The organism is Pseudomonas sp. NUPR-002 (genome assembly GCF_056322725.1).
Genome location: NZ_CM150476.1, coordinates 6072039 through 6128183 on the forward strand (window position 1 = coordinate 6072039; position 56145 = coordinate 6128183).

54 protein-coding genes and 1 pseudogene (1 of these 55 cut by a window edge) are annotated in these 56145 nt (G+C 58.5%); 30 read left to right on the plus strand and 25 right to left on the minus strand.

Annotated features, from left to right (window positions below; all coding sequences use genetic code 11):
* The first annotated feature begins 1 nt into the window (after position 1).
* From dapF to ACVWSC_RS27980, 4 genes are read left to right on the plus strand one after another with little or no spacing between them, the layout of a single operon-like run.
* A complete protein-coding gene (dapF, locus tag ACVWSC_RS27965) occupies positions 2-832 on the plus strand; it encodes a diaminopimelate epimerase (protein ID WP_442110727.1) in 831 nt (276 codons plus the stop codon).
* A 13-nt stretch (positions 833-845) separates the two neighbouring features.
* Positions 846-1583, plus strand: a complete 738-nt coding sequence (locus ACVWSC_RS27970) for a DUF484 family protein (protein ID WP_442110729.1) — start codon at positions 846-848, stop codon at positions 1581-1583.
* Positions 1583-2482 (plus strand): tyrosine recombinase XerC, encoded by a 900-nt coding sequence (gene xerC / locus ACVWSC_RS27975; RefSeq protein ID WP_442110731.1) that lies wholly within the window; start codon positions 1583-1585, stop codon positions 2480-2482. The genes ACVWSC_RS27970 and xerC overlap by 1 nt, the downstream gene beginning before the upstream one ends.
* Entirely contained in the window at positions 2479-3174 is a 696-nt protein-coding gene (locus ACVWSC_RS27980) for an HAD family hydrolase (RefSeq protein ID WP_442110732.1), read from the plus strand. Before xerC ends, ACVWSC_RS27980 begins: the two co-directional genes overlap by 4 nt.
* Before the next feature lie 209 nt (positions 3175-3383).
* Here the strand turns inward: ACVWSC_RS27980 and sutA are convergent, their stop codons facing one another.
* The 3 genes from sutA to glnK all read right to left on the minus strand — a co-directional run bounded on the left by sutA (position 3384) and on the right by glnK (position 5898).
* Positions 3384-3710, minus strand: a complete 327-nt coding sequence (gene sutA / locus ACVWSC_RS27985) for a transcriptional regulator SutA (protein ID WP_442110734.1) — start codon at positions 3708-3710, stop codon at positions 3384-3386.
* A gap of 475 nt (positions 3711-4185) precedes the next feature.
* Positions 4186-5517, minus strand: a complete 1332-nt coding sequence (locus tag ACVWSC_RS27990) for an ammonium transporter (protein ID WP_442110736.1) — start codon at positions 5515-5517, stop codon at positions 4186-4188.
* 42 nt (positions 5518-5559) lie between these two features.
* The gene (gene glnK / locus ACVWSC_RS27995; protein WP_002555808.1) at positions 5560-5898 is read right to left on the minus strand and encodes a P-II family nitrogen regulator; all 339 of its coding nucleotides are present in this window, start codon (positions 5896-5898) and stop codon (positions 5560-5562) included.
* 371 nt (positions 5899-6269) lie between these two features.
* On the opposite strand from glnK, the gene ACVWSC_RS28000 reads away from it, so the two are divergent.
* Complete coding sequence (locus tag ACVWSC_RS28000) at positions 6270-6515, plus strand: accessory factor UbiK family protein (protein WP_442110738.1); 246 nt, start codon at positions 6270-6272, stop codon at positions 6513-6515.
* Between the two features lie 94 nt (positions 6516-6609).
* On the opposite strand, the gene ACVWSC_RS28005 is transcribed toward ACVWSC_RS28000, so the two are convergent.
* The 3 genes from ACVWSC_RS28005 to ACVWSC_RS28015 all read right to left on the minus strand — a co-directional run bounded on the left by ACVWSC_RS28005 (position 6610) and on the right by ACVWSC_RS28015 (position 8852).
* Positions 6610-6912, minus strand: a complete 303-nt coding sequence (locus ACVWSC_RS28005; RefSeq protein WP_442110740.1) for a DUF6124 family protein — start codon at positions 6910-6912, stop codon at positions 6610-6612.
* A 415-nt stretch (positions 6913-7327) separates the two neighbouring features.
* Entirely contained in the window at positions 7328-8614 is a 1287-nt protein-coding gene (locus ACVWSC_RS28010) for a type II toxin-antitoxin system HipA family toxin (protein WP_442110742.1), read from the minus strand.
* On the minus strand, positions 8604-8852 hold the full coding sequence (locus tag ACVWSC_RS28015) for a helix-turn-helix domain-containing protein (RefSeq protein WP_442110744.1): 249 nt from the start codon (positions 8850-8852) through the stop codon (positions 8604-8606). The genes ACVWSC_RS28010 and ACVWSC_RS28015 overlap by 11 nt, the downstream gene beginning before the upstream one ends.
* A gap of 243 nt (positions 8853-9095) precedes the next feature.
* Between ACVWSC_RS28015 and ACVWSC_RS28020 the strand changes: the two genes are divergently transcribed.
* The 6 genes from ACVWSC_RS28020 to ACVWSC_RS28045 all read left to right on the plus strand — a co-directional run bounded on the left by ACVWSC_RS28020 (position 9096) and on the right by ACVWSC_RS28045 (position 14858).
* The gene (locus ACVWSC_RS28020; protein ID WP_442110746.1) at positions 9096-10592 is read left to right on the plus strand and encodes a YifB family Mg chelatase-like AAA ATPase; all 1497 of its coding nucleotides are present in this window, start codon (positions 9096-9098) and stop codon (positions 10590-10592) included.
* 140 nt (positions 10593-10732) lie between these two features.
* A complete protein-coding gene (locus ACVWSC_RS28025) occupies positions 10733-11530 on the plus strand; it encodes a winged helix-turn-helix domain-containing protein (protein WP_442110748.1) in 798 nt (265 codons plus the stop codon).
* 152 nt (positions 11531-11682) lie between these two features.
* Complete coding sequence (locus tag ACVWSC_RS28030; protein WP_442110750.1) at positions 11683-12006, plus strand: hypothetical protein; 324 nt, start codon at positions 11683-11685, stop codon at positions 12004-12006.
* 123 nt (positions 12007-12129) lie between these two features.
* Entirely contained in the window at positions 12130-12813 is a 684-nt protein-coding gene (locus tag ACVWSC_RS28035) for a DUF3313 domain-containing protein (RefSeq protein WP_442110752.1), read from the plus strand.
* Between the two features lie 43 nt (positions 12814-12856).
* Positions 12857-13357: an outer membrane beta-barrel protein gene (locus ACVWSC_RS28040; RefSeq protein WP_442110754.1), complete on the plus strand. Its 501-nt coding sequence runs from the start codon at positions 12857-12859 to the stop codon at positions 13355-13357.
* A gap of 70 nt (positions 13358-13427) precedes the next feature.
* Positions 13428-14858, plus strand: a complete 1431-nt coding sequence (locus ACVWSC_RS28045) for a mechanosensitive ion channel domain-containing protein (protein ID WP_442110756.1) — start codon at positions 13428-13430, stop codon at positions 14856-14858.
* A 3-nt stretch (positions 14859-14861) separates the two neighbouring features.
* On the opposite strand, the gene amaA is transcribed toward ACVWSC_RS28045, so the two are convergent.
* On the minus strand, positions 14862-16148 hold the full coding sequence (gene amaA, locus ACVWSC_RS28050) for an L-pipecolate oxidase (RefSeq protein WP_442110758.1): 1287 nt from the start codon (positions 16146-16148) through the stop codon (positions 14862-14864).
* A gap of 103 nt (positions 16149-16251) precedes the next feature.
* Positions 16252-17742, minus strand: a complete 1491-nt coding sequence (amaB, locus tag ACVWSC_RS28055) for an L-piperidine-6-carboxylate dehydrogenase (RefSeq protein WP_442110760.1) — start codon at positions 17740-17742, stop codon at positions 16252-16254.
* A gap of 136 nt (positions 17743-17878) precedes the next feature.
* On the opposite strand from amaB, the gene ACVWSC_RS28060 reads away from it, so the two are divergent.
* Together ACVWSC_RS28060 and hglS are read left to right on the plus strand one after the other, a co-directional pair.
* The gene (locus tag ACVWSC_RS28060) at positions 17879-18769 is read left to right on the plus strand and encodes a LysR family transcriptional regulator (protein ID WP_442110762.1); all 891 of its coding nucleotides are present in this window, start codon (positions 17879-17881) and stop codon (positions 18767-18769) included.
* A 100-nt stretch (positions 18770-18869) separates the two neighbouring features.
* On the plus strand, positions 18870-20267 hold the full coding sequence (hglS, locus tag ACVWSC_RS28065; RefSeq protein ID WP_442110764.1) for a 2-oxoadipate dioxygenase/decarboxylase HglS: 1398 nt from the start codon (positions 18870-18872) through the stop codon (positions 20265-20267).
* Positions 20268-20370: 103 nt separating this feature from the next.
* On the opposite strand, the gene ACVWSC_RS28070 is transcribed toward hglS, so the two are convergent.
* Positions 20371-21291: a LysR substrate-binding domain-containing protein gene (locus tag ACVWSC_RS28070; protein ID WP_442110766.1), complete on the minus strand. Its 921-nt coding sequence runs from the start codon at positions 21289-21291 to the stop codon at positions 20371-20373.
* On the opposite strand from ACVWSC_RS28070, the gene ACVWSC_RS28075 reads away from it, so the two are divergent.
* Both ACVWSC_RS28075 and ACVWSC_RS28080 read left to right on the plus strand, forming a co-directional pair.
* The gene (locus ACVWSC_RS28075) at positions 21290-21469 is read left to right on the plus strand and encodes a hypothetical protein (protein WP_442110768.1); all 180 of its coding nucleotides are present in this window, start codon (positions 21290-21292) and stop codon (positions 21467-21469) included. The two genes, ACVWSC_RS28070 and ACVWSC_RS28075, sit on opposite strands and share 2 nt — an antisense overlap.
* A complete protein-coding gene (locus tag ACVWSC_RS28080) occupies positions 21447-22838 on the plus strand; it encodes a NorM family multidrug efflux MATE transporter (protein WP_442110770.1) in 1392 nt (463 codons plus the stop codon). The genes ACVWSC_RS28075 and ACVWSC_RS28080 overlap by 23 nt, the downstream gene beginning before the upstream one ends.
* 68 nt (positions 22839-22906) lie before the next feature.
* On the opposite strand, the gene ACVWSC_RS28085 is transcribed toward ACVWSC_RS28080, so the two are convergent.
* The gene (locus ACVWSC_RS28085) at positions 22907-24571 is read right to left on the minus strand and encodes a putative bifunctional diguanylate cyclase/phosphodiesterase (RefSeq protein ID WP_442110772.1); all 1665 of its coding nucleotides are present in this window, start codon (positions 24569-24571) and stop codon (positions 22907-22909) included.
* 265 nt (positions 24572-24836) lie between these two features.
* On the opposite strand from ACVWSC_RS28085, the gene rep reads away from it, so the two are divergent.
* Both rep and xpt read left to right on the plus strand, forming a co-directional pair.
* Entirely contained in the window at positions 24837-26846 is a 2010-nt protein-coding gene (gene rep / locus ACVWSC_RS28090; protein ID WP_442110774.1) for a DNA helicase Rep, read from the plus strand.
* 63 nt (positions 26847-26909) lie between these two features.
* On the plus strand, positions 26910-27482 hold the full coding sequence (gene xpt / locus ACVWSC_RS28095) for a xanthine phosphoribosyltransferase (RefSeq protein WP_028689919.1): 573 nt from the start codon (positions 26910-26912) through the stop codon (positions 27480-27482).
* A 60-nt stretch (positions 27483-27542) separates the two neighbouring features.
* Here xpt and ACVWSC_RS28100 read toward each other — a convergent pair whose 3' ends face one another.
* From ACVWSC_RS28100 to dadA, 6 genes are all read right to left on the minus strand, one after another.
* Complete coding sequence (locus ACVWSC_RS28100; RefSeq protein ID WP_442114393.1) at positions 27543-29399, minus strand: acetyl-CoA hydrolase/transferase C-terminal domain-containing protein; 1857 nt, start codon at positions 29397-29399, stop codon at positions 27543-27545.
* A gap of 178 nt (positions 29400-29577) precedes the next feature.
* Positions 29578-30000 (minus strand): c-type cytochrome, encoded by a 423-nt coding sequence (locus ACVWSC_RS28105; RefSeq protein ID WP_442110776.1) that lies wholly within the window; start codon positions 29998-30000, stop codon positions 29578-29580.
* A 140-nt stretch (positions 30001-30140) separates the two neighbouring features.
* Positions 30141-30689, minus strand: coding sequence for a cupin domain-containing protein (locus tag ACVWSC_RS28110; protein ID WP_028942437.1), 549 nt, complete (start codon positions 30687-30689; stop codon positions 30141-30143).
* Between the two features lie 108 nt (positions 30690-30797).
* Entirely contained in the window at positions 30798-31871 is a 1074-nt protein-coding gene (gene alr, locus ACVWSC_RS28115) for an alanine racemase (RefSeq protein WP_442110779.1), read from the minus strand.
* A 94-nt stretch (positions 31872-31965) separates the two neighbouring features.
* Positions 31966-32319: a RidA family protein gene (locus tag ACVWSC_RS28120; protein ID WP_133213831.1), complete on the minus strand. Its 354-nt coding sequence runs from the start codon at positions 32317-32319 to the stop codon at positions 31966-31968.
* Entirely contained in the window at positions 32291-33592 is a 1302-nt protein-coding gene (gene dadA / locus ACVWSC_RS28125; RefSeq protein WP_442110781.1) for a D-amino acid dehydrogenase, read from the minus strand. Before dadA ends, ACVWSC_RS28120 begins: the two co-directional genes overlap by 29 nt.
* 156 nt (positions 33593-33748) lie before the next feature.
* Here dadA and ACVWSC_RS28130 point away from each other — a divergent pair, with 156 nt between their 5' ends.
* A complete protein-coding gene (locus ACVWSC_RS28130; RefSeq protein WP_431742253.1) occupies positions 33749-34237 on the plus strand; it encodes an Lrp/AsnC ligand binding domain-containing protein in 489 nt (162 codons plus the stop codon).
* 3 nt (positions 34238-34240) lie between these two features.
* Here the strand turns inward: ACVWSC_RS28130 and ACVWSC_RS28135 are convergent, their stop codons facing one another.
* On the minus strand, positions 34241-34594 hold the full coding sequence (locus ACVWSC_RS28135) for a YkgJ family cysteine cluster protein (protein ID WP_442110783.1): 354 nt from the start codon (positions 34592-34594) through the stop codon (positions 34241-34243).
* A gap of 115 nt (positions 34595-34709) precedes the next feature.
* On the opposite strand from ACVWSC_RS28135, the gene ACVWSC_RS28140 reads away from it, so the two are divergent.
* A complete protein-coding gene (locus tag ACVWSC_RS28140; RefSeq protein ID WP_442110785.1) occupies positions 34710-36014 on the plus strand; it encodes an NAD(P)/FAD-dependent oxidoreductase in 1305 nt (434 codons plus the stop codon).
* 119 nt (positions 36015-36133) lie between these two features.
* Here ACVWSC_RS28140 and ACVWSC_RS28145 read toward each other — a convergent pair whose 3' ends face one another.
* Positions 36134-36364 carry a DUF1127 domain-containing protein gene (locus ACVWSC_RS28145; RefSeq protein WP_442110787.1) on the minus strand — a complete coding sequence of 77 codons (231 nt, stop codon included), beginning with the start codon at positions 36362-36364 and terminating at the stop codon, positions 36134-36136.
* Positions 36365-36541: 177 nt separating this feature from the next.
* On the opposite strand from ACVWSC_RS28145, the gene ACVWSC_RS28150 reads away from it, so the two are divergent.
* Both ACVWSC_RS28150 and ACVWSC_RS28155 read left to right on the plus strand, forming a co-directional pair.
* The gene (locus ACVWSC_RS28150; protein WP_442110789.1) at positions 36542-37972 is read left to right on the plus strand and encodes an aminotransferase-like domain-containing protein; all 1431 of its coding nucleotides are present in this window, start codon (positions 36542-36544) and stop codon (positions 37970-37972) included.
* A 59-nt stretch (positions 37973-38031) separates the two neighbouring features.
* Positions 38032-39588, plus strand: coding sequence for a phospholipase D family protein (locus tag ACVWSC_RS28155; RefSeq protein ID WP_442110791.1), 1557 nt, complete (start codon positions 38032-38034; stop codon positions 39586-39588).
* On the opposite strand, the gene ACVWSC_RS28160 is transcribed toward ACVWSC_RS28155, so the two are convergent.
* Both ACVWSC_RS28160 and ACVWSC_RS28165 read right to left on the minus strand, forming a co-directional pair.
* Positions 39585-40724 carry an MFS transporter gene (locus ACVWSC_RS28160; protein ID WP_133213817.1) on the minus strand — a complete coding sequence of 380 codons (1140 nt, stop codon included), beginning with the start codon at positions 40722-40724 and terminating at the stop codon, positions 39585-39587. The two genes, ACVWSC_RS28155 and ACVWSC_RS28160, sit on opposite strands and share 4 nt — an antisense overlap.
* A gap of 93 nt (positions 40725-40817) precedes the next feature.
* Positions 40818-42311 (minus strand): aldehyde dehydrogenase, encoded by a 1494-nt coding sequence (locus tag ACVWSC_RS28165; RefSeq protein WP_442110794.1) that lies wholly within the window; start codon positions 42309-42311, stop codon positions 40818-40820.
* A gap of 196 nt (positions 42312-42507) precedes the next feature.
* Here ACVWSC_RS28165 and ACVWSC_RS28170 point away from each other — a divergent pair, with 196 nt between their 5' ends.
* The gene (locus ACVWSC_RS28170; RefSeq protein WP_442110796.1) at positions 42508-42867 is read left to right on the plus strand and encodes a cupin domain-containing protein; all 360 of its coding nucleotides are present in this window, start codon (positions 42508-42510) and stop codon (positions 42865-42867) included.
* 155 nt (positions 42868-43022) lie between these two features.
* On the opposite strand, the gene rpmG is transcribed toward ACVWSC_RS28170, so the two are convergent.
* Together rpmG and rpmB are read right to left on the minus strand one after the other, a co-directional pair.
* A complete protein-coding gene (rpmG, locus tag ACVWSC_RS28175) occupies positions 43023-43178 on the minus strand; it encodes a 50S ribosomal protein L33 (RefSeq protein WP_010225867.1) in 156 nt (51 codons plus the stop codon).
* 11 nt (positions 43179-43189) lie between these two features.
* Positions 43190-43426, minus strand: a complete 237-nt coding sequence (gene rpmB, locus ACVWSC_RS28180) for a 50S ribosomal protein L28 (RefSeq protein ID WP_010225868.1) — start codon at positions 43424-43426, stop codon at positions 43190-43192.
* Between the two features lie 362 nt (positions 43427-43788).
* Here rpmB and ACVWSC_RS28185 point away from each other — a divergent pair, with 362 nt between their 5' ends.
* On the plus strand, positions 43789-45378 hold the full coding sequence (locus tag ACVWSC_RS28185) for an ABC transporter substrate-binding protein (protein WP_442110799.1): 1590 nt from the start codon (positions 43789-43791) through the stop codon (positions 45376-45378).
* Positions 45379-45452: 74 nt separating this feature from the next.
* On the opposite strand, the pseudogene ACVWSC_RS28190 reads toward ACVWSC_RS28185, so the two are convergent.
* A pseudogene (locus ACVWSC_RS28190) lies at positions 45453-45617 on the minus strand (JAB domain-containing protein); the annotation flags it as partial.
* A 46-nt stretch (positions 45618-45663) separates the two neighbouring features.
* On the opposite strand from ACVWSC_RS28190, the gene ACVWSC_RS28195 reads away from it, so the two are divergent.
* Genes ACVWSC_RS28195 through ACVWSC_RS28210 form a run of 4 tightly spaced genes read left to right on the plus strand, consistent with a single transcriptional unit; the run spans position 45664 to position 51218 of the window.
* Complete coding sequence (locus ACVWSC_RS28195) at positions 45664-46887, plus strand: tyrosine-type recombinase/integrase (RefSeq protein WP_442110801.1); 1224 nt, start codon at positions 45664-45666, stop codon at positions 46885-46887.
* A complete protein-coding gene (locus ACVWSC_RS28200) occupies positions 46853-48460 on the plus strand; it encodes a site-specific integrase (protein WP_442110803.1) in 1608 nt (535 codons plus the stop codon). The genes ACVWSC_RS28195 and ACVWSC_RS28200 overlap by 35 nt, the downstream gene beginning before the upstream one ends.
* An 8-nt stretch (positions 48461-48468) precedes the next feature.
* Positions 48469-50853: a hypothetical protein gene (locus tag ACVWSC_RS28205; protein ID WP_476461718.1), complete on the plus strand. Its 2385-nt coding sequence runs from the start codon at positions 48469-48471 to the stop codon at positions 50851-50853.
* 5 nt (positions 50854-50858) lie between these two features.
* Positions 50859-51218, plus strand: a complete 360-nt coding sequence (locus ACVWSC_RS28210) for a hypothetical protein (protein ID WP_442110806.1) — start codon at positions 50859-50861, stop codon at positions 51216-51218.
* A 121-nt stretch (positions 51219-51339) separates the two neighbouring features.
* On the opposite strand, the gene ACVWSC_RS28215 is transcribed toward ACVWSC_RS28210, so the two are convergent.
* Positions 51340-51837: a hypothetical protein gene (locus tag ACVWSC_RS28215; RefSeq protein ID WP_442110808.1), complete on the minus strand. Its 498-nt coding sequence runs from the start codon at positions 51835-51837 to the stop codon at positions 51340-51342.
* A complete protein-coding gene (locus tag ACVWSC_RS28220) occupies positions 51834-52286 on the minus strand; it encodes a hypothetical protein (protein ID WP_442110810.1) in 453 nt (150 codons plus the stop codon). Before ACVWSC_RS28220 ends, ACVWSC_RS28215 begins: the two co-directional genes overlap by 4 nt.
* 89 nt (positions 52287-52375) lie before the next feature.
* On the opposite strand from ACVWSC_RS28220, the gene ACVWSC_RS28225 reads away from it, so the two are divergent.
* The 3 genes from ACVWSC_RS28225 to ACVWSC_RS28235 all read left to right on the plus strand — a co-directional run.
* Positions 52376-52675 (plus strand): helix-turn-helix domain-containing protein, encoded by a 300-nt coding sequence (locus ACVWSC_RS28225; protein WP_442110812.1) that lies wholly within the window; start codon positions 52376-52378, stop codon positions 52673-52675.
* 1436 nt (positions 52676-54111) lie between these two features.
* The gene (locus ACVWSC_RS28230) at positions 54112-55827 is read left to right on the plus strand and encodes an ATP-dependent nuclease (protein ID WP_442110814.1); all 1716 of its coding nucleotides are present in this window, start codon (positions 54112-54114) and stop codon (positions 55825-55827) included.
* Positions 55820-56145, plus strand: the beginning of a protein-coding gene (locus tag ACVWSC_RS28235) for a UvrD-helicase domain-containing protein (protein ID WP_442110816.1). 1051 nt of this gene lie beyond the right edge of the window; only the first 326 of its 1377 coding nucleotides appear in the window; the start codon lies at positions 55820-55822; its stop codon lies beyond the right edge, outside the window. Before ACVWSC_RS28230 ends, ACVWSC_RS28235 begins: the two co-directional genes overlap by 8 nt.

Here is a 56145-nt window from a genome sequence, read left to right on the forward strand (position 1 = left end):
CATGCTGCTGCGTTTTACCAAAATGCATGGGCTGGGCAATGACTTCATGGTCCTCGACCTGGTCAGCCAGCATGCGCACATCCTGCCCAAGCACGCCAAACAATGGGGTGATCGTCACACCGGTATCGGCTTCGACCAGTTGCTGATCGTCGAAGCACCGAGCAATCCGGAGGTGGACTTTCGCTACCGGATTTTCAACTCCGACGGCTCGGAAGTGGAGCAGTGCGGCAACGGCGCGCGCTGCTTCGCGCGCTTCGTGCTGGACAAGCGTCTGACCGCGAAGAAACGCATCCGCGTTGAAACCAAAGGCGGCATCATCGAACTGGATGTACGCAACGACGGGCAGATCTGCGTCGACATGGGCCCGCCTCGTCTGGCACCCGCCGAGATTCCGTTCGATGCACCGGCGCAGGCCTTGAGCTACCCGCTGGAGGTGGCCGGGCAACAGGTTGAACTGGCTGCCGTGTCGATGGGTAACCCCCACGCCGTACTACGGGTCAGCGACATCAACAGCGCGCCGGTTCACGACCTGGGGCCGAAAATCGAGCACCACCCGCGCTTCCCGCAGCGGGTCAATGTCGGCTTCATCCAGGTCATCGACCGCCATCGCGCCCAACTGCGCGTCTGGGAACGTGGCGCCGGGGAAACCCAGGCCTGCGGTACCGGCGCCTGCGCCGCCGCCGTGGCCGCAATCAGCCAGGGCTGGATGGATTCACCGTTACTGATCGACCTTCCCGGTGGGCGCCTGTCCATCGAATGGGAAGGCCCGGGCAAGCCGGTGCTGATGACCGGCCCAGCCGTGCGTGTATTTGAAGGACAGGTTCGTCTATGAGTGAGTGCCAACCATGACCGATCAGCCCCAGGCTCCTGCCGAACAGCCCACCGACCTTAGCGCCGAGGGCTCGACGCCCGCCTTCGGGGCTGATGCCGTGGTGGCCTTTCTGCGCGACAACCCGACGTTCTTCGCCGAGCACGATGAACTGCTCAGCGAGTTGCACATCCCCCACCAGCGTGGCGATAGCGTTTCGCTGGTGGAGCGCCAACTCAAGCTGCTGCGCGACCGCAATATCGAGATGCGCCACCGCCTCTCGCAATTGATGGACGTGGCCCGCGACAACGACCGCTTGTTCGATAAAACCCGCCGCCTGATTCTCGACCTGCTCGATGCCGACAGCCTGGAAACCGTGGTCATGGCCGTTGAAGACAGCCTGCGCCAGGAATTCAAGGTGCCCTTCGTGAGCCTGATCCTGTTCGGCGACAGCGCCGCGCCAGTGGGGCGTTGGGTCAACAGCGCCGACGCCCAGCAAGCCATCGGTGGCCTGCTGTGCAGCGGTAAAACCGTCAGCGGCAACCTGCGCGAGCATGAACTGGACTTCCTGTTTGGCGAAGACCAGCGCAAGGAAGTCGGCTCTACCGCCGTTGCCACCCTGAACCATCAAGGCCTGCATGGCGTACTGGCGATCGCCAGCCGAGACCCGCAGCACTACAAAAGCAGCGTCGGCACCCTGTTCCTCAGCTACATCGCCGAAGTGCTCGGCCGCGTGGTGCCACGCTTTACCCAGACCTTGCGCCCGGTGCGCTGATGGAACGCCAGCTACAGGCTTTCTGCGCGCATCTGCGCAATGAACGCCAGGTATCCGAACATACCCAGCTGGCCTACCGCCGCGACCTCGACAACGTGTTGGCCTACTGCAGCAAAGCCGGAATCGACAGCTGGAATGCCCTGCAGATCCAGCACCTGCGCCAGTTCATCGCCCGTCAGCACCATCAGGGCCAGTCATCGCGCAGCCTGGCCCGCCTGCTCTCGGCGGTGCGCGGCTTCTACCGCTACCTCAACCGCGAAGGCCTGTGCAGCCACGACCCGGCCAACGGCCTGTCAGCGCCCAAAGGCGAACGGCGGCTGCCGAAAACCCTCGACACCGACCGTGCCCTGCAACTGCTCGACGGCGCCGTGGAAGATGACTTCCTCGCCCGCCGCGACCAGGCCATGCTCGAGCTGTTCTACTCCTCGGGCTTGCGCCTGTCGGAGCTGACCAGCCTCAACACCGACCAGCTCGACTTGCCCGCAGGGCTGGTGCAAGTCCACGGCAAGGGCAGCAAGACCCGCGTCCTGCCGGTCGGCCGCAAGGCACGCGAAGCCCTGGAGCAATGGCTGGCCCTGCGCGGCATCAGCGCGCCACAAGACAACGCCGTGTTCGTCAGCCGCCAGGGCCGCCGTCTTGGCCCCCGGGCTATCCAGGTGCGCGTACAGGCTGCCGGCGAGCGCGAACTCGGCCAGAACCTGCACCCGCACATGCTGCGGCACTCGTTTGCCAGCCACTTGCTCGAGTCGTCGCAAGACCTGCGCGCCGTGCAAGAGATGCTTGGCCATGCCGACATTGCCACCACACAGATCTACACTCACCTTGATTTCCAGCATTTGGCCGCCGTCTATGACAGCGCCCATCCGCGGGCCAAACGCAGCAAGGGCAGCGACTCATGAGCATCGAGCTGATCACTTTCGACCTCGACGACACCCTCTGGGATACCGCACCGGTCATCCTCAGCGCCGAGGCCGTTCTCAGGGACTGGCTAGCCGCCAATGCTCCCGACCTGGGCGCAGTGCCGGTTGAGCACCTGTACAGCATCCGCGAGCGCCTGGTCGCGGCCGAGCCAGGGCTCAAACACCGCATCAGCGCCTTGCGCCGCCGCGTGCTGTTCCATGCCCTGGAGGATGTTGGCTACAGCGAAAACAAAGCCCGTGAGCTGGCCAACGAAGGCTTCGAAGTGTTCCTTCACGCCCGCCATCAGGTCGATATTTTCCCGGAAGTGCAGCCAGTGCTGGAGATCCTCCGTCACCACTACACCCTGGGCGTGGTCACCAATGGCAATGCCGATGTGCGTCGCCTGGGGCTGGCCGACTACTTCAAATTTGCCCTGTGCGCCGAAGACGTCGGCATTGGCAAACCGGACCCGAAACCCTTCCTTGAAGCGTTGCGCCAAGGCCAGGTCGAGGCGCACGCCGCCGTGCATATCGGCGACCACCCCGGTGACGACATCGCCGGAGCCCAGCGCGCAGGCCTGCGGGCGATCTGGTTCAATCCCCAGGGCAAGACCTGGGATGCCGACAGCCGTCCTGACGCTGAGATCCAGCGCCTTTCGCAGTTGCCTGAGCTGCTCAATAGCTGGCGCTGAAACCCCCGGTGGGAGCAACTGTTTTGCACTACCTGTGGGAGCGGCGGTGCGGCGACCCGACTTGCCCCGCGAACACGGGCGAAGCCCGTGCCATTCACCGCAGTGCCTGCTTCGCGGGGCAAGCCCGCTCCCACAGCTCCGCTGTTCAGCTACACGACACCCACAAAAAAGCCCGCAGCGACGGCGGGCTTTCTTGTTGACGAAACCACTCAGATAGGGCGGCTACCGTACTTGTTGTCAGGCTTCTTGGGCGGATCGGCGACCACGTTGGCCTCCACTTCCTGCACCTTGCCACCACGGGCCAGGAACTCTTCCATCGCCTTGGCCAGAGCGTCACGCTCTTTCTGCTTGGCTTCCATGCTCGGCATTTCATCGACCGAGACCGCAGCCGACTTGGACTTGCCTTTGGCAGCAGGTGTCGGGCTGTCGTCGCCGCTGTCGTCAGTTACATCATCAGCTGCCGCTTCGAGGCCTTCATCACCTTCGTCTTCGTCGCCTACTTCGAGGTCGTCATTTTCCAGATCGTCGTCGCTCATGTTCTACCTCATGACTTGCGAAAAGCAGATTAGTTTTGAACCAGCAGCGCCGGGAATCGGCAGCCACCGGAAAAATTCACAGGGTCGCGGGTTTGCCGCCACCTCAGGCGTGCGCCATGGCATATGCCGCGCGCCGTGCAAGCCCCGCTCTTGGCAGGGCCTGACGAAATTAAAGAGCTGCCGACAGAACATCCGTCGGCCTACCCCGGCGTGATCGGCCTGCTCATTGGCAAGCCTAGCAAAGGGTAGCGAAGTTTGCGGACAGCTTGTCAGCTCCCTTCGGCGCGCATTCTAGCGTGCTGGGAAAAAAAACAAAGCGTCTAACCATCACTCTGAGCTGTAAGTTTTCTGCCTGTGGGAAGCCAGCAAAAATAGCAATGGCAAAAGCGCCGCAAGAAACCGTTTGCGCTGTGCAAAAGCGCCAAATCGCAGGCAAAAAAAATGCCCGGCAAGCCGGGCAAATTTTCGAGCCGAGTTACAGGTTGTAGCCACGCTCGTTGTGTTGCGCCAGGTCGAGACCGACCGACTCTTCTTCTTCGTTAACCCGCAGGCCCATCACCAGGTCCAGCACCTTGAGGATCACGTAGGTGACGATCGCGGTGTAGATCACGGTAAAACCAACGCCTTTGGCCTGAATCCAGACTTGCGCGCCGATGTCCTCGACGGTGCCGAAGCCACCCAGTGCAGGGGCTGCGAACACACCGGTAAGGATGGCACCGACGATACCGCCAACACCGTGCACGCCGAAGGCGTCCAGAGAGTCGTCGTAACCGAGCTTGCGCTTGAGGCTGGTGGCGCAGAGGAAGCAGACCACACCAGACACCAGGCCGATCACCAGAGCCCCCATCGGGCCAGCGGTACCCGCAGCCGGGGTAATGGCGACCAGGCCGGCAACCACACCAGAGGCAATGCCCAGCGCGCTTGGTTTACCGTGGGTCAGCCATTCAGCGAACATCCAGCCCAGGGCAGCCGCAGCGGTGGCGATTTGAGTCACCAGCATGGCCATGCCTGCAGTACCGTTCGCCGCAGCGGCAGAACCTGCGTTGAAGCCGAACCAGCCGATCCACAGCATGGCCGCACCCATCAAGGTGTAACCCAGGTTGTGCGGCGCCATCGGCGTGGTCGGGAAGCCTTTACGCTTGCCCAGCACCAGGCAGGCTACCAAGCCGGCGATACCGGCGTTGATGTGCACCACGGTGCCGCCAGCGAAGTCCAGCACGCCCCAGTCCCACATCAGGCCGCCATTGCCGGCCCAGACCATGTGCGCAATCGGTGCGTACACCAGGGTGAACCAGATGGCCATGAAGATCAGCATGGCCGAGAATTTCATACGTTCGGCAAAGGCACCGACGATCAGCGCCGGAGTGATGATCGCGAAGGTCATCTGGAAAGTAATGAAGACCGCTTCAGGGAACAACGCCGCCGGAGAAGTCAGGCTCGCAGGCGTCACGCCAGCCAGGAAGGCTTTGGACAGGCCACCAACGAAAGAATTGAAGTTAACTACACCTTGCTCCATACCCGTGGTATCGAAGGCCAGGCTGTAGCCGAAAACCACCCACAAGACGCTGATCAGGCCGGTAATCGCAAAGCACTGCATCATCACCGACAGCACGTTCTTGGAACGCACCATACCGCCATAGAACAGGGCCAGACCTGGGATGGTCATGAACAGCACCAACGCGGTGGCGGTCAACATCCAGGCGGTGTCGCCGGAGTTAAGGACGGGGGCTGCCTCCTCTGCCAGGGCCAGGCCGGGCATTACGAGGGACAAAAGGGCTCCTAGCCCTGCGAATTGACGCAGAGTCATGTTGTTATCTCCTGGGGCGTTGGGGTTTGGTGAGGCTTTTTTTTAGATCGCGTCGGTATCGGTTTCGCCGGTACGGATGCGAATCGCCTGCTCCAGATTGACTACGAAAATTTTCCCGTCACCGATCTTGCCGGTGTTGGCGGCCTTGGTAATCGCTTCAATGACCCGGTCCAGATCCTTGTCGTCGATGGCGACGTCGATCTTCACCTTGGGCAGGAAATCAACCACATACTCAGCACCGCGATACAGCTCGGTGTGGCCCTTCTGCCGACCGAAGCCTTTGACCTCAGTGACAGTAATACCCTGCACGCCGATTTCAGACAGCGACTCGCGCACGTCGTCCAACTTGAACGGCTTGATGATGGCAGTGACTAGCTTCATGAAACTCTCTCCCGAATTGGTGGACTTGCCCCAGGAAAACAAACCCGACTCAAGTCTAAGCGCAGCGCCTGGCTTTGTAACGCATCGTCGACCGAAACAGCTGGATGCCCCGCTTGCACCCTGCCTCGTCACAGTGACTGCATCAGTGCATGGGTCACGATGGTCTTTGCAGAAAGCTTGCCAGAACCGCTAAATCACCCAATTACAGGCACTTACGTTGAACGCTGGTGAGAGGCCAGTCGCCAGCACCGTCTACCTGCACAAATACGGTGCGCGGCGATTCACCGCGATGCGCAAAAAGCGTGCAGCGCAAGGCGAGTAAAACTGCGTGCTACACTGGCGCCCCACTTCGAAACAGCGGATAGCCGAACATGCTCGCGCCCAAAGCCTTTCTCGACGCCCTGAGCGACCAAGCCTCGCGCCTGTTCAGCGGCGACACCTCGCAGCCACGCGCCGAACTGGAAAGCCAGCTCAAAGCCCTGCTGCAAAGTGGATTCAGCAAACTGGAGCTGGTCAGCCGGGAAGAGTTCGACAGCCAGATGGTGGTCCTTGCCCGCACCCGTGCGCGCCTTGAAGCCCTTGAGGCCAAAGTTGCCGAAATGGAAGCACGCCTCTAAGCGTAGGAGCGGGCTTGCCCCGCGATTGCGGTCGTTCAGACACATCGCTTCGCGGGGCAAGCCCGCTCCCACAAACAGGCGATTGCCTGCATCCTCAGCCGGGCAAACGCTGTAGCTCAATCCCGTCGATCAACGAATCGATCAACGCCCGCGCCAGCTCAACAGAATGCTGGACCGACCAGGCATAACTCCGCCCTGGCTCACCCACGTACTGCACAACCTGTTCGACATTGACGCTGGCGCATCTGAGATAGAGCGATGCGTGCACCAGCGCGTCTTCAGCGCTGACACCCGTACACACAGAAAACAACGGCAGATGCTCGGGGCAACTGGCGACAGGCCTTTCGACCGTTGTGACAAATGGCAGGTCGGGCGGATCGGGAACAGACTTTTTCATCAGGCAACTCCTATGCATGTGGAGCTACCACCGCTCGCTGCGAAACGAATGGGTGGCAGCTGTACGCGGGTTCGCAGACCGGGCATAGGAACCGGCGCACCCGAAGGTGCCCCACGCACAGCCGCCATTAACCTGTTGCAGGAAAATGGGGCTCTACTACGCCTGGACTGCGACATCCGGTCGTTGAATTGGCAACGACAGTCGCAGGGTAGGCAGGCACCTGAGTGGGCGCAATAGAGCAGCGGCGCCGGCAGTATGATTCAGAAGCGTCTGACAGAAAACCACTACAAACTGTAGGAGCGGCGGTGCGGCGACCCGACTTGCCCCGCGATGTGATGTGCCTGGATGATCATCCTCACGGGCCACCCCGTTGGCACTCGGCCTAAGGCTTCCTAACGAAGCCTTAGGTACTTACCTACTGGGACCCTTCTCTGGGTGAGGCTGGTTTTTGTGCCTCGCCCATGTCAATGACCTTAGCCCGCCTCTCCGACATCAGGCTACGAGTCACGCCAGCATTCCAGGCATCCAGCATCTTGGTACCGATTAACTCGAATTGAGGGTTGCTCTCAATGTACTCAACCATTTCTTTTCGGGCATCGCTGATGCCATCGGCGATTTCTTGCAGGATTTGTCCAACAGCTCGCTCAGTAAACCCACACATCACGCGTCCAAACTGGGCCAACCTCTTATGCTTCGGGAAAGCCTTACTCCCCTCCATCATCAGCGCCATCATGTCCTGCGGGTTGTAGGGAGTTGTGGTAACGATGTCATAAGCAGGAGCCAGCTTAATCACGGCATCATCACCGGTGTTGTTATACAGTAGCGCGAAATTTTTCAGGTGGGCGTCACCACCTCTCACCGCCGCCGATAGCGCCACGCACCGAAAGTACTGGAGCAACGACTCCTGGACCAGTGACGGCTCGACCATCAGTTTTATCTGTCGCGCCCCCCCCTCATAGCTACCATCGTACTTACGCTTGGCTCCCCAGCCATTGAGCACGCAGAAGTCCTCAAGGCCCAGATAACCCTGATCGTCGATATCGAACCGCTCAACAATTAGAAACTTACCGCCACTGCTCAACTGGAATTTCGGCACAGCCAGACCAGCCAGCTCAGCTGCTCTCATGCAAAAGAACTCATTTGCTGCCAGCTCAGGGTAGTCTTCAGCACGCCAGGCTTTGACGATGTGCGTTGCTCCCCTGTGGGTAACCCGATCGAAATCATCTGCCCCTTCGTCCCGCACCAGTACCTTCGGCTGCACCCCGGAGACACCAGAGTACTTGGCATATGTGGTCAGCAGATCTTCGAACAATCCGTGCGCGCCGTCATAGACAAGTAGCTCATTGATCGAGGTCCCCGGCATCGAGCCATCGGACTGCCCTCCCACGATTACCCGACCCAACTGGTGGGGACCAACAATGCTGAGCAGATCCAGGTCATCAAAGCCACGGATGACCTTTGAAAACATCTGCTGCAAACGGCTTCTGAGATAGCCTTCAGGCAAGTTCATCTCGAAGATGGGATGCAACCCTTGCTCCCAAAGGTAATCATCTCGGCGGACAGGCATCGTCAACGACACGGCTTGGCTGTCGTCCGCTGATTGGCGGTACCTGAACGAGGTAGCTCCAGGTGCAGAGTCAGCTCGGGCTAAATCGCCAATGGACTCACCACGTACGGCTACATTCAGAGCATCACTGCCCATGGAAGTTTGTCTCCTTCAACTGATCGAGCGTTGGCCTGCGGCGCTGAGCAACAGCGGCCAAGGTGTACCCAAACACGTTCAAGATCGCTTCTACCTTGCGAATCCCGATCTCTGCCACAGTGTTGTTCTCAATGCTGGAGATCGTTGAGCGGCTCATACCCAACTGGCTTGCCAGATCTGATTGGGAAAGGCCCTTTTCTTTGCGCAGACGCTTAATGGTCAGCCCTATGGATTCCATAATTGCACCGTATACAAGACACTCTGCGCTAAAGATTAGCACTTGACTCATATATGATGCATTTTTCAGTTTTCGATAAGGATCACCTCCTTATGAGCGACCCTGTGCATCGCATCGCGGGGCAAGCCCCACCGAAGGGGTGTGTTGTAAAAACCTGACTCACTCTTCCCTGCCCTCGCCCTGAACGCACCACTATGCTTTGAATGCCGCAGGACGCGGCCCCGCACAGAACACGGAGCGTTCATGTCCCTCGCCTTAGTCCATAGCCGCGCGCAGGTCGGTGTTTCGGCCCCGGCTGTCAGTGTCGAAGCCCATTTGGCCAATGGCCTGCCCGCCCTCACGCTGGTGGGCCTGCCTGAAGCCACGGTCAAGGAAAGCAAAGACCGGGTCCGCAGCGCGATTCTCAATTCAGGCCTGGAGTTTCCCGCGAGGCGTATCACCCTCAACCTGGCACCCGCCGATTTACCCAAAGACGGCGGGCGCTTCGATCTGGCTGTCGCCTTGGGCATTCTTGCGGCCAATGCGCAGTTCCCGTTCAAAGTACTGGAAGACATCGAATGCCTGGGTGAACTGGCCCTGTCGGGCGCGATACGCCCCGTTCAGGGTGTGCTGCCGGCCGCTCTGGCCGCGCGGGAAGCCGGGCGGGCATTGGTGGTGCCGAAGGAGAACGCTGAAGAAGCGTGCCTGGCCTCGGGGCTGGTGGTGTACGCGGTTGGCCATTTGCTGGAGCTGATAGGCCATTTCAACGGCCAGGCGCCAATCACGCCCTACAACGCCAACGGCCTGGTATTACAGGTAAGGCCCTACCCCGATCTCAATGAAGTTCAGGGGCAGGTGGCGGCCAAACGTGCGCTACTGGTCGCTGCAGCAGGCGCCCATAATCTGCTTTTCAGCGGCCCTCCAGGCACCGGCAAAACCTTACTCGCCAGCCGCCTGCCCGGCCTGCTGCCACCGCTTGATGAGCGCGAGGCATTGGAGGTGGCTGCGATTCAGTCCGTTGCCAGCCATGTGCCCTTGAGCAGTTGGCCGCAACGCCCGTTCCGGCATCCTCATCATTCGGCCTCTGGTGCTGCGCTGGTGGGCGGTGGCAGTCGCCCGCAACCCGGTGAAATTACCCTGGCTCACCATGGCGTGCTGTTTCTTGATGAATTGCCGGAGTTTGAACGGCGGGTGTTGGAGGTGCTGCGCGAGCCACTGGAGTCTGGCGAAATCGTCATTGCCCGGGCCAAAGACAAGATCCGCTTTCCGGCACGCTTCCAATTGGTTGCGGCCATGAACCCCTGCCCCTGTGGATATCTTGGCGACCCAACCGGACGCTGCCGATGCGGCAGCGATCAGATCCAGCGCTACCGCAACAAACTGTCCGGCCCGCTGCTCGATCGCATTGACCTGCACCTGACCGTCGCCCGTGAAGCAACGGCGTTATGCCCGACCGACCAGCAGGGCGACAGCAGTGCCACCGTCGCAACGCACGTTGCCACTGCCAGAGCGCTGCAACAACAACGCCAGGGCTGCGCCAATGCGTTTCTGGATTTACCGGGTTTGCGCCAGTACTGCGAGTTATCCACAGCCGACCAGCACTGGCTGGAAAGCGCCTGCGAACGCCTCACGTTGTCGCTGCGGGCTGCACACCGTTTGCTGAAGGTAGCCCGCACGCTAGCCGATCTTGAACACGTCGAACGCATTGGCAGAGCGCACCTTGCCGAGGCACTGCAGTACCGCCCGACAACTACGCACTGAGCATTTATTTCAACATTGAAATATATATAGCCCAATAGTCTATTTATACATTAAGGCCAGGGCAAGCACATTCCATCGACTTGCTTCATTGATGGCGAGCCTTATAATAGCGGCTAATTCCACAACACGCGTACTGTTGGATGATCTACCAATTTCGACTAAAAAACAGCGAGCTTGTGGAGTTTAATTCCGAACACTGCAAGATAATCATTCACAGAATTCATGGCGCCACCGAGGAGCTCACGCTCGCCCGCGCCGAGTCTCGCATTCTTGAACTTTTGCTGATGGACGCAGGGGCCATCTGTTCACGCGAGGCCATTCTGGAGTTTGCCTGGGATGACCGCGTTGTCTCGGCAGGTAGCCTGAACCAGTCGATTTTCATGCTGAGAAACATTCTCGGCGACGGCAAGGATCACGAGATCGTGATCACCGTGCCGCGCCGGGGTTACCGTTTCAACAGCGATTATGTTGTGTCTCAAGCCGAGGCCGACGCCGAGCAAGCGCCAGCACAACCCGCTCCTGAGCCCAGCGCCCCACCCGCTGCGGTAATCGACGCCGCACCTGCAAAAAAAGCCTCCTTGGGAATTGCCGTACGGCTCGGTTATATGGCTGCAGCCCTATTCGCTATCTTTTCAATTTGGCGCTTGTATGTATGGTACGAGCCAGTCAGTGAATTAAATATTGCCGTTATTCAGCATGGCGAACTTTCAATCTCGGCAGTAGGCAAAAGCCAAACAGCCGTTGATGCGCTCAAGTCAGAAGTGCTGAGTTTAAACATGAGCGAAGAAAACTTGAACGGTCAGATTTTTATCAGCCGAACAGGCTCGCGCATTAACCTGTCCTGTATTAGAAAAACGGGGAAAACTTACAACCTCGAATTCCAAGTCAAGGACGAAGCCCTTACCAACATGTTGAAAAAGTGCGTGAGCGGTGAATGATGATTAACAATAAATCCGCACGACGGCACTGGCTAATTATCGCTGCAGTTTTTTCGATCTGCCTGGCATTGCTGTTAATAACCCTGCCTCGCCCTTACGCGAACAGCCAGCCTTATCGGTCGGAGGGGCGCAATTACATCGGGCAGGAAATCATGGAGTCCAAAGAGGCACTGACCATCAGCGAGCCAAGCGCTGTGATCAGTGTGCTGGAGCGCCTGGGCGATAAAGAACGCCACGTTGCCGTGGGTGCATCGCTGGTAGACATTTCGCACAGTCGTATAAAGATCAAGGTCGAAGATCTTCAGGCCAGCACGCACACCGAGCTGTTCGACGTCAGCCGCCATTCAGAGCTGCTGTTTGCCCGGCAATACTTCAGGCTTGGCTCTATTCTCAGCCTGGTAGTAATCCCTACCAATAGTGAGGCTTTGTGCTACTACTTTCTTGAACTTGATCGCATGCGCTGCATGAACAAGTGACAGCAACCGCAGCCGACGTGCGTTTGCGGGCATAAATAACGATTTTTGATTCCTGTTTTCCCCACTCACCGGCCAGAGTGGGGATACGCCGCTCACCTCTATGTGACGCCAACAGGAACGTACATGCCGCTTAAAAAACTCTGCATTTTTCTCTTCCCGATGAGCCTGTTTGGTTGCTCGATGGCTCCCAGCATCGACACCACCATGCCAGCCGAGACGCAACCCAAAGCAACACAGCAGGTGATTGAACACAGTGACGGCAGTGTTGCCTGGAAAAAGTCCGCCGCACCTTTGTCACAGAATCATGACAAAACAATATTCATCAACTTGCCTAAAACGTTTTCCTTCGACAGTAAGGATCCACGCTTTGCCCAGTTTGCTGGCGATGCAAATAAGCTGCGCCAACACTTCCGCAGCCAGTTGGAAAAACAACTGACCACTGCAGGTTATCGCCTGGTCGATAAACCCGCCGCCAAGGCGCTGTCGCTGAATGTATCGATTGCCGATATTGAACGCGCACCGCGTGATCCGAATGTCACCGAATACATCCCCATCGGCATGCTGGTTGGCCTCTCGCTGCACGCCACCGGTATTCGCGACGAAACCCTGTACCTGTTCGTACAAAGCGAAGTCCGCGACAGCCTCAGCGGCGAAACCCTCAGCCACGCGGTAGACCGCGCCACCGGCAAGAACATTGGCCAAGACCAGGGGCCTGCCATCGAGGATCTCTACCCCGCCATGGACAGCGCCGCGCAGCTGATCCGTGAACGCCTGGACCGGGAATTTCAACGCAAGGGATCGGCTTGATCCCTCCCGCCTGCCTCATTGACCACACCTCGTTGGAGAAACGATGAACGTTGCAAAACAGCTTGTAGCTGCCTTCTGTGTATTCACCTCGCTGAACGTCATGGCCGATGACCGTGGCCTTTACCTGGGTGGCGGTGTCACCCGCGTGGAGGCCGACGAACACCAGCTCAGTGATGACGACACCGCCTACAAGGCGTTTGTCGGCTACCGCCTCAACCCTTACCTGGCCGTAGAAGGTGCCTGGGTAGACCTGGGCGATCTCGGCGGTAAATACGGCAGCTTCGACGGTCACTCCGTGCAGGCCGCCGCCCATCTGGGCTTTCCGATCGGTCAGCGTATTCGCCTGTTCGCCAGTGCCGGGGTGCATGCCTGGGATGCTGACAAAGATGTCGCTGGCGACAGCAGCGATCTGGACATGACCTACGGCCTCGGTGTCGAGATGGATGTACTGCGCAACGTTGGCGTGCGTCTGGAGCAGGAAGTACTGAAAGTCGGCGATATCGATCTGGACCAGACCAGCGCCAGCGTCTATGTGATGTTCTAAGCCCACAGGGCAGTAGTAATTGCCCACAACCTGCTCTTTACTAGCAGCAGTCCACCGCCGCGAGACCGGTATGATTGCGCTAATCCAGAGTTATCCACTGCTGATCGGCATTCTGCTGATCGTACTCGACATGCTGCTCTGGCATTTCATTCCGGTGCAGCGGCGGGCCCTGCGTATCGGCCTGCGCCTGGGCATGTTCCTGGTGTTTACCTGGGTGCTGATCAGCAGCGGTGTCAGCCCGCTGCAACCGGCACCGTGGGCCGATGACCTGGCGCGCAATCTGCTGGCTACGGTGCTGGGCATCGGTTGGTGGTTATTCGCGGCGCGCACCATGACCGTGGTGCTCGGCGTGATCCTGGTGTCACGCAGCAGCCATACCGGGCGCCTGTTGCAGGATGTACTAGGGGCGGTGATTTTCCTCATCGCCATTGTTGCTGCAGCGGCTTATGTGCTGCAGCTACCCGTCAAAGGACTATTGGCCACTTCCGGGGTGATGGCCATTGTCATCGGCCTGGCGTTGCAGAGCACGCTCAGTGACGTGTTTTCCGGGATCGTCCTCAACACCACTCGCCCCTACCAGATTGGCGACTCGATCAGCATCGACGGCACCGAAGGCAAGGTCATCGACATCGACTGGCGTGCCACCCGATTGCTCACTGGCAACGGTAGCCTGGCGGTGATTCCCAACTCGGTGGCGGCCAAGGCCAAGCTGCTCAATTTCAGCCAGCCCAACGATGTGCATGGGGTATCGATCAGCGTCGTGGTGCCCGCCAAAGTACGCCCCCGGCGTGTGTTGGATGCACTGGAAAAAACCCTGCAAGGCACCCGCTCCCTGCTGAGCTCGCCAGCGCCGAAAGTGATCATCAAGAGTGCTAGCCTGGAGTCGGTGGAATACGAAGCGAGTGGCTTTGTCAGTGCCATGAGCCAGAAAACCGAAGTGCGTAACCACATGTTCGACCTCGCCCACCGCCATCTGGAAGCAGCCGGCGTGGTGTGGAATGCCGACACCCTGACCCCGCACGCCTGGAGCCGCCAACGCGCACTGCTTGAAGATGTGCGGATCTTCCGCTCGCTGAGCAGTGAAGAGAAAGACAGCCTCAGCCAACGCATGACCGCTGTCGAATACCTGGCCGATCAGGTGATCCTTGGCGTAGGCGACAGTTCAGACTATCTGCTGGTGATCGGCACCGGAGTGGTTTCGGCGGGCATCCGCGATGGTGACAAGCAAATCGAGGCGGGCCGCATGGGACCGGGTGAGGTGCTGGGTGTGGAAGGGTTGCTGGAATCAGAAGACTCCAACGCCGAGTTCCGCACCCTCACCAGTTGCGTCCTCTACCGCATCGACAAAGCCGAAGTGCGCAGCTGCCTGGAACAACGTGCCGAGGTGAAAACGGCATTGATCAAGCTGCAACGCTTCCGCCAGCAAAACCGCCAGTCGTTACTGGAGCAGAAACCGGCAGCCATCAAGAAAGGCGGCTTTCTCAGCTGGCTGCACAAGTAACGATCAGAGCACCACGCGCAAGCATTGCCCGGCGTGATACAGCGAGAAGCCGGTTTCGTAGAAGCCGGTGCGCAGCGCCGGTGCCGACACGGGTTTCATGGCCGAGAACGGGATTGGCAAAGCGTCCGGATTGTCCTGCAGCAGGAACTGGGCAAAGGCCTTGCCGATAACCGTGCCGGTGGTGTTGCCACGGCCGTTGTAGCCCGTCACGGCAACCAGGCCCGGAGCCGGTTCGAACAGGCGCATGAGGTGATCGGGGGTGAAGTCGATGCAGCCGGTCCAGTGCATTTCCCACTCAACCTTGCCCAACTGCGGGAAGTAGTGATTCTGGATGCGGTCGGCCCAACTGCGGATGAACCAGCTGGGTTTGTTATCCACACGCCCGAGACTACCGAGCAACAGACGGCCCTCATCATCACGACGAATGCTGCTCAGCACCGTGCGGGTATCCCACGAGCCCTGGCCGTGTTTGAGCACGTTGTCAGCGGCAGCGCCGTGCAGCGGTGTGGAGGCAACCTGGTAGTAGTAACCGCGGAAGAAATGCTTTTGCAGGGTGGTCCAGTCGCCTTCGGTGTAAGCACCGGTGGAGATCACCACCTTGTCGGCCGTCACCGCGCCGTTGGCGGTTTTCACCCGCCAGCTGCGACCTTCGCGCTCCAGCCCTTCGACGGCTGATTGCTGAAAAATCTGCCCACCCAGGCGGCTGACAGCTGCGGCCAGGCCTTGGGTATAAGCCATGGGATTGATGGTGCCAGCGCGGCGATCGAGCAGCGCGGCGGAAATCTTGTCGGTACCGCAATACTCCTCACAGCGCGCGCCGGTCAAAAGCTCAACGTCTGCACCGCGACGGCTCCATTGCTGATGCCGTGCTTCGAGATCGGCAACACCCGTGGCGTTGTGCGCCATGTGCAGGGTGCCGCGGTTGTGTGCCTGGCAATCGATACCCAAGCGTTCGATGGTGGCAAAGACTTCAGCCGGGGCTTCGCCCAATACCTTGTTCAGGCGGCTACCTTGCTGTTGCCCCAGGGTGGCCTCGACGTCATCGGGGCGAATCCAGGTACCGGCGTTGACCAACCCGACGTTGCGCCCGGAACCGCCGTGGCCGATTTTCCAGGCCTCAAGCAACACCACCGACTTGCCCGCTTCCAACAAATGCAGGGCTGCGCTGAGGCCGGTAATACCACCGCCGATCACACAGACATCGGCCTTGAGTTCGCTGGTCAGCTTGTTGAGCGGCGCAGCTTGCTTGGTTACGTGTTCCCACAAACAGTGTTGGCGCAGCTCTGGCATGGCCGGTTTCCTTGATTGTTCTTATTGTCCGTAGGAGCGGGCTTGCCCCGCGATAGCGATTTGTCAGACACACCGCCTCGCGGGGCAAGCCCGCTCCTACAGTTCAGTCAAACACAATCCCCTGAGCCAACGGCAGCTCACGCGAATAGTTCACGGTGTTGGTTTGCCGACGCATGTAGGCTTTCCAGGCATCGGAACCCGACTCACGGCCGCCACCGGTTTCTTTCTCACCACCAAACGCACCACCGATTTCAGCACCGCTGGTGCCGATGTTGACGTTGGCAATGCCGCAATCACTGCCCGACGCACTCTGGAAGCGCTCGGCTTCACGCAGGTCGGTGGTGAAGATGCACGACGACAATCCTTGCGGCACTTCGTTGTTCAGGCGCAGCGCCTCTTCGAAGTCGTCATAGGCCAACACGTAGAGAATCGGTGCGAACGTCTCGTGGCGGACCACGGCGCTCTGGGCTGGCATCTCGGCAATGGCAGGCGAAACATAGTAAGCGTTCGGGTACTGCTCCTGCAGTTGGCGTTCACCACCAAACACTTGGCCGCCCTCATCGCGGGCACGGGCCAGCGCGTCTTGCATGGCGTTGAAGGAAAGCTTGTCGATCAGCGGGCCGACCAGGTTGTCCTTGCGCGGGTCGCCAATTCGCACCTTGGCGTAAGCGGCTTTGACCCGGGCTACCACTTCATCTTTGATCGAACGGTGCACGATCAGGCGACGCAGTGTGGTGCAACGCTGGCCCGCAGTACCGACGGCACTGAACAGGATGCCGCGCACCGCCAGGTCCAGGTCTGCGCTAGGCGCCAGGATCATGGCATTGTTGCCACCCAGTTCAAGGATGCTGCGACCGAAACGGGCGGCAACCCGCGGGCCGACTTCACGCCCCATGCGTGTGCTGCCGGTAGCGCTGACCAGCGGCACGCGCGGGTCATCAACCAGGGCTTCACCGGCTTCGCGGTCACCAATAATCAACTGGCTCAGGCCTTCTGGCGCTTCACCGAACGCCTTCAGGGCCTTCTCGAACAGTGCCTGGCAGGCCAGCGCAGTGAGCGGGGTTTTCTCCGAAGGCTTCCACACCACCGCGTTGCCGCACACCAGTGCCAGGGTGGTGTTCCAGGCCCACACCGCAACCGGGAAGTTGAAGGCGCTGATCACCCCGACCACCCCCAGTGGGTGCCAGGTTTCACGCATGTGGTGGCCAGGACGCTCGGAGGCGATGGTCAAACCGTACAACTGGCGCGACAGGCCAACGGCGAAGTCGCAGATGTCGATCATTTCCTGCACTTCACCCAGGCCTTCCTGAGTGATCTTACCGGCTTCGACGGAAACCAGTTCGCCAAGCGCCGCCTTGTTTTCACGCAGCACTTCACCAAACAGGCGAATCAACTCACCGCGACGCGGCGCGGGAACATTACGCCAGGCCTGGAATGCCTGCTCGGCCTTGTCGATCTTGGCCACAACCTGGGCTTTGCTCTCCAGGTGCACCGAGGCAATCGCGCTGCCATCGATAGGGGTGTGAACGGGATGGTTGCCATGCGTGTAGGCACTGGCCGGGACACCAAGGCGGTCAAGCAGTCCATCAACCATTTTCTTCTCCTGCAATGCGATGAGTGGTTGAAATCGTGATTCGGATCAGTATTAATCCGATCACTCTGGTGCAACAAACGACCTTTATTCCGCACATCATTCCGCCAGGTAATGATCTACCTGCTTAGAGACTGCAATGTCCAAACGCTTGGTGCCATCGATGGCCGCCCTGCAGTGTTTCGAGGCTGCTGCGCGACACTTGAGCTTCACTCGCGCCGCCGAGGAACTGCACCTGACCCAAAGTGCGGTGAGCAAGCAGGTTGCGCAACTTGAAGAGATGCTGCGTCATCACCTGTTCCTGCGCATCCGCCGTCGCCTGCAACTGACGCCAGCAGGCGCGCTGTACCTGGCCGAGGTCAACAAGATCCTCACCCAGGTCGATATGTCCAGCCGCTACATCCTCTCCTATGGCGAGCAAACCGAAGTACTGACGGTAGCTACCCAACCGAGTTTTGGCGTGCGCTGGCTGATTCCGCACCTTAAAGGCTTCGGCAAGCGCCATCCGAATATCCACTTGGATATCCGTAACGAAATGGAGCCGTTCGCCTTGTTGCAGGGCAAGGCTGATGTGGTGTTTTTCTTCGGCCAGGGCACCTGGCCGGGCGCTACCTGCATCGAGCTGTTCGGTGAAGAGGTGGTGCCGGTCTGCGCCCCGGAGCTGATGCAAGGCCGCACCCTGAGCGACGCCAGCGAGCTGTCCGAACTGGTGCTGCTGCAAAGCACCGCGCGCCCTGAGGCCTGGCATGAGTGGTTCCTTGAGCAAGGCTTACATTCGGCCCACAGCTACCACGGGCCACGCTTCGACACGTTTTATATGAGCCTCAGTGCCGCCCAGTCTGGCTGCGGTGTGGCCTTGGTGCCGCGCTATCTGGTGGCTGAGGAACTGGCCGAAGGCAAGTTGATCGTGCCGTGGCAGCACAGCATGCGCAGCAACGGCTCACACTTCCTGGCCTTTGCCGAGCACGCGGCAGAAGTCCCCAAGGTGCGCGCACTGGTAGACTGGATCGCTGCCGAGTTGGCCGTGTAGATCAAGAATCTACGGAATGACTCATCGACTTTTTTTCGCTTGCCGCCGCAGTGCATTCCTCGCTTTCATGTAGGGGTGCCCACTCACCAGGAAGCTTTCGATGCCCGCTCAAGATTTCGTCAGCCCGGACAGCATTCGCGCGCAGTTCTCCGCCGCCATGTCGCTCATGTACAAGCAAGAGGTGCCGTTGTACGGCACCCTGCTGTCGCTGGTGAGCGAGGTCAACCAGCAGGTCATGGCCGAGCAGCCAGAAGTGGCCCAAGCCCTGCGCTGGACCGGTGAAATCGAGCGTCTGGACCACGAGCGTCACGGCGCGATTCGCGTCGGCAGCGCTGAAGAGCTGGCGACCATCGCCCGCTTGTTCGCGGTAATGGGCATGCAGCCGGTGGGTTATTACGACCTCAGTTCGGCGGGTGTGCCGGTGCACTCCACGGCATTTCGTGCGGTGCATGAACAGTCGCTGCATATCAGTCCGTTCCGGGTCTTCACCTCACTGTTGCGCCTGGAGTTGATCGACAACCCGGCCCTGCGCGAACTGTCCCGGCAGATCCTCGCCAAGCGCCAGATCTTTACCCCGCGCGCCCTGCAACTGATCCAACAGTTCGAGCGCGAAGGCGGCCTTAACGCCGACGATGCCCGCACGTTCGTTGATGAGGCCTTGCACACCTTCCGCTGGCACCACGACGCTACGGTCACCGCCGAGCAGTATCAACAACTGCATGACCAGCATCGCCTGATTGCCGACGTGGTGGCCTTCAAAGGCCCGCACATCAACCACCTGACGCCGCGCACCCTGGATATCGATGCGATCCAGCTGGGTATGCCGGCCAAAGGCATTCCGCCCAAGGCGGTGATCGAAGGCCCGCCGCCGCGCCGTTGCCCGATCCTGCTGCGCCAGACCAGCTTCAAGGCCCTGCAGGAAAAGGTCGTGTTCAGTGATCAACAGGGCACTGCCGGTGGCAGCCACACGGCGCGCTTCGGTGAGATAGAACAACGTGGCGCAGCGCTGACGCCCAAGGGCCGCCAGCTGTATGACCAACTGCTCGATGCTGCCCGCGATGCCTTGGGCGGAGTACCGGCCGAAGCCAATGCCGAGCGTTACATGCGCCTGCTGAGCGACAGCTTCCAGGCCTTTCCGGATGACCTTGCGCAGATGCGCGAACAAGGCCTGGCGTATTTCCGTTACTTCGCCACCGAACGCGGCCTGGCGGCACGCGGTGATGCAGAGCGCCCGACCTCGCTGCAGGGCCTGATCGACGCCGGGCATGTGCATTTCGAAGCGCTGGTGTACGAAGACTTCCTGCCGGTCAGCGCTGCCGGGATTTTCCAGTCCAACCTGGGTGACGATGCCCAGAGCGAATACGGCAGCAATGCCAACCGAGATGCCTTTGAACAGGCGCTGGGCATGCCGGTGCAGGATGAGTTGGCGCTCTATGCCCAGAGCCAGCAGCGCTCACTACAGGCCTGCGCCCAGGCCCTGGATTTGCCCAGCCTCTAACCCTGTAGGAGCGGGCTTGCCCCGCGATGCGATTTGGCTGACACACCGTAATCGCGGGGCAAGCCCGCTCCTACAGGTGGTGCAAGACAGTTGCCCCACAGGGTCAGGTGAGCACTTCCACCTTGGGCAAGTCCATGGCATCGGCCTCGCCCTGCAGGAAGTCACTCAGGCGCCGCAGTCGCTCACCGCCCGGACGGGTTTTCGGCCACACCAGGTAATAGTCCAGACCACTGGCCACTGCTGTTGGCCAGGGCAGGCTCAAGCGCCCTTGCGCAACGTCTTCGGCCACCATCAGCAAATCACCCATCGACACTCCGTAACCCCGCGCGGCAGCGATCATGCCCAGTTCCAGGGTGTCGAACACCTGGCCACCCTTGAGCGAGACCTTGTCGGTCAACCCCATGCGCGCCAGCCAACTGCGCCAGTCACGCTTGTCGGGTGTGGGGTGCAGCAGTTCGATACCGGCCAGGCGCTTGACGTCCCAAGGCCCTTCGGCCAGCAAGTCGGGCGCCCCCACCGGGATCAGCAATTCTGAAAACAAGCGTGCCACTTCCCAATCAGGCGGAAAGTGACCGTCGCCCAACAACACCGCGCAGTCGAACGGCTCATGGTTGAAGTCAACATGATCGACGTCCATCCAGGCGCTGGTCAGTTGCACTTCGTTACCCGGCTGCAGGTGACGAAAGCGGCTCAGACGCGCCAGCAACCAGCGCATGGTCAGGGTTGAAGGCGCTTTCATGCGCAGGATGTCGTCTTCGCTGCGCAAGGTATTGCAGGCACGCTCCAGCGCCGCAAAGCCTTCACGCACGCCCGGCAGCAACAACCGCGCAGCTTCGCTCAGCTGCAGGCTGCGGCCATTACGCACGAACAAGCGACAGGCGAAGTGCTCTTCCAGGGTGCGGATATGGCGGCTGACCGCGCTCTGGGTGATCGATAACTCATCCCCGGCGCGGGTGAAGGAGCTGTGCCGGGCAGCCGCCTCGAACGCACGTAAGGCATACAACGGCGGCAAACGACGGGACATGAGCGAATCCTCCACAGCGCTTCAGAACAATGCATTGGATCATACCGGCATGAGTTTTAATCATGCCACCGATCGTTTTTATCCTTTTGCGAATAACCGCACAAAGGATGAGAATTTCAGGCTTTCCCTAATACCGCGTCAAAAAGGACGATCCAATGCAGGCTGCACCCACTCATGAACTCAAGGCCCTGTTGCGCCTGGCCGGTCCGCTGATCGCCTCGCAGCTGGCGCACATGCTGATGGTGCTGACCGACACTCTGATGATGGCGCGTATCAGCCCTCAGGCCCTGGCCGGCGGTGGTCTGGGTGCGGCGAGTTATTCGTTCGTGTCGATTTTCTGCCTGGGGGTAATTGCTGCGGTCGGCACGTTGGTCGCCATTCGCAAGGGGGCCGGTGACATCGCCGGCGCCACCCGCCTGACGCAAGCCGGGCTATGGCTGGCCTGGGCCATGGCCCTGGTCGCGGCGCTGGTGTTGTGGAACCTGGAGCCGGTGTTGTTGCTGCTCGGTCAGAGCCCGAACAACGTTGAAGCCGCCGCGCAGTTTTTGCTGCTGCTGCCACTTGCCCTGCCCGGCTACCTGAGCTTCATGGCCCTGCGCGGCTTTACCAGCGCCATTGGCCGTTCAACGCCGGTGATGGTGATCAGCCTGGTGGGGACCGTGGCCAACTTCCTGCTCAACTACGCGTTGATCGAAGGCATGTTCGGCCTGCCGAAATTGGGCCTGGTGGGTATCGGCCTGGTGACCGCCATCGTTGCCAACTGCATGGCCGTGGCCATGGCCCTGTACATCCGCTGGCACCCGGCTTATGTGCCCTACCCGATCAGCAAGGGTTTGAGCCGCCCGTCCTGGCCGGCCTTGCGCGAGTTGTGGCGCCTGGGCCTACCGATTGGCGGCACCTACACCGTAGAGGTCGGGCTGTTTGCCTTTGCTGCGCTGTGCATGGGCGTATTGGGCAGCACCGAGCTGGCGGCTCATCAAATCGCCCTGCAGATTGTCTCCACGGCGTTCATGATCCCGGCCGGCTTGTCGTATGCCGTGACCATGCGCGTAGGCCTGTATTACGGGGCCGACAACCTGCTCGGCGCACGCCATGCTGGCCGCGTCGGTATCGGGTTTGGCGCAGCGATGATGCTGATGTTCGCCATTCTGTTCTGGCTGCTGCCCGATCCACTGGTGGGCCTGTTCCTCGACCACGGCGACCCGGCCTTTGCCGACATCATCCAGTTGGCGGTGAGTCTGCTGATGGTTGCCGCCTGGTTCGAGCTGTTTGACGGTGTGCAAACCATCGCCATGGGTTCGATTCGCGGCCTTAAAGATGCCAAGACCACTTTCCTGGTCGGCTTGTTCTGCTATTGGGTGATCGGCGCTCCGGCCGCGTGGTTGCTGGCCTTTACCTTAGGTATGGGTGCGGTAGGCGTGTGGTGGGGGCTGGCACTGGGCCTGGCGTGTGCGGCGGTGAGCCTGACGCTGGCGTTCGAGTGGCGGATGAAGCGTTTGTTGGGTGGGTTGGGTAAGGTGAATAAGGCTGCTGCTTCGGTGGTTTGAGGGTTCGATCGCGGGGCAAGCCCGCTCCCACACAGCCGGTGGGAGCGGGCTTGCCCCGCGATGCGTTATTACAAAGCCGCCACCTGACGCGCCGAACCACTCAACAAAAATGTCATCAGCTCATCAATCGGCAACGGCCGGCTGATCAGAAATCCCTGCACCTGGTCACAGTTGAAGCTGCGCAACAGGTCCATCTGCTCCGGGGTTTCCACACCTTCAGCCACCACCTCAAGGTTAAGGTTGTGCGCCAGGTTGATCATGGCGTGCACCAGCTTGCGGTTCTCTTCGCGCTTTTCCATGCCGCCGACAAAGCTGCGGTCGACCTTGAGCAAGGTGATCGGCAGGCTGTTCAGGTGCACGAAGGAAGAAAAACCGGTGCCAAAGTCATCGAGGGAAAAGCGCACACCCAGACGCCCGAGCGCATCCATGGTCTGCTCGACCAGGTCATTACGGCGCATCACCGCCGTCTCGGTAAGCTCGAATTCCAGCCAGCGCGCATCAACGCCATGCTCGATAATCAGGCGGCTCAGGGTGCTCAACAGCTGGCTGTCCTGGAACTGGCGAAACGACAGGTTCACCGCCATGTGCAACGGCGCCAGGCCCTGTTCACGCAGCGCCTGCATATCGCGCAGGGCACGGGAAATCACCCAGTAGCCCAAGGGCACAATCAAGCCGCTCTGCTCGGCAAGCGGTACAAACTCGCTGGGCGGCAGCAAGCCTCGTTCAGCATGGCGCCAGCGCACCAGCGCTTCCAAGCCGACGATGTGCCCGTCGGCCATGTCCAGCCGCGGCTGGTAGTGCAGTTCCAGTTCGTCACGGCGCAAGGCGCGACGCAGTTCGCTTTCCAAGTCGGCCAGGCTGCGCGCGTTGCGGTTGATACGCTCGTTGAAGATATGAAAGGTGCAGCCTTGCGTGCCCTTGGCCTGTTGCATGGCGATATGCGCATGCCACATCAAGGGGTCGGCGCCACCTTGTGCGCGGGCATGGGCAACGCCCAGGCTGCAACCAATCAACAGGCTCTCGCCATCCACCCAGTACGGCTCGGCCAGCGCCTCGGTAATGCGTTCGGCCATCCACTCGGCACGCTGTGGCTCACGGCGGGTGTCAATCAGCAGGGCAAATTCATCGCTGCCCAGGCGGGCCACTTGATCGCCCGCTTCGAGCTGGCTTTTCAGGCGCCCGACCACCTGCAGAATCAGGCGGTCACCTGCCTGATGACCAAGCGCATCGTTGGCACGGCGAAAGTTGTCCAGATCAAGGTGCCCAAGGGCCACGCCGCGCCCTTCGTTGTCGGCCAGGCGCGCAGCCAGCAGGGTCTGAAAACCCTGGCGGTTGGCAATACCGGTCAACGGGTCCTGTTCGGCCAGACGCTGCAGGGTTGCTTCCAGCACCCCGCGCTCACGCACATGGCGCAGGCAGCGGCGCAGGGTATCGGGGCCCAGTTGATCAAGTACCAGCCAGTCGCTGACGCCCGGCGGTGGAAGCTGCGGTTCGTGCTCCAGCAACAACACCATCGGCAACATGCAGCGGCCAGGCGCTGGCTGCAATGGCGGGGTCGCCAGCACCAAGGCATTGCGGTCATTGGCAAACAGGCTGTCTACCGCTTCCCAATTTGGCGCGGTCAGCATTACCACGCTGCCCGCCAGCGGCGTCAGGCAATCACGCAAGACGGCAGCCCACGCGGGTTCATCTGCCAGCAAAAGCAAACGCAAGGGTTCGGCAGGCGTAGACAAGCTGGCTCCTTAGGATGTGGGCACCGTCAGATGACAATGGGCAGCGAGAGGCTCATCCTAAACCATTAATGAAAATGATTTTCACTTAAAGTCGAGCCACTCCATTGCCGACATCCCGCATGTTTCGCCACGCATCCTGCGGGAAAGTAACGAAAGCGGCAAATATTAGATCGAGTGGTACGTCACACTGTCAGACGGTCGCGGCAGAAATTCTCTACCCCTGCTAAAATGCGCGGCTATTTTTCTAGCGACCCCGGTTTTTGTCATGTCCCGACTCAACCCTCGGCAACAAGAAGCCGTGAATTACGTCGGCGGCCCTCTTTTGGTGCTCGCCGGTGCAGGTTCCGGCAAGACCAGCGTGATTACCCGCAAAATCGCGCACTTGATCCAGAACTGCGGCATCCGTGCGCAGTACATCGTGGCCATGACCTTCACCAACAAGGCCGCGCGGGAGATGAAAGAACGGGTCGGTACCCTGCTGCGCAAAGGCGAAGGGCGCGGCCTGACCGTGTCGACCTTCCACAACCTGGGCCTGAACATCATCCGCAAGGAGCATGCACGGCTGGGCTACAAACCAGGCTTCTCGATCTTTGACGAAACCGACGTCAAAGCCCTGATGACCGACATCATGCAGAAGGAATACTCGGGCGACGACGGCGTCGACGAGATCAAGAACATGATCGGCGCCTGGAAGAACGACCTGATCCTGCCGCCCGAGGCGCTGGAGAAGGCCCGCAACCCCAAGGAGCAGATGGCTGCGATCGTTTACTCGCACTACCAGCGCACCCTGCGGGCGTTCAATGCGGTGGACTTCGACGACCTGATCCTACAGCCGGTAAAACTCTTCGAAGAACACGCCGACATTCTCGAAAAGTGGCAGAACCGTGTGCGCTACCTGCTGGTAGACGAATACCAGGACACCAACGCCAGCCAATACCTGCTGGTGAAGATGCTGATCGGCACGCGCAATCAGTTCACCGTGGTGGGCGACGACGACCAGTCGATCTACGCCTGGCGGGGCGCGCGGCCGGAAAACCTGATGCTGCTCAAAGACGATTACCCCTCGCTGAAGGTGGTGATGCTCGAGCAGAACTACCGCTCCACCAGCCGTATCCTGCGCTGCGCCAACGTGCTGATCGCCAACAACCCGCATGCCTTCGAGAAACAGCTGTGGAGTGAAATGGGCCACGGCGACGAGATCCGTGTGATCCGTTGCAAGAATGAAGATGCCGAATGCGAGCGGGTGGCGATGGAGATCCTCAGCCTGCACCTGCGCACCGACCGCCCCTATAGCGATTTCGCGATCCTCTACCGCGGCAACTACCAGGCCAAGTTGATGGAGCTGAAGCTGCAGCACCACCAGGTGCCGTACCGCATGAATGGCGGCAACAGCTTCTTCGGCCGCCAGGAAGTGAAAGACCTGATGGCCTACTTCCGCCTGCTGGTGAACCCGGACGACGACAACGCCTACCTGCGGGTGATCAACGTGCCACGCCGGGAAATCGGCTCGACCACCCTGGAAAAGCTGGGCAACTACGCCACCGAGCGCAAGATCTCGATGTACGCCGCCAGCGAAGAGCTGGGCCTGCGCGAGCACCTGGACAGCCGCTTCACCGACCGCCTTGAACGCTTCAAGCGCTGGATGGACAAGGTCCGCGAGCAGGTTGCCCTGGAAGATCCAATTGCTGCGCTGCGCAGCATGATCATGGACATCGACTACGAGAACTGGATTCGCACCAACAGCTCCAGCGACAAGGCGGCGGACTTTCGCATGAGCAACGTCTGGTTCCTGATCGAGGCGTTGAAAAACACGCTGGAGAAGGACGAAGACGGTGAGATGACCATCGAGGAAGCCATCGGTAAGCTGGTGCTGCGCGACATGCTCGAGCGCCAGCAAGAGGAAGAAGACGGTGCCGAGGGTGTGCAGATGATGACCCTGCACGCCTCCAAGGGCCTGGAATTCCCCTACGTGTTCATCATCGGCATGGAGGAAGAGATCCTTCCCCACCGTTCCAGCATCGAAGCCGACACCATCGAAGAAGAACGGCGCCTGGCCTACGTGGGTATTACCCGCGCTCGCCAGACCCTGGCCTTCACCTATGCAGCCAAGCGCAAGCAGTACGGCGAGATCATCGATTGCGCGCCGAGCCGCTTCCTTGACGAACTGCCCGATGATGACCTGGCCTGGGAAGGCCTGGACGATGCGCCCGTCGAAGTGAAGGCGGCGCGTGGCAATAATGCACTGGCCGATATCCGCGCCATGCTTAAACGTTAGATAATCAACCTTTGCTGCGGCGTACTGCCGTGGCCACTCTTGCTACATCGAGGAAATACCACAGTGGAAGCACTGCACCAGAAGATTCGCGAAGAAGGCATCGTGCTTTCCGATCAGGTTCTCAAAGTCGATGCGTTTCTCAACCATCAGATCGACCCTGCGCTGATGCAACTGATTGGCGACGAGTTCGCCCGTCTGTTCGCCGACTCCGGCGTCACCAAGATCGTCACCATCGAAGCCTCGGGCATTGCCCCGGCCGTGATGACTGGCCTGAAGCTCGGTGTACCGGTGATTTTCGCGCGCAAGCACCAGTCGCTGACCCTGACTGAGAACCTGCTGACCGCTTCGGTGTACTCCTTCACCAAACAGACCGAAAACACCGTGGCGATTTCCCCGCGCCACCTCAACAGCAGCGACCGCGTGCTGGTAATCGACGACTTCCTGGCCAACGGCAAAGCCTCCCAGGCGCTGATCTCGATCATCAAGCAGGCCGGCGCTACCGTTGCCGGTCTGGGTATCGTGATCGAGAAGTCGTTCCAGGGCGGCCGTGCCGAGCTGGACAGCCAGGGCTACCGCGTTGAATCGCTGGCTCGGGTGAAGTCGCTGGAAGGTGGTGTGGTTACTTTCATCGAGTAAGCACATTTATCGCGGGGCAAGCCCGCTCCTACACTGTGTAGGAGCGGGCTTGCCCCGCGATCAAGCGGTCGCTCGCAACCCCGCCAGCAATAACCGCTGATACAGCTCCTCTTTCAGCCCCTGCGGCTGCGCCAACCCCATCCGCATCAACTGCTGTGGATAAGCCTCGGGTGCCGGAGCATCCAGTGCCGCCTTGCCCAATTCCAGCACCTCGCTCAACTTGAACTTGCTCTTGAGCCAGTTCAACGCCCGCAACAAATCACGCTCTTCGTCAGTAAAGTCACTGCCCAGCGGATACTCCGGGAACAAACCTGCATGCGCATCGCGTATACGCTGCAAGCGTTGCGGAGTGTTGTCGGTGAAGCGTGGCTCCAGGGCAAAGTCGCTGGGTAACTTGCCCGCCTGCTGCGCCTGGGCGATCAGCTCGGGCTGGAAGCGCGAGTCGCTGACGGCCAGCAAGCGCCGAATGCATTCGGCATCGGTCTGCCCGCGCAGGTCAGCAATGCCGTACTCGGTGACCACGACATCGCGAAGGTGCCGGGGGATGGTGCAGTGCCCGTAGTTCCACACCAGATTGGAGCTGACCTCGCCGCCCGATTCACGCCAGCTACGCACCAGCAAAATCGAACGCGCACCTTCCAGGGCATGGCCCTGGGCCACGAAGTTGTATTGGCCGCCAACCCCACTGAGCACCTGCCCGTTGGCCAACTGGTCGGCAACACCCGCGCCCATCAGGGTCATCGTGAACGCAGTGTTGATAAAGCGCGCATCGCGGCGCTGCGAGCGCTTGAGCGCTTCTTCGCCGTACAGCTCGTTGATGTAGCTGATAGCGCGCATATCGATGCATTTGCGCCGTTCCAGCGGCATGTCGCGCAAGCGCTGGTAAAACGCCTGAGGGCCGAGGAAGAAGCCGCCGTGCACCAACACGCCACCCTCGACCGAGCGCCGGATGATGCCCGCCTCCAGCAACGCCAGCAGGCCGTTGACGAGCATTTCGCTACAGCCATACAACCCGTGGACAAAGGGCTCGGTACCGCCTTCGTGGGCGATCAATTGCTGCCAGGGCTGCAGGTCTACATCTGCGAGCAGTGCCTGATACGCCGGGTTGTCAGAGTGCCGGGCCAGCAGCGCTGCAGTGAGGGCATCACCCATGGCGCCAATGCCGATCTGCAAGGTGCCGCCGTCGCGCACCAGGGTGCTGGCGTGCAGGCCAATGAAGTGATCCTGGGTGGTCACCGGCATGTTCGGCGTCGAGAACAGGCGGCGTTGCTCGACGGTATCGATCAACAGGTCGAAGTCCTGGCGAGGCAACTCGGCGCTGCCGGGCATGTAGGGCAGTTCAGCATGTACCTGGCCCAGCAGCAGGATGGTTTCCCCAGCAGCGCGGCGGCGCTCGATCATCGGCAACAGGTCGAGGGTGATGTCTGGATTGCAGCTCAAACTCAGATGGTTCGGGCGCTGCGGGTCTTGCGCCACCAGTTGCGCCACCAGGTTCAGGCCTTTGCTGTTGATATCCCGGGCGGCGTGGCTGTAGTTGCTGCTGACATAGTCCTGCTGGGCAGTGGCACTGTGCAGCAGGCTGCCCGGCTGCATGAAGAACTGTTCGACACGGATATTGTCGGGCAGGCAGTCGTTGCGCAGATCCGCCAGATAGTCGAGTTCTTCATAGTCAGCGAAGACACGCTCAAGGAACGGCTGCAGAAAGCGTCGCTGCAGGCCTTCGCCGAGGTCGGGGCGGCCAAGGCTCAGCGCGGTATAGAGGGTCAGGCGCCGTTCTGGCAGCTGGCGTACGCGTGCATACAGCGCGTTCACAAACGCATTGGGCTTACCCAACCCCAACGGCAGCCCCATGTGGATATGTGCCGGTAACCGCGCCAGCACCTCATCAACGGCCTGTTCGATCGAGCATCGATCCATCATCTGCACCTCCGGTTGGAGTAGCTTTCATGCACCTTCTGTGGGAGCGGGCTTGCCCCGCGATAGCGGCATACCTGACACACCTCTATCGCGGGGCAAGTCGGGTCGCCGCACCGCCGCTCCCACCTTAAAACAACAAAGCCCGCACAGGGCGGGCTTTGTTGGAGAAGCGCGAGCCTTACAGGCCAGACATCTTCTTGATGGCGCCCATCAGGTCGTCATCCGAGCAATCGGCACAGGTGCCTTTCGGCGGCATGGCGTTGAGGCCGGTAATGGCCTTGGCCAGGATACCGTCCAGACCACCCTGGTGGTCGGCACGTTCTTTCCAGGCTGCAGTGTCGCCGATCTTCGGCGCGCCCAGCAGGCCGCTACCGTGGCAAGCATTGCAGTGCTTGGCGATGATTTCGTCCGGGGTCTTGGCACCACCGCCACCGGCGGAGACGGCAACTTCCATACCCTTGCATTCCTGACCCTGCACACACACCTGGCCAACCGGTTCCAGTCGCTTGGCGATGTCGTCGTTGGTCGCAGCTTGTGCGCTGACTGCCCAAAGGGCCAATACGGCAGCTGGTACGGCCAGCATTTTCTTGATTAGATTCACGCGTACACCCTCATGGTGGCTAGTCACGCCCGCGGCCACGGTTTCGCAGGCGGCGCAAGTATAACGGGAACCCTGCCATACCGAAACAACCCTAGTGTCCAAAGGGTCTTAGCCGCGACAATCCGCCGCGTGCCTGTGCCTTAGAAGTTCGCCGGGGTCGCCGCACTGATCAGCCGGGCCGGCTCATCGTACGGATTACGGAAACGGTGCGGCTTGGTACTTTCAAAATAGTAGCTGTCGCCCGCTTCGAGGATAAAAGTTTCCAGCCCGACGACCAGTTCCAGGCGACCTTCAAGGAGGATGCCGGTTTCTTCACCGTCGTGGGTGAGCATCTCTTCACCGGTATCGGCGCCCGGTGGGTAGACCTCATTGAGAAAAGCGATGGCCCGGCTCGGGTGCGCCTTGCCGACCAGCTTCATGGTCACCGCACCGTCGGAGATGTCGATCAGCTCGTGAGCCTTGTAGACGATCTGCGTGGGGTTTTCCGGCTGCAGTTCTTCAGAGAAGAACTCGACCATGGACATCGGAATACCGCCCAGCACTTTACGCAACGAGCTTATCGAAGGGCTGACGCTGTTCTTCTCGATCATCGAGATTGTGCTGTTAGTGACGCCCGCACGTTTGGCGAGTTCACGCTGGGACAGGCCCTTGAGCTTGCGAATGGCTTGCAGTCGTTCACCGACGTCCAAAGCTGGAGCCCTCCTAAACGAACGAGTGGGGTCGAAATTGAACGATATCATCGCAACAGCGTTCAGTATTTACAACACTTCGACCCGCAGCCTGTCCGCTTTGGCGCCTCAATCGCCGATATAGTCCAGCGGCACGCGCTTGAGGTTGCAGAAAATCTGGTAGGGAATGTTGCCTGCGTGCATAGCCAGCTCGCTGGCCAGCACGTTTTTGCCCCACAACTCCACCGGGCTGCCGACGCCGGCTTCCGGTACATCGGTGAGGTCGATGCACAGCATGTCCATCGATACCCGGCCGATTAATTGCGTGCGCTTGCCCGCCACCAGCACTGGTGTGCCGTTAGGCGCCTGACGTGGATAACCGTCGGCATACCCCATGGCCACCACGCCAACCCGAGTCGGCCGTGGGCTGATGAACTTGGCGCCATAGCCCACCGGCTCACCGGCAGGTAGCTCGCGTACGCTGATCACCCGCGATTGCACGGTCATCACCGGTTGCAGGCGAGCAGCTTCGGCCTGCGGCACTTCAAACGGCGTGGCGCCGTAGAGCATCAGGCCTGGGCGTACCCAGTCGCTGGGCATGTTCGGCCAACCGAGCACGGCCGGCGAGTTGCGCAGGCTGACTTCGGCGCTCAGGCCCTGACGTGCGGCCTGGAACACTGCCAACTGCTCATTGCTGGCACCACTGTCGAGTTCGTCGGCGCGGGCAAAGTGGCTCATCAGCACAATGCGCGCGACCTTGCCGCTGGCCAGCAGACGCTGATAAGCCGCCTGATAGTCCTTGGCATGCAAACCAACCCGGTGCATGCCCGAGTCGAGTTTCAGCCACACGGTGATCGGCTTGCTCAGGTGAGCTTGCTCGATGGCTTCAAGCTGCCACAGCGAATGCACCACACACCACAGGTCATGCTGGGTGATCAGTTCCAGCTCACTGGCTTCGAAAAAGCCTTCGAGCAACAGCACCGGTGCCTTGATCCCTGCTGCACGCAACTCCAACGCCTCTTCGATACAGGCTACGGCAAAACCGTCGGCTTGCTGCTCCAGGGCCAGTGCACAGCGCACCGCGCCATGACCATAGGCATCGGCCTTGATCACGGCCAGGGCTTTGGCACCGGTCAGTTCGCGGGCAAGTTGATAGTTGTGACGCAGCGCTTGTAGATCGATCAGGGCACGGGCAGGACGCATGACGGCAGCCTTCTGGGCAGTCTGGTTAGAGTAAAAAACCCGGTGCACAAAGGCCGCGTGTAGGCCGCCAGTGGCACCGGGTGAGGGATTACGGTTACGGCAGTGCAGCGACCACTGACAGCTCTACCAGGATTTCCGGCTCGCACAGCTTGGCTTCAACGGTGGCGCGAGCAGGCGCGACACCTTTGGGCAGCCAGCTGTCCCAGACACTGTTCATGCCCTGGAAGTGCGCATCGATGTCCTTCAGGTAGATGGTCACCGAGAGCAGACGGCTCTTGTCGGTGCCCGCCAGGTCCAGCAGGCGTTCGATGTTGGCCAGGGTTTCACGGGTCTGTTGTTCAATCCCGGCATTCATGTCGTCGCCCACTTGGCCCGCCAGGTAGACGGTGCCGTTGTGGGTGACGATCTGGCTCATGCGCTCATTGGTGAGCTGGCGCTGGACTGACATGTTTTGCAGACTCCTTCTGATTGCCGTAACGAGAGATATCCAGGCCTTCGGCACTGATCTGTGGCTTTTTGCGGGCGATCAGGTCAGCCAGCAAACGCCCGGAACCGCAGGCCATGGTCCAGCCCAGCGTACCGTGACCGGTGTTCAGGAACAGGTTACGGAACGGCGTAGCACCGACGATCGGCGTACCGTCCGGGGTGGTTGGACGCAGACCGGTCCAGAAGCTGGCCTGGGTCAGGTCGCCGCCACGAGGATAAAGATCGTTGACGATCATCTCCAGCGTTTCACGCCGACGCGGGTTCAGCGACAGGTCAAAACCGGCGATTTCAGCCATACCGCCAACACGGATGCGGTTGTCGAAACGGGTGATCGCGACCTTGTAAGTTTCATCCAGAATGGTCGACGTTGGAGCCATGGCCGGGTCAGTGATCGGCACGGTCAGCGAGTAGCCCTTCAGCGGATACACCGGGGCTTTGATGCCCAACGGCTTGAGCAGTTGTGGCGAGTAGCTGCCCAGCGCCAGCACATAACGGTCTGCGGTTTCCAGCTTGCCATCGATCCACACGCCATTGATGCGGTCACCGGCGTAGTCCAGGCGCTGAATGTCCTGACCGAAGCGGAATTCGACACCGAGCTTGATTGCCATTTCCGCCAGGCGGGTGGTGAACATCTGGCAGTCGCCGGTCTGGTCGTTTGGCAGACGCAGGGCGCCGGCGAGAATATCGGTGACATTGGCCAGTGCCGGCTCAACGCGGGCGATGCCTTCGCGGTCGAGCAATTCGTAGGGCACGCCAGACTGTTCGAGGACGGCGATGTCCTTGGCAGCGTTATCCAGTTGCGCCTGGGTGCGGAACAGTTGCGTGGTACCCAGGGTGCGGCCTTCGTAGGCAATACCGGTTTCGGCACGCAGCTCGTCGAGGCAGTCGCGGCTGTACTCAGACAGACGCACCATGCGCTCTTTGTTCACCGCGTAACGGTTGGCGGTGCAGTTGCGCAGCATTTGCGCCATCCACAGGTACTGATCGATATCAGCGGTGGCCTTGATGGCCAGAGGCGCATGGCGCTCCAGCAACCACTTGATGGCCTTGAGCGGCACACCTGGCGCAGCCCACGGCGAAGCGTAACCAGGCGAGACCTGGCCGGCGTTGGCAAAGCTGGTTTCCATGGCCACGGCCGGTTGGCGGTCGACCACGACGACTTCAAAACCCTGCCGTGCCAAATAGTAGGCACTGGCGGTTCCGATCACACCGCTACCAAGTACCAGAACTCGCATGTTTATTACCCTCGACGCAGCGTACCGCTGACATTTGTTGTTAATGGCGTAGATGGGCGCAGTATAGGAAGGTATGACCAGTGCATTTCACTGTATAAAAGCCTATATTTGGCGAGAATTCTCGGCAAACTGCGCTTTTACGGAGGGGCATCCACTATGAGAACCCAGCATCAAAGCAAGCGTGAACTGGATAAGATTGACCGCAACATCCTACGGATCCTGCAGGCAGATGGGCGGATCTCGTTTACTGAACTGGGCGAGAAAGTCGGCTTGTCGACCACGCCGTGCACCGAGCGGGTCCGGCGTCTTGAGCGCGAAGGGATCATCATGGGCTACAACGCCCGGCTCAACCCACAGCATCTGAAAGGCAGCCTGCTGGTGTTCGTTGAGATCAGCCTGGACTACAAGTCGGGAGACACCTTCGAAGAGTTCCGCCGCGCGGTGCTGAAGCTGCCCCACGTACTGGAATGCCACCTGGTTTCCGGCGACTTCGACTATCTGGTCAAGGCACGTATTTCCGAGATGGCCTCGTACCGCAAGCTGCTCGGCGACATCCTGCTGAAGTTGCCGCACGTGCGCGAGTCGAAGAGCTACATCGTCATGGAAGAGGTTAAAGAGAGCCTCAACCTGCCGATTCCGGAGTAAGGCTCAGACCAGCACCTGGCGGGTGCTGGCGATGTACTGGTGCACCAGCTTCTCGGCCTGGGGATCGATCATTTGCGCCGGGCCGCGACCATTCGGGCACGGCAGGCGCGGCGTGGTACCGAACAGCCGACAGATCAGCGGCCGCTCTTCGTACACCGTGCAGCCGTCTGGCCCGAGGTGCACACAGTTCAGCTCGGCCAGGGCGGCGTCCTGCTCGGCGGCACTTTTGCGGGGTAGTCGGGCCATTTCCTGCGAAGAGGTGGTGACCGGCCCACAGCAATCGTGACAGCCGGGAACGCACTCGAACGACGGGATCTGATCGCGCAGGAAACGGATCTTGTGACTGTTGCAACTCATAACGGCCTGCGGTGCAGAAAGGGGAAGACGCTATTTTGCCCCATGGTTGCCCAGCGTCGAAAGTGCAGCTTATCCTGCGTCAATTTTTCCAAACACTTAACATCAGGACTCACCCATGAGCGCCGCTGTGCAATCACCCGCTTCTCATGTCGCTTCCTACTATGCTGCCAGCAGCCTGCCTCAGCCGGAGTATCCGCCGTTGCAGGGCGAGTTGAGCTGCGATGTGTGCGTGGTGGGCGGCGGCTTTTCCGGGCTGAACACAGCGATCGAACTGGCCGAGCGCGGCTTCAATGTGGTGCTGCTCGAAGCCCGCAAAATTGGCTGGGGCGCCAGCGGGCGCAATGGTGGCCAGCTGATTCGCGGCGTTGGCCACGGCCTGGACCAGTTCACCTCGGTGCTCGGCAGCGACGGCGTGCGCACCTTGAAGCTGATGGGCCTGGAAGCGGTGGACATCGTCCGCCAACGCATCGAACGCCACGCCATTAGTTGCGACCTGACCTGGGGCTACTGCGACCTGGCCAACAAAGCCAAAGACCTGCAAGGCTTCGCTGAAGACGCCGAAGAACTGCGCGGCCTGGGCTACCGCCACGAACTGCGCCTGGTGCAACCCGAACAGATTCGCACGGTGGTCGGTTCAGACCGCTATGTGGGCGGCCTGATCGACATGGGCTCGGGGCACCTGCACCCGCTGAACCTGGCCTTGGGCGAGGCTGCGGTGGCCAGCGCGCTGGGCGTGCGCCTGTTCGAACAATCTGCGGTCACCCGTATCGAGTATGGCGCGCAAGTGCGTGTACACACGGCGCAGGGCTCGGTCAAAGCCAGCACGCTGGTGCTGGGCTGCAATGCCTACTTGAACAACCTCAACAGTGAGCTGGGCGGCAAAGTACTGCCTGCGGGCAGCTACATCATTGCCACCGAACCTTTGAGCGAAGCGCAGGCGCACGAATTGTTGCCGCAGAACATGGCGGTCTGCGACCAACGCGTTGCCCTTGATTACTACCGCCTGTCTGCCGACCGCCGCCTGCTGTTCGGCGGTGCCTGCCATTACTCCGGGCGCGATCCACAGGATATTGCCGGGTACATGCGGCCGAAGATGCTCAAGGTATTCCCGCAGCTGGCCAACGTGCGCATCGATTACCAGTGGGGCGGCATGATCGGCATCGGCGCCAATCGGCTGCCGCAAATTGGACGCCTGGCCGCGCAGCCCAATGTCTACTTTGCCCAGGCTTACTCCGGCCATGGGCTCAACGCGACCCACCTGGCGGGCAAGCTGCTCGGTGAGGCCATCAGCGGTCAGCACAGCGGGCGCTTCGACCTGTTCGCCAAAGTGCCGCATATCACCTTCCCTGGCGGCAAACACCTGCGCTCGCCGCTGTTGGCCCTGGGCATGCTCTGGCACCGCCTCAAAGAACTGGTATGAACCTGTAGGAGCGGCGGTGCGGCGACCCGACTTGCCCCGCGATCGTGGTGTGTCAGACAAACCGCGATCGCGGGGCAAGCCCGCTCCTACAGGTGGTGCAAGACAGTTGTTCCCACCGGTCAACTGCGCCAGAAGGGCTTGAGCCCTTCGTGGCGTGCCTGCTCTGCCGTCAGGCCAATATCGCGCAGTTGCTCGGGCGTCAGCTCAAGCAGCATGCGACGGCTGTGCCAACGGTGCAGCATGAGCCTCCAGCGCCCGAACCCTTGCGGAACATCGAACAACTTCAATTCGCGCCCACGGCTCAGTTCCTCCGCGTGCAATTTCAGACGCACATCGCTCATACCGCTCATGACTCGACTCCTCCGGCTGGTAGTACCGTGGACTAAGCTTGCGCGTCTGAGGAAAAGCATTACAGATCCAAAGCACGGCTATTATTCCCATACAGAATTGGCAAATTTCCCACTGAATGCTGTATTTTTTCGCCATCTGTATTGCTCACCAGTCAACGCCTGCTTCAGGAGTACGCCATGACCCTCTACGTCAACCTGGCCGAGCTGCTCAGCGCCCGCATCGAACAAGGCCTGTATCGCCCCGGCGACCGCTTGCCGTCGGTACGCGCGCTGAGCGTGGAACATGGCGTCAGCCTGAGTACCGTACAGCAGGCCTATCGCCTGCTGGAAGACAATGGCCTGGCCGCACCACGGCCCAAGTCAGGCTACTTCGTACCCAGCGACCGTAGCTTGCCGGCCCTGCCTGCTGTCAGCCGACCGGCGCAGCGGCCTGTGGAAATTTCCCAATGGGAACAGGTCATCGAGCTGGTCCGTAGCGTGCCAAGAAAGGATGTGGTGCAGTTGGGCCGCGGCATGCCCGACATCGACAGCCCGACCCTCAAGCCGCTGCTGCGCAGCCTCGCCCAGCTGAGCCGACGCCAGGACATGCCCGGGCTCTACTACGACACCATTTCCGGCACCCTGGCCCTGCGCGAGCAGATCGCTCGCCTGCTGCTCGACTCTGGCTGCAGCCTCGACCCGGCTGATCTGGTGGTCACCACCGGCTGCCACGAGGCGCTGTCGGCCAGTATCCGCGCGGTGTGCCAGCCCGGCGACATCGTTGCGGTGGAGTCGCCGAGCTTTCACGGCGCCATGCAGACCCTCAAGGGCCTGGGCATGAAAGCCCTGGAGATTCCCACCGACCCGATCACCGGCATCAGCCTCGAAGCCCTGGAGCTGGCCCTGGAGCAGTGGCCGATCAAGCTCATCCAGGTCACCCCAAGCTGCAACAACCCGCTGGGCTACATCATGCCGGAGGCGCGCAAAAAGGCCTTGTTGCACCTGGCCCAACGCTTCGACGTGGCAATCCTTGAAGACGACGTGTATGGCGACCTGGCTTACACCTACCCGCGCCCACGCACCATCAAGTCGTTCGACGAAGACGGCCGTGTCCTGCTTTGCAGCTCGTTCTCCAAAACCCTGGCACCGGGCCTGCGGATCGGCTGGGTCGCCCCCGGCCGCTATCTGGAGCGGGTGCTGCACATGAAATACATCAGCACCGGCTGCACCGCGACGCAACCGCAACTGGCCATCGCCGACTTTATCGAGGGCGGCCACTATCAGCCGCATATGCGCCGCATGCGTAGCCAGTATCAACGTGGCCGCGACCAGATGAGCGACTGGGTCACCCGCTACTTTCCGCCGGGCACTCGCGCCAGCAGGCCACAGGGTGGTTTCATGCTGTGGATAGAATTGCCGGAAAGTTTCGACACCCTTCGGCTGAACCGGGCTTTACTTGGGCAAGGCGTTCAGATTGCCGTAGGCAGTATTTTTTCTGCCTCGGGCAAATACCGTAATTGCCTACGAATGAATTTCGCCGTCCGCCCCACTGCCGAGATCGAAGCAGCGGTACGCAAGGTGGGTGAAACCGCCATTCGTCTACTGGCCGAAGCCGAGCGTGACGGGTAACGTTCCGCCGCCGTTCGCGGCCCCTATCCGTAAGCCTGCGTCGAGAAGGAAACCACCGTTTGAGAAGCCCGTGTGCGCTGCCAGTGCTGCTGTCGCTGATGCTCGGTCTGGGTGGATGCGCCAGCATCAGCCAGCCTCGGGAGGTCACCCAGGCGCTACCGGCCAGCGATTCAGCCTTTGGCCGTTCGGTACAACGCCAGGCTTCCGCCTACGACGGGCGCTCGGGGTTTCGCCTGCTGCCCAACAGCAATGAAGCATTTCGCGCCCGTGCCGAGCTGATCCGCAACGCTCAGTCGAGCATCGATCTGCAGTACTACATCGTCCACGACGGCCTGAGCACACGTGCCCTGGTGCATGAACTGCTACAAGCCGCCGACCGCGGCGTGCGCATCCGCATCCTGCTCGATGACACCACCAGCGATAGCATCGAAGACAAGATGGCCACCCTCAATGCGCACCCGAACATCCATATTCGCGTGTTCAACCCCCTGCACCTGGGGCGCAGCACCGGGGTAACGCGGGCGGTGGGCCGCCTGTTCAACCTCAACCTGCAACACCGGCGCATGCACAACAAGCTGTGGCTGGTGGACAACAGCATGGCCATCGTCGGCGGGCGCAATCTGGGCGACGAATATTTCGATGCCGAGCCCAACCTTAACTTCACCGACATCGACCTGCTGGGCGTCGGCCCGGTCGCCGAACAGCTGGGACACAGCTTCGATCAGTACTGGAACAGCGCGCTGAGCAAGCCGATTGAAGACTTTATTCTGCGCAAGCCGGACGCCGACGACTTGCGCGCCAGCCGCCAACGCCTGGAAGTTTCGCTGGCCGAGGCCGAGGTTGAGCACAAAGCCCTGTATGACCGGCTGATGTCGTACAAAACCCGCCCGCGCCTGGGGATCTGGCGCAATGAACTGATCTGGGCCCACAACCAGGCACTTTGGGATGCACCCAGCAAGGTGCTGGCCAGCGATGAGCCGGATCAGCAATTGCTGATGACCCACCAGCTGGCACCAGAGATGAACGGCGTCGAGCATGAGCTGATCTTGATCTCGGCCTACTTCGTACCGGGCGAGCCCGGCCTGCTGTACCTGACCAGCCGCGCCGATGCCGGTGTCTCGGTCAAGCTACTGACCAACTCCCTTGAGGCCACCGACGTGCCCGCAGTGCATGGCGGCTATGCACCTTACCGCAGGGCCTTGCTCGAACATGGCGTGCAATTGTACGAGTTGCGCCGACAACCGGGCGACCCCGGCTCAAAGCGTGCCCTGCACTTCTACGGCAGCTCGGATTCAAGCTTGCACAGCAAGGCGATCATCTTCGATCGGCGTAAAACCTTCATTGGCTCGTTCAACTTCGACCCGCGCTCGGTGCTGTGGAATACCGAAGTCGGGGTGCTGGTCGACAGCCCTGAACTGGCTGAATACACCCGCGACCTGGCGGTACAAGGCATGGCCCCGGCGCTGAGCTACCAGCCGCAGCTGGTCGACGGCAAGCTGGTGTGGGTAACGGAAGACAATCATCACCTGCACACCCTGACCACCGAACCCGGTGGCCTGTGGCGACGCTTCAACGCCTGGATCAGCAAGGCCGTCGGCCTGGAACGGATGCTTTAGACCGGCGCAGGCTCAAAGGCGTTGGCGCGTCGCGAAAGCAGCACCAGGCCAGCAGCACCAGCGGCCATCAACAATGGTAAGGCATGCCCGCTGATCCATTGGCCACCGGCACCGGCAATCAACGGCCCGAGCAGACAGCCAATACCCCAGAGTTGCGCAACATGTGCGTTGGCCCGTACCAGCGCATCATCCCGGTAACGCTCGCCGATCAGAATCAGCGACAAGGTGAACAAGCCCCCAGCGCTGGCGCCGAACAACACCCACAGCGGCCAGATCAGCCACGTGTGCAACGCCAACGGGATCGCCAGGCTCGACACCAGCAAGGTCAGCGCACATCCGCTGAACAGGCTGCGGCGCGACATGCGGTCGGCCAGCGCGCCCAGCGGCAACTGCAGCAGCGCATCGCCCACCACCACGGTACTGACCATGAACAGCGCAACCTCGGTGGTGAAGCCTTGCTGCAAGCAATACACCGGCAGCAAGGTCAGAATCATCGCCTCAAAAGCGGCGAACAGGGCAATCGCCCAGGCAATCACCGGCATGCGCCGGCAAAAGCCCACCAGGTCGAACAGGGTCACGCTGCACGACTCTGCACTCGGCGCACCACCCCGCCCCAATAGCACCAATGGCCCCAGCAACAGCAAACCAGCACCGAGCCAGAAGCCCAGATCATCTTCCGAGCCCAGTACACCGAGCAACAGCGGCCCGGCCAGTTGGCTCAAGGCATAGCTGCAGCCATACAGGGCCACCAGACGCCCACGCCATTGCTCGACCACCAGCTGGTTGATCCAGCTTTCGCCGAGGATAAATACAATGGTCAGGATCATGCCGATCAGCAGGCGCAGCACTATCCACACCGGATAACTGGGCATCAGCGCCAGCAAACCAATGGACAACGCGCCCGCCCACAGGCACAGCTGCATGGTCCCCGGCGTGCCAAAGCGAGCCGCGAGCCGACTGGAGAGGCTGGCGCCGAGCAGGACACCGATGGCCGGCATCGCCGCCATCACGCCAATGGCAAAGCTGCCATAGCCCCAGCCCTCCAGCCGCAATGACACCAGCGGCATACTCACACCCAGTGCCAGGCCGACACTGAGCACCGCCGTCAGCACGGCGAAATAGGTTCCCCAACGCATTGCAGCCTCCCAGGCTGGCTCTGTTGTGCAGAAACAACACAGCCGGACCTGCGTGGTGCAAGGTCCGGCTGCGGATGGATCGCGCTGTTAACGTTACAGCTTGATCCAGGTCGCCTTCAGCTCGGTGTACTTGTCCAGCGCGTGCAGGGACTTGTCACGCCCGTTGCCCGATTGCTTGAAGCCACCAAACGGCGCGGTCATGTCGCCACCGTCGTACTGGTTGACCCACACGCTACCGGCACGCAGCGCCTTGGCGGTCAGGTGAGCCTTGGAGATATCGGCAGTCCACACACCGGCGGCGAGGCCGTACGGGGTGTCGTTGGCGATGTTGATGGCTTCTTCGACGGTGTCGAAGGTCAGCACCGACAGCACTGGGCCGAAGATTTCTTCCTGGGCGATGCGCATGGCATTGCTGACGCCGTCGAAAATCGTTGGCTCAACGTAGGTGCCACCGGTTTCCTCAAGGATGCGCTTGCCACCCACCAGCAGCTTGGCGCCATCGCTGTGACCGGCTTCGATGTACGACAGCACGGTGTTCATCTGCTGGGTATCGACCAGGGCACCAACGGTGGTGGCTGGGTCCAGCGGGTTGCCCGGCTTCCAGGCTTTGAGGGCTTCAACCACCAGCGGCAGGAATTTGTCTTTGATCGAACGCTCGACCAGCAGACGCGAACCGGCGGTGCAGACTTCGCCCTGGTTGAAGGCGATGGCACTGGCGGCAGCTTCGGCAGCGGCGTTGAGGTCCGGAGCGTCGGCGAAAACGATGTTCGGGCTCTTGCCACCGGCTTCCAGCCAGACGCGCTTCATGTTCGATTCGCCAGCGTAGATCATCAGTTGCTTGGCAATTTTGGTCGAACCGGTGAACACCAGGGTGTCGACGTCCATGTGCAGGGCCAGCGCCTTGCCAACGGTGTGGCCATAGCCTGGCAGCACGTTGAGGACGCCTGCCGGGATACCGGCTTCGATTGCCAGCTGGGCAATGCGAATAGCGGTCAGTGGCGATTTTTCCGAAGGCTTGAGCACCACCGAGTTACCGGTGGCCAGCGCCGGGCCGAGCTTCCAGCAGGCCATCAGCAGCGGGAAGTTCCACGGCACGATAGCGGCAACCACACCCACTGGCTCACGGGTTACCAGGCCTAGCTGGTCGTGAGGGGTAGCAGCGACTTCATCGTAGATCTTGTCGATCGCTTCACCGTTCCAGCTCAGGGCCTGGGCGGCACCTGGCACGTCGATGTTCAGCGAGTCGTTGATCGGCTTACCCATGTCCAGGGTTTCCAGCAGCGCCAGCTCTTCGACATTAGCCTTGAGCAGGGCGGCAAAGCGGATCATGGTGGCTTTACGCTTGGTTGGCGCCAGACGCGACCAGACGCCGGAAGCGAAGGTGGCACGGGCATTTTCTACGGCACGCTCGGCATCGGCCAGATCACAGCTGGCAACCTGCGCCAGCAGACGGCCATCGACCGGGCTGAGGCATTCGAACGTCGCGCCGGAAACGGCGGCGGTGTATTCACCGTTGATGAAAGCGCGGCCTTCAATTTTCAGCTGCTGGGCACGCTGTTCCCAATCCGCACGAGTCAGGGTGGTCATACGAAACTCCTCCTCTTGTTAAGGTGCAGTGCCGCCCGAGGGGTCACGGGCACTGTCAAAAATTCTGGCTGGGCGAACTACGCGCACAGGCATCCGCCACCCTAAACCACTGGCGACCCAATTATCAATATATTTGACATAATTGCATCAAAAGCCTACTGATGTTCATTTTATTAAACAAACAAGAGAAAAAGCCATGCGCATTGATCAGATCGTCGACTTCGCCCAGGTGCTCACCGAGGCTGAACGCTACCGCCCGGCCGCCGAAAAAGTGCTCAAGGGCGACCCTGAGCAAGCGGTGTACAACCACTACTCCAGCCCCTGCTCGCAGTTTCATGCGGGTGTCTGGGAAGGTGAAGTCGGGCAATGGACCGTCAATTACACTGAACACGAGTACTGCGAGATCGTTCAGGGCGTGTCGGTGCTGCGCGATGCAGACGGCGGCGCGAAAACCTTGCGCGCCGGTGATCGCTTCGTGATTCCGGCGGGCTTCAAAGGCACCTGGGAAGTGCTGGAGCCGTGCCGCAAGATCTACGTGATGTTCGAACAGAAGTAACAGCAGGCTTTGTGGGAGCGGGCCTGCCCCGCGATTGCAGTGTGTCAGTTACATCGCAATCGCGGGGCAAGCCCGCTCCCACAGGCAGCATTCACAGCGCAAAAAAAAGGGCCCGTATCGTGAGATACGGGCCCTTTTTTCGTCAGCCGGATCAATTACTTGATCTTGGCTTCCTTGTAGATCACGTGCTTGCGAACAACCGGATCGAATTTTTTGATTTCGATTTTGTCCGGAGTGGTGCGCTTGTTCTTGTCGGTGGTGTAGAAGTGGCCGGTATTAGCGGTCGACACCAGACGGATCAATTCACGCATGATTCTCTCCCTTAGACCTTGGCGCCGTTACGGCGAATGTCAACCAGAACGGCATCGATGCCGCGCTTGTCGATGATGCGCATGCCTTTGGCAGATACGCGCAGACGCACGAAACGCTTCTCGGACTCGACCCAGAAGCGATGATGCTGCAGGTTCGGCAGGAAACGACGACGGGTTTTGTTGTTTGCGTGGGAAATATTGTTCCCGGTTACCGGACCCTTACCGGTAACTTGACAGACTCTCGACATGCCTCAGCCCTCTAAAACCACATGCCCAACCCGGCATGGGTTGGCCGCTTAATCTCTTAGTCTTTGGCGCTAGGCGCCGTGTTTCTTCAGGGTCTTATCGACTCAATCAGCAGATGCGACAAGCCGAGCCCCTAGAAAAGAGCGCTGCTTTATACCAGAAAGACCAGAGCACAACAACTGGAGATGTGCTCTGACATGCTGGTCGACACGCCGGGCCAGCATAGCGACTGGCTCTCAAGGATGTCGACCACTCGTCGCACGATTGGCAAAAAAGGAGTTGGCGATTTCTGGCGTGGCGCACTAGGGTAGGACTTTTCCAGACTGCATTGGCAGATGGGCCATCGATCAGCCAAGGAATCACCATGCGTGCTGCCGCTCTACCCCTGTTGTTCGCCACCCTGCTCGGCCCGGCATTCGCTCAGGCAGCCGCATTGAGTGTGTGTACCGAAGCCAGCCCTGAAGGCTTCGATGTGGTTCAGTACAACTCGTTGACCACCACCAATGCCTCGGCCGATGTGCTGATGAATCGCCTGGTCGAGTTCGATGCCACGAAAGGCCAGGTAGTGCCGAGCCTGGCCGAAAGCTGGACCGTTTCGCCCGACGGCCTGATCTACGACTTCAAGTTGCGGCCTGAGGTGAAGTTCCACAGCACCGGCTACTTCAAACCCAGCCGCGCCCTGAACGCTGATGATGTGCTGTTCAGCTTCCAACGGATGCTCTACCCCGCGCACTCCTGGCACAAAATCGCCCAGAGCGGCTATCCGCATGCCCAGTCACTGCAGCTGCCAAGCCTGATCAAGCAGATCGAGGCGCCAGAACCACTGACCGTGCGCTTCACCCTCGATCATCCGGACGCTACCTTCCTGGCCACCTTGAGCATGGGCTTTGCGTCGATCTACTCTGCCGAATATGCCGACCAGTTGCTCAAGGCCGGAACCCCGGAAAAGCTCAACAGCCAACCGATTGGCACCGGGCCGTTCGTGTTCAATCGCTTCCAGAAGGACGCGGTGATACGTTACCGGGCCAACCCGGACTACTTTGCTGGCAAACCTGCGGTTGATCCACTGATCTTTGCCATCACCCCGGATGCCAACGTGCGCTTGCAGAAGCTCAAGCGCAACGAGTGCCAGATCGCCCTGTCGCCCAAGCCGCTGGATATTGCGGCTGCCAGCGAAGATTCCGCACTGAAAGTGGAAAAAACCGATGCATTCATGACGGCTTTCGTTGCCATCAACAGTCAGCATGCGCCGCTGGACAAGCCTGAGGTGCGCCAGGCCATCAATCTGGCGTTCGACAAGGCTTCCTACCTCAAAGCGGTATTCGAAGGCACTGCGGTTGCCGCCAACGGCCCTTACCCGCCCAACACCTGGAGCTACGCCAAGGATCTGCCGGGCTACCCGACTGATCTGGACAAAGCCAAAGCGCTGCTTGCCAAGGCTGGGCTCAAAGACGGCTTCAGCACCACCGTCTGGACTCGTCCACAAGGCAGCCTGCTCAACCCCAACCCAAGCCTGGGGGCGCAGCTGCTGCAAGCTGACCTGGCTAAAATTGGCATCAAGGCCGAGATCCGCGTCATTGAATGGGGCGAGCTGATTCGCCGCGCCAAAGCCGGTGAGCATGACCTGCTGTTCATGGGCTGGGCCGGCGACAACGGCGACCCGGATAACTTCCTCAGCCCGCAGTTCGCTTGCGCGGCGGTGAAGTCCGGGACCAACTTTGCCCGCTACTGCGACCCGCGCCTTGATCAGCTGATCAGTGCAGGCAAGACCACCACCGACCAGAGCGTGCGTAGTCGCTTGTACCAGCAGGCCCAAACGCACATTCAGCAGCAGGCGCTGTGGCTGCCGCTGGCGCATCCGGTTGCTGCGGTGTTGGTGCGCAACGCGGTCCAGGGCTATCAGGTGAGCCCGTTTGGGCGGCAGGATTTTGCCAAAGTGAGTGTTTCGCGCTGATGCCGATCGCGGGGCAAGCCCGCTCCCACCGGGTTTTGCACAGCCTTTGTGGGAGCGGGCTTGCCCCGCGATCTTCATGCCGTGAACCAGCCTTTCTCGACCATCGACAAGGGCTCACCTTCACCAATGATGAAGTGGTCTAGCAAGCGGACATCCACCAAATCCAGGGCTTCCTTGAGCCGAAGTGTCAGCAACACGTCGGCCTGGCTAGGCTCTGAAACACCTGAGGGATGGTTGTGGCAGTTATGGTATATGCTCAGAAACGTTGCAGAGCTGGAGCCCCCTATGCCAGTCCATCCTTTCTGCGAAATTCGAGTGATCCGAACCTCGACCTCAGGTCTCCGCCCCTTCCTACTGATTGGCAGTACTCCGGTGATCCTAGCAAACCTCTGGGCTGAGGATTTGCTTCACAAGTCTCGTCTCAATACCGTTGAGAGCTACCTACGTGACGTTGCCATCGCTTATGAGTGGGCGCTTTCACGAGGAGCGCCGCTGGAGACAAAGCTAGAGCGCTTGGCGGTCTTTTCCTCAATGGAGTTGACGTCACTTGCACAATGTCTCTGCGCCACTAAGCAAGGTTCTAATGCGAGTCAATCGACCTGCGCCCGACGGCTTGAATCAATCAAATCTTTCATAGATTTCTCATTCGAGCATTACGTAGAGCTCAATCGGCTCAGCCTCATGGAACAAATTCAAGCCGATAAAAATAAATCCAAAAATCTCCGAAATCTGCAGAAGAAAATGCACAGGATTGCGCAACAATCCGAACCGCCGCTACCATCAACGGCCTTAAATTCAGATGAGCAGCTTATACTTAAAAGCGCACTAGACCCTGACAACCCGAAAAATCCTTTCTCCACTCCAGAACTCAAAGTTCGAAACTACTGCCTGTTTCTGGTCATGATTGAAACACTTTCCAGGCGCGGCGAGGCAGTACTTATTGAATTAACCGACGTTGATCTTGGCCCATCCCCGACTATTCGAATCAAACAACCAAATGATGTCAACAGGGAACGAAGAAGAGACGGTGCGAGCCTAAAGACTCTAGGACGGGAAATTCCAATCAGCATGTCACTGGCAACGGTTCTTAACGAGTACATATCGCAGTACCGCGGAAAATTTCTTAAACCCAAAAGGCCTTGCACTGCCCTTTTTGTTAGTTCTCGCGATGGTCGCCGCCTATCTGCTCGAACCATAAACACTATTCTCCGCACCGTCGCAGCCAACCTCGGACTGAAAAATTTTTCAACACGAATTCATCCGCACGGACTCAGGTCCACCGGTACAAACGTTGCCCGTAAACGATTTGAAAAAAGCGGTCACCCCAGTATAAATATTAAAGACTCACTTGCTTATCTTGGCGGTTGGAGCCCGAACAGCGGAAGTGTTCAAAGGTACTCTAGACAGTCAATATCAGATCGCCTTGGGGAAATCATCAGAAGCTCAGACAGCCTAAAATCGCAGGGTGAAATAAATGAAAACCCTTTCACCGATAGAGTTGGCGTATGAAATAGAGAGCAACTTTGGTATTGAGACAGACCCGCTCCCGCTCCAGGTTCAATCTACATTTGGCCAAACCATAAATATTTGCGATGGCAACGTATGGGTTGACACACTAATAATAGAAAAAATTGGATGCGCGCCAACCAACATCGTGTGGAGCAATCTTCTTCACCACAACGTCTATATTGAGTGGCTTCTTAGAGGATGGTTCATAGACCGTATTCAAACCCATATCGATCTGAGACCGCTAATTGTTGTGCAGCGAATTATGCTACAACAGCTTTTCCCAGGCGACACCCCAGAACAAATTGGTAAAGAAGTATCTATTTTCGCCTTACGTGAATGTATTAGACTCAAAGTATCTGGTTGCGAGGCGGAAATGGTCGCCATTCGTGTGTTCTATCGTTGGTGCTTGGAAGAAGGGCTTCCAGGGTTCAATGAGCACGACAATCTTGAGTTATCACAAATAACAGTGACAGCCTTTGACAACCGGCACCTAGTTACGATGCGTGATGAAGACTCCGGCCCATTCACTAGAGTGCAGCTTGCTCACATCGAAATGCATATTTCGACCAACGAGAGCGTAACTCAACGCCAACGAACTCTTTTTCTTCTTGCTCGTGATTGGGGAATTCGCCCTATTCAATTAGCGCTCATGCAGGTATCAGATTTTGGCATTGATGAAAGTGGCCCATTTGTCATGGTGCCGAGCGTAAAGGGGATTCGACGCTCAAGACTGAGACGCCACCCAAGCAACCTAGTAAAACGCTACATTGCCAACGATACCGCAGAAGCCGTCCAGCAACAATGCAAGTTAGCGGAAGAGCAAACTCAAGACGCATCGATATCGATACAGCAACTGTGTGTCAAGTACGGCATACAAGCACAGACTTTACCCACACCTTTGTTCCCGGCCACCCATAAAACAGAATTGCGTCTCCTCCGTTTTTTAACTAATCCAAAATTGATGCCCTACACGCTACACCAGGACAATCACCGCTTAAGCGCTGAATTGGTTTCGCTTACATGGACTCTAAAGTTATTCGACCCACACAGGAGCAATCAAGGTGTCGCTCCTTACATGCGTATTTCGGCATACAGACTGCGTCGAACAAAAGCCACATCGATGGTTCTCTCTGGAGCAACGCCGGAGGAGGTCGCGGAAGCGCTAGACCATCAAAATATAAATTCCATCAAACATTATTTCCGTTACAACATTGAGCTACAGGAATTCATAAATACCACACACATGGCAAGCCCAGAAATTAATGCGGCGGTCCAGATGTGGTGCGGAAGGTTCATGGAAGCAGCTTCTGAAGAATCAACATTAAAGACAATCAGTAGCTTAGGTAGGTGCAGCGCCACTGAACCATGTCCCTTTCACCCAACAGTGACATGCTACGCCTGCCCCAAATTTAGACCCAACCGCCATGCTGATCACGAAGCTGCTTTAGCTGGAATTACCAAATTTCAGGCAATGTTAGGCAGTAGCTCTACGGGAGCAATGGCTCAGCAAGTCGAAGCGGCCATACACGGGGCTAAATCCATAATTATCGCCGTGAAGGAGTTGGCCAATTGAGCATATCAATGGAGGTCTTGAATGCACGATACAGACTAGCAGAACAACAGTTTCTTAACCTTAAAGAAAGTGGATTAGTATCAGGTGAATTCGAAGACAAGATTTGGCAGTACAACTCTAGCAATATTCTTTTCACCTCAATCGAACAGGGGCGAAAACAAAATCGCTACCAAACACCATTACCAAGTGTCATTGGACAGCTTGCTCGCTGCTTCATAGTTAAAGAGATGATTAAGCTTCCATCAGCAGCGTTACTCATAGGGCGCATGAGTGCGATCAGGCACCTTTCTGAAGTTATGGATAAACAGTCTATTCAATGGAATGACTTAACACGCAAAGTCTTCGATCTTACGGTAAACTCAATTAAGATCGACCATTCAAAAAGTACAGTTTATCACCGAGCCAATGCCCTTAAAGCGTTCGTAGACTTTCTTAACCAACTGAATACCACGGTTGATGGAGTGACACTTCGCTTTCTTGACAGGTTTATCAGATGGACGAGCGGCATACCCAACCCGACTCGCAGTTCACTAGAGATCACGTCAGACGAGTTTTCTGAACGCGCTGGAAAGCTTTTCGCACCCGACCTGTACCGCGGGATTGCGCAAGCGAGATGGTTAGTTAAAAGCGATCCAAGTCTCGAACCATCATATGGCTTCGATAGAATACGCTTGGAGGCTACCTGCTTCGGCATGGCGCTAGGATTGCGAGTTGGCGAAATAACAAATTTGCCGGCAAATTGCCTGATCAATGACCGCGATACTGGCACAACTTTTGTCCGCGTGCCGATTGAAAAAAATATATTACCAAGCGCAGTACCGGTCGCTGACTTGTGGAGCGCCCCGCTCACAGAAGCCTACGAATATTTAATGGAGTGCTGCCAAGGTGCTAGGAATCGAGCGCTCGAAATTGAAGAGACTGGATTTTCTTTTGTAGAAAAGACATTAGCTGCCCACAGAGAAAAACACCCCTTAGACCCCGGTGCTGTGGATCAAATTTCGTCACTAGACATGCCCCTTGAGCATTACTATTTTTTAGAAGAAATAACAGAATGCTTTCCAATTTCGAGTAAAGAAATGACGCACGGCGGACGTTTTCATAGCTGCTCTACTGATCTTCCCAGAGTAACAGCCGCACGACTTGCGGTCTGGATAGACAAACGTATAGCAAACTGGGACTGGTCGAGTTACTTGAATAGCTACAAAAAAAAGTGCTACAGCGTATCTGTGCTTGACATAGGAATACACACCAAAAGTTCAAAAGCATCTATAAGCAAAAGTAAGTGGTTCATCGAACACCTTCGACAATTTCTTAAAAGGCTGGTCAACGAAGGACTTTTTAAGCCTGGCATTCAGCCACAACACGAACAACTCTGTGCAATTACAAAAGAATGGAGCTATATCAGGGAACTTATGCTTTCAAAAAGAGGTGAAGGCGGTGGCGTCCCCTCTTTGGTCATAAACGTAAAATTATTCATGCGGGCCTTAGAAAAAAAATATAGATTCCACTTGCAGCGTCATTTCGAAGAGCAATTTCCAATGCCTACCGATGGTGAGGAATCTCCTTATCATGCGAAGCACTCTCCCAGAGGCCACCCTAACAAGTTGAGTGAAAATCTTATTGTAATCTGGGAGAACCAATTCAACTCCTTCTCGGAGCAAGGCATCATTCCTAGACCCATTTTCAGGGCTGACCTCTATAACTATCTTTCCTCAAACTCTTCGAAAAAAACAATATTTCAACGACTAGAGTTAAGAGGTCAAGATGGTCAAATATTTTCAATCTCTCCTCACCAAATTCGCCGCTGGGTCACAACCGCAATTCTTCGAGCCGGTCCGTCTGAGACAGCTGTTGATTTGTGGATGGGACGAACTCCACGCCAGAGCCGTCAGTACGATTACCGTACAGCTAAAGAGCGAGCAGAGTACGTTAGATCGATGTACTTGACCGATGATCCCCCTCAAGATTATTTAGGAAAACAAATTATTCGGTGGCGCGAGGAGTCAATATCTGATAGCGAAATCGAAAATATGGTAGTTGAACAGCTCACAATTTTAAATTTTACGCCGTGGGGTGGATGCTCCCGTGAGCTTTACATTAGCCCGTGTGACAAGGGTTTAATGTGCGTAAGGGGTTTCGGAACGGAAACCGGCTGTAAATCCTTCCATCTTAACCCTAATGATTTAGAGGCCAAAGCCGCAATTGAAAACCTGCTTTGTAATTATGAAAAGATGTTCAAAGCCATATTTGGCAATCATGCTGAAATCACAGCAAACATAAAGGCAGAGTTAAACACCAGCCAAGCGCTTGACCAACACATACTTTTTATTTGCGACATGATAACCAGCTGCAAGGCAGCGCTAGCAGTTTACTTAATCGCAGAGAAGGCCTGACCACAATGAGACAGCAAAAGAACTGGACAGAAAAAGCCATAGTCATTCTTATGGGCTATCAAAATGGACAGACTCAAGGGGTACTAACACAAGCAGGCCTTGCCCACCAGCTTGGTGTCAGCAGACAAACGCTATGGAGAGATAAAGAAGTTAGACTCCTATATAGCTCTACACAAACCTTCCTTAAAGAGAATAAAAATCTAGGCCGCAAAACTAATGACATGCGAATTCGCAGCCTTGAAATCAAGCTGGAAGAAGTCCGCTCAGAGAATAATCTACTAATCCAAATAATAATCAGAGCAGCGCAACTAATGACTGAAGATGCTATTGATCCTAGAAAATATTTTGACGACGCTACGAGCTGACCACATCCACATTATTTACCGAAATAGTATTTTCAGAGCTAGGATGCAGGCAATCGACGCTATTTGCACTGGTAGTGTTGTCTACCGCTTTGAGCTGCTAAAAAGCGAAAGCTCCAATCGTTTAGCCGTTGTCTGACTCATCCAACGATTCGATAATTTGAGCGATCAATCTCGCATCCAGAAGTGCGTGGTGCGGAAACTCCACATTTCTCAATAAAGCTTGGTGTGCGTAAGAGATCGAGCTGGCAACAATGCCTTTGGGTAAGCCCTTTGGACCGGCTAAACGCACCAATAACGGCCAATCCCATTGAGGGGCGTCGGATATGATTTCAAGACGATCAAACTGCCCCAGCCATTTTTGAAGGGCCTTCGTCGCCGCGGACACAGATAAGCCGTACCTGTCCCAGTCCAGTTGGGGAAGCACTACTCGCTGCACAAAATTCGTGCAGTCATTGCGATGCCAGCCTTCTTCAATTTCGACATAAAACTCAGGCCCTGAAGGTACAACCAGCGCCAAACTTATGAGCTCATAAAAATCATCCAGCGAGGTAAATTCACAATCTAGGTATGCCCTCCCCACTCGGCTAGAAGGCACGCACCTCACTTGGGGACTGGTCATGCGGAGGGTCGCTGTCGAACGGAGTCATTGTCCCGAAGGCTGAAAATAACCTCAGTTTCCATTTCAGACGCCTCGCGAGCGAAATCACCCTCAAAGTAATCAACTTCCGGATGGACGCTGTATATCAAGCATTGGCGTTCGGACGCATGGACTCGTGTGATTTCGATCAACTCATCCATTTTCCAATTGCCGGAACCGTTGAGTCCACCAGGACTAACCATAAAGACTTGAAGAATGGACCAGCCTTGATCGCCTGCTTGTGCCAATTCTAGCAAGTCCTCCAGCAAGGGGATTAGGTACACGGCGCGGCGCAACAAATCGCCATCAGGCTCGAGCAGGGTGACATAGAACCAAGGGTGTTCAGTTAGGTACTCCACGTAGCGCCACATGTGGCCGCCCCGCACCAGGGCCCCGATGGGTGCTTCTGCATGCTCGAAGGTGAGGAACATAGAGACCTCTGGCTTTAAAATGAACACTATAGATTGTAGCCCTAAAGTGTTCGCTGGCGCTTCATCGTTCCTTTTGCCAGGTGTCACAAATGGAACTGAATGCCGCATTCGGCGAGGCTTTGAAGCGGATCCGCAATTTTCAAAAAAAGACCCAGGAGGACTTCTCTGACGTTAGCAGTCGAACGTACATGAGCACTCTTGAGCGTGGCTTAAAATCCCCAACCATCGAAAAGGTTGATGCCATTTCAGCAGTATTGGATATTCATCCCTTGACGCTGCTAGTGGCTACCTATTTGGTTCAGGAACAATTAGACGTGTCGATTTTGATGACTCAGATTCACGAAGAGCTGAGTGTCATGGGATGGCAGGATCGATCACCAGCAGAATGACTGCCAAACTGCACGCTATCTAACCACCGGGCGCACTCCTTTTGACCCGCGGACTACCATTTGCATTGGTGCTGGCAACGATGGATAACGTATCACCTCGACCAAACGCATCGAGCAAATGCCCTTCGCTCCCCAGTCCGCGCAAGGCGGGTATGGCGTAAGCCCACATCTTTTAGGCACCTCGCTGACGTTTGCTTATCCAGAGCCCAAAGTGGGCACTCGAATCGGTACCAGAATCATAATTACCTTCCGGCACAAAAAACCCCACCCGAAGGCAGGGTCTAGGTCATGACCGGTCAGCGCATTTAGAATAGATCCAGTAGCCAGCCAACCGCCCGACCGACACTGACGACACTCGCCGCCACGCATAGCCCCTGCCAGATCCGGCAGAAGATCGAACGCCGTTCCATAGGAAAGGTTCCTTGATAGGAATCCCGACGCGGCACGCCCTTACCGGGCAGAGCGTGCGGCTACTGAAAAAGAGTCGTCTGTTTCAGTACGTCAGGGAAACTGTTGGCCCTTCCTTCCCGGCGCGTTGTCCAGACGCGGTGAAGGGTCCCAAAGGCATGCAATGCCATTGCCGTACTTGATACCGCAAAACCCCTGACCGGAAAAAGTACTTTTACGTATTTTTGAAGTTTATTTTTCAGATCAATGGAAAACCCTTGACGCGCCCGGCGAGTGGCGTTCCTAGAATCCTTACGACTTCTTCGCTAGCGCGATATTCGCTGCGTGATATCCGCTCATTCGGCGAAGTTCGCTTTTCTAGTTGTGGGCCAATGCTACCAATAAACGCTCTGTTAACCGGCGTGATCAGCGGTGATAGCTACGCAAGGTTACGCGGGGCCATTGCGCAGCGAACGAATCGTAATTTATGATCGATTTGTCGTCTGTTTCAGTACGCCGCAATTCCGAACGTCCATTCGGAACTGCACAAATCAACCGCCCGTCCAGGCGGTTTTTTTGTGCCCGCGCTTCGCGGCGGTTTTGCCGGCGAAACTGCGGGCACTTTACCACGTGCATGCGACGGTGCCTGATCTGCGACGCATTAACGCGTACTGGCCGCGTGACACGTCACTACTCGACACTAAAGCCCACTACACGCGTGTCGTAGTAGTCGGCTACTGCCTGCAGACTGGCCTAAGTGCGCTCGCTGCACAGGGACTTGCGCATCAGGCCGGGGAGCGCTATCCGGATACCATCGGGATGACACGACCGAGTAAACCCTGCTGTAGCGATAGTGAGCTGCCAGGTCAACTTGATTAGGAATGCCCTTAACACTCACGCTCAAGTAGGAAGACATCGACGATCCCACCTAGTCGACAGCATCTCCCTCGCACCGAGACAGCTTTGAGCTAGGCTGATGAGCGGAGTACAAGGCCATTACGCACGGCCAAAGCTCCTCTGATCAAACCAGTGAGAGCAAGGGATTGCCAATGCGCATTGCACACGTCCAGATCCAAAACTTCCGTGGTATCACCGCACTCCGCTGGACGCCAGGTGCCGAACCTATCTGCTGCATCATCGGGCCAGGCGATAGCTCGAAAACCACCATACTAGATGCTACAGAAGCAGTTCTGTCACCGCGATGGATCACGTTTTCCGAGGCCGACTTCGTTGGCGGAGATACCGAACAAGAGATCCAGGTCGAGGTAACGGTTACCGAGTTGTCGCAGGCGCTGCTGGCAGACAATCGCTTCGGCTTGTACATCCGGGGCATCAGCCCAGATGGAACCATCCACGATGAACCAGAGGACGGTGATGATCCTGCGTTAACAGTGCGCCTCTCGGTGGATGCCACGATGGAGCCAGTTTGGGCGCTGATTTGTGAGCGATACGCTGTACCGCGCATCCTGTCTAACCGCGATCGATCCATGTTTTGTCTGGTCCGTCTCGCGGGAGAAGAATCTAGGCATCTGACCTGGGCGCAAGGTTCAATGCTTGCTCGCATGACTGGTCGTGCCGAGGGAGCAGCCCAACAACTGGCAACCGCGTACCGGTCCGCCAGGCAGAACGCGAATCTCGACTCCATCCAAGAACTTGTTGAAACAGCGCAGGCCGCAGAAGGCTATGCGCGCGGAATCGGAGCCTATATCAACAATGGGTACCGGCCAGACTTGGAGTTGGGCCGTGGAGGCTTCAACTCGGGCTCCATTGCCCTGCATGACGGCACCGTCCCATTACGATTGGCCGGCCTGGGAACGCGCCGGCTGGCCACGCTAGCGGTCCAGCGATCCGCACTGCAGGAAGGTGCCATCGTCCTGGTTGACGAGCTTGAACAGGGTTTGGAGCCGCATCGTATTTTAGGGGCAGTGTCCCAGCTCAAACGCTCACAAGCCGACGCTGCTCAACAGCACCGCCCAATCGGGCAGATTCTGATGACCACGCACTCGGATGTCGTTATCAGTGAACTGAACGCCACCTCACTGTTTATCATGCGCAAGAACCAAGCGACCCGCACCCTTAGCCTGCAACAGGCATCACTGGCTGGTGACCTAACGCCCATCATGAAGCACTCCCCGCGATCTTTGTTTGGGCGGCGGATATTGATTTGCGAAGGGGCAACAGAGCTCGGACTGATGCTGGGCTTGAGAGATTTTTATCCAGCACGTCACGGTGATGTCCCGGTTGAGCACCACGGCGCAGCTATCATTGACGGTAGAGGAGCTGCAGCACCTCCTTTGGCTCGTGCGTTAGCAATCCTTGGGTATCCGGTTGCGCTATTCCGAGATTCTGATCGTCCCCTCGACGCGAGATGGCGTCGGGCCCTCCAAGAACTAAATGTGCAGATCATCGAGTATGCAGAGGGCCTCAATACTGAGCAGGCAATTTTCCACGCTGCTCCTGATGAGTTGATAGACGTCTTGCTTGGACTCGTCCGAGGCTTCATAAACGAGCACAACGTCAGAGACCAATTGGTGCGGGCCATACCTGGCCTCAATCCACAGGCCCCGTTTGCGGAGTGGGACATGGTTGGAGACGACGCCCACGAGAGGACCGCTTTGAGCGCAGTCGCAGTGTCCAACAATTGGTTCAAGACTGAAGCTCGCGGGCGCGCCTTAGCACCGGCTATTAACCAGGTGATTGCCCGAGTACCTCAAAGCCCGCTCTCACAATGTCTTTCAAGCGTGGAGCGTTGGTTGTATGCCTGAGCCCCGTGCGATCTGGGATTTAACCCGTCGAGCGATCATAGCCCCGGCCGGCCACGGCAAAACCGAGCTCCTGGCCAGAGCCTCTGCCTTAGGCCGTCGGACCTTGATCCTAACGCACACGCACGCCGGTGTTCATGCGTTACGAGCCAGACTCAACAGGCTGCAAATACCCTCCGAAATCGTCTCCGTCGATACCATCGCATCCTGGGCCAATAAGTATGTCCAGGCCTTCCCACGCCTCGCGAACTTTCCCCCTGCAAATCCACGGGGAGCGCAGTGGAACCAGGTATATGAGTCGGCAGCTCGGATCCTACAAAG

What these genes read in the sequence shown, in the direction of transcription:
- dapF (WP_442110727.1), top strand. Translation starts at nt 2, where the DNA reads ATGCTGCTGCGTTTTACCAAAATGCATGGGCTGGGCAATGACTTCATG.
- ACVWSC_RS27970 (WP_442110729.1), top strand. Translation starts at nt 846, where the DNA reads ATGACCGATCAGCCCCAGGCTCCTGCCGAACAGCCCACCGACCTTAGC.
- xerC (WP_442110731.1), top strand. Translation starts at nt 1,583, where the DNA reads ATGGAACGCCAGCTACAGGCTTTCTGCGCGCATCTGCGCAATGAACGC.
- ACVWSC_RS27980 (WP_442110732.1), top strand. Translation starts at nt 2,479, where the DNA reads ATGAGCATCGAGCTGATCACTTTCGACCTCGACGACACCCTCTGGGAT.
- sutA (WP_442110734.1), bottom strand. Translation starts at nt 3,710, where the DNA reads ATGAGCGACGACGATCTGGAAAATGACGACCTCGAAGTAGGCGACGAA.
- ACVWSC_RS27990 (WP_442110736.1), bottom strand. Translation starts at nt 5,517, where the DNA reads ATGACTCTGCGTCAATTCGCAGGGCTAGGAGCCCTTTTGTCCCTCGTA.
- glnK (WP_002555808.1), bottom strand. Translation starts at nt 5,898, where the DNA reads ATGAAGCTAGTCACTGCCATCATCAAGCCGTTCAAGTTGGACGACGTG.
- ACVWSC_RS28000 (WP_442110738.1), top strand. Translation starts at nt 6,270, where the DNA reads ATGCTCGCGCCCAAAGCCTTTCTCGACGCCCTGAGCGACCAAGCCTCG.
- ACVWSC_RS28005 (WP_442110740.1), bottom strand. Translation starts at nt 6,912, where the DNA reads ATGAAAAAGTCTGTTCCCGATCCGCCCGACCTGCCATTTGTCACAACG.
- ACVWSC_RS28010 (WP_442110742.1), bottom strand. Translation starts at nt 8,614, where the DNA reads ATGGGCAGTGATGCTCTGAATGTAGCCGTACGTGGTGAGTCCATTGGC.
- ACVWSC_RS28015 (WP_442110744.1), bottom strand. Translation starts at nt 8,852, where the DNA reads ATGGAATCCATAGGGCTGACCATTAAGCGTCTGCGCAAAGAAAAGGGC.
- ACVWSC_RS28020 (WP_442110746.1), top strand. Translation starts at nt 9,096, where the DNA reads ATGTCCCTCGCCTTAGTCCATAGCCGCGCGCAGGTCGGTGTTTCGGCC.
- ACVWSC_RS28025 (WP_442110748.1), top strand. Translation starts at nt 10,733, where the DNA reads ATGATCTACCAATTTCGACTAAAAAACAGCGAGCTTGTGGAGTTTAAT.
- ACVWSC_RS28030 (WP_442110750.1), top strand. Translation starts at nt 11,683, where the DNA reads ATGGAGTCCAAAGAGGCACTGACCATCAGCGAGCCAAGCGCTGTGATC.
- ACVWSC_RS28035 (WP_442110752.1), top strand. Translation starts at nt 12,130, where the DNA reads ATGCCGCTTAAAAAACTCTGCATTTTTCTCTTCCCGATGAGCCTGTTT.
- ACVWSC_RS28040 (WP_442110754.1), top strand. Translation starts at nt 12,857, where the DNA reads ATGAACGTTGCAAAACAGCTTGTAGCTGCCTTCTGTGTATTCACCTCG.
- ACVWSC_RS28045 (WP_442110756.1), top strand. Translation starts at nt 13,428, where the DNA reads ATGATTGCGCTAATCCAGAGTTATCCACTGCTGATCGGCATTCTGCTG.
- amaA (WP_442110758.1), bottom strand. Translation starts at nt 16,148, where the DNA reads ATGCCAGAGCTGCGCCAACACTGTTTGTGGGAACACGTAACCAAGCAA.
- amaB (WP_442110760.1), bottom strand. Translation starts at nt 17,742, where the DNA reads ATGGTTGATGGACTGCTTGACCGCCTTGGTGTCCCGGCCAGTGCCTAC.
- ACVWSC_RS28060 (WP_442110762.1), top strand. Translation starts at nt 17,879, where the DNA reads ATGTCCAAACGCTTGGTGCCATCGATGGCCGCCCTGCAGTGTTTCGAG.
- hglS (WP_442110764.1), top strand. Translation starts at nt 18,870, where the DNA reads ATGCCCGCTCAAGATTTCGTCAGCCCGGACAGCATTCGCGCGCAGTTC.
- ACVWSC_RS28075 (WP_442110768.1), top strand. Translation starts at nt 21,290, where the DNA reads ATGAGCGAATCCTCCACAGCGCTTCAGAACAATGCATTGGATCATACC.
- ACVWSC_RS28070 (WP_442110766.1), bottom strand. Translation starts at nt 21,291, where the DNA reads ATGTCCCGTCGTTTGCCGCCGTTGTATGCCTTACGTGCGTTCGAGGCG.
- ACVWSC_RS28080 (WP_442110770.1), top strand. Translation starts at nt 21,447, where the DNA reads ATGCAGGCTGCACCCACTCATGAACTCAAGGCCCTGTTGCGCCTGGCC.
- rep (WP_442110774.1), top strand. Translation starts at nt 24,837, where the DNA reads ATGTCCCGACTCAACCCTCGGCAACAAGAAGCCGTGAATTACGTCGGC.
- ACVWSC_RS28100 (WP_442114393.1), bottom strand. Translation starts at nt 29,399, where the DNA reads ATGGATCGATGCTCGATCGAACAGGCCGTTGATGAGGTGCTGGCGCGG.
- alr (WP_442110779.1), bottom strand. Translation starts at nt 31,871, where the DNA reads ATGCGTCCTGCCCGTGCCCTGATCGATCTACAAGCGCTGCGTCACAAC.
- ACVWSC_RS28120 (WP_133213831.1), bottom strand. Translation starts at nt 32,319, where the DNA reads ATGTCAGTCCAGCGCCAGCTCACCAATGAGCGCATGAGCCAGATCGTC.
- dadA (WP_442110781.1), bottom strand. Translation starts at nt 33,592, where the DNA reads ATGCGAGTTCTGGTACTTGGTAGCGGTGTGATCGGAACCGCCAGTGCC.
- ACVWSC_RS28130 (WP_431742253.1), top strand. Translation starts at nt 33,749, where the DNA reads ATGAGAACCCAGCATCAAAGCAAGCGTGAACTGGATAAGATTGACCGC.
- ACVWSC_RS28135 (WP_442110783.1), bottom strand. Translation starts at nt 34,594, where the DNA reads ATGAGTTGCAACAGTCACAAGATCCGTTTCCTGCGCGATCAGATCCCG.
- ACVWSC_RS28140 (WP_442110785.1), top strand. Translation starts at nt 34,710, where the DNA reads ATGAGCGCCGCTGTGCAATCACCCGCTTCTCATGTCGCTTCCTACTAT.
- ACVWSC_RS28145 (WP_442110787.1), bottom strand. Translation starts at nt 36,364, where the DNA reads ATGAGCGGTATGAGCGATGTGCGTCTGAAATTGCACGCGGAGGAACTG.
- ACVWSC_RS28150 (WP_442110789.1), top strand. Translation starts at nt 36,542, where the DNA reads ATGACCCTCTACGTCAACCTGGCCGAGCTGCTCAGCGCCCGCATCGAA.
- ACVWSC_RS28160 (WP_133213817.1), bottom strand. Translation starts at nt 40,724, where the DNA reads ATGCGTTGGGGAACCTATTTCGCCGTGCTGACGGCGGTGCTCAGTGTC.
- ACVWSC_RS28165 (WP_442110794.1), bottom strand. Translation starts at nt 42,311, where the DNA reads ATGACCACCCTGACTCGTGCGGATTGGGAACAGCGTGCCCAGCAGCTG.
- ACVWSC_RS28170 (WP_442110796.1), top strand. Translation starts at nt 42,508, where the DNA reads ATGCGCATTGATCAGATCGTCGACTTCGCCCAGGTGCTCACCGAGGCT.
- rpmG (WP_010225867.1), bottom strand. Translation starts at nt 43,178, where the DNA reads ATGCGTGAATTGATCCGTCTGGTGTCGACCGCTAATACCGGCCACTTC.
- rpmB (WP_010225868.1), bottom strand. Translation starts at nt 43,426, where the DNA reads ATGTCGAGAGTCTGTCAAGTTACCGGTAAGGGTCCGGTAACCGGGAAC.
- ACVWSC_RS28185 (WP_442110799.1), top strand. Translation starts at nt 43,789, where the DNA reads ATGCGTGCTGCCGCTCTACCCCTGTTGTTCGCCACCCTGCTCGGCCCG.
- ACVWSC_RS28195 (WP_442110801.1), top strand. Translation starts at nt 45,664, where the DNA reads ATGCCAGTCCATCCTTTCTGCGAAATTCGAGTGATCCGAACCTCGACC.
- ACVWSC_RS28200 (WP_442110803.1), top strand. Translation starts at nt 46,853, where the DNA reads ATGAAAACCCTTTCACCGATAGAGTTGGCGTATGAAATAGAGAGCAAC.
- ACVWSC_RS28205 (WP_476461718.1), top strand. Translation starts at nt 48,469, where the DNA reads ATGGAGGTCTTGAATGCACGATACAGACTAGCAGAACAACAGTTTCTT.
- ACVWSC_RS28210 (WP_442110806.1), top strand. Translation starts at nt 50,859, where the DNA reads ATGAGACAGCAAAAGAACTGGACAGAAAAAGCCATAGTCATTCTTATG.
- ACVWSC_RS28215 (WP_442110808.1), bottom strand. Translation starts at nt 51,837, where the DNA reads ATGACCAGTCCCCAAGTGAGGTGCGTGCCTTCTAGCCGAGTGGGGAGG.
- ACVWSC_RS28220 (WP_442110810.1), bottom strand. Translation starts at nt 52,286, where the DNA reads ATGTTCCTCACCTTCGAGCATGCAGAAGCACCCATCGGGGCCCTGGTG.
- ACVWSC_RS28225 (WP_442110812.1), top strand. Translation starts at nt 52,376, where the DNA reads ATGGAACTGAATGCCGCATTCGGCGAGGCTTTGAAGCGGATCCGCAAT.
- ACVWSC_RS28230 (WP_442110814.1), top strand. Translation starts at nt 54,112, where the DNA reads ATGCGCATTGCACACGTCCAGATCCAAAACTTCCGTGGTATCACCGCA.